Raw genomic sequence first — 56,162 nt, 5'->3', positions numbered from 1 at the left:
CGAGCACCTCCGCGACAGCCGACGCGTCGTCCCCGGCCCCGGGTCCCACGACCCACGCCTGGACCCGTCCGGCCCGCGCGGGCCCCTGGCCGGAGACGAGGGTCTCCGGGAAGCGCGCGATCACCGCGTCCGCCGCGGGTCCCACGTACCGCACGGCTCCCGCCCCACCCCGCAGCGCACCGGACACGGCGAGCACCGCCGCCCCCGGATAGCGCGCGGACCCGGCGGCGATCCCGACGACACCGCGCCGGTACTTGTCGCTCTCCGCCCCGGGCACCGGCAGCCGCGCCGCGACGTCCGCGTGCTGCAGCGCCTCCAGCTCGGCCTCGGCGGGCAGTTCGAGCCCGATGTCGACGAGGCGTACGGAACCGGCGTATCCGCGGGCCGGATCGATGAGCAGCCCCGGTTTGTGCGTCCCGAAAGTCACGGTGAGATCGGCGCGCACCGCCGCGCCGAGGACCTCCCCGGTGTCCGCCTCGATACCGCTCGGCAGATCGACGGCGACCACGGCGGCACGGGAGTCCGCGGCGAACTCGGCCAACGGCGCGGCGTCGGGCCGCAGCCCGCCCTTGCCGCCGATCCCGACGATGCCGTCGACGACCAGGTCGGCGCGCCGGATGAGACGCTCGGCGGCAGCGGGGGCGGCCGAGGTACCCCCCGCCCGCCGCAGCGCCGCCAGCCCCCCGGCATGCGTCCGTTCGGGGGCGAGCAGCACCGCGGTGACACCCGCGCCGCGGCGGGCGAGGCGCGCCCCCGCGTAGAGGGCGTCGCCGCCGTTGTCACCGCTGCCGATGAGCAGCACGACCCGGCTGGCGTACACCCGTCCCAGCAACTCCGCGCAGGCCGCGGCCAGTCCGGCGGCCGCGCGCTGCATCAACGCCCCCTCGGGAAGCCGCGCCATCAGCTCCCGCTCGGCGGTTCTTACGGTCTCCACGCTGTACGCAGTACGCATACCGCCGAGTCTCCCGTACCAAGGCCCGGCGCGCGCCCGAACGAACCGCCGCCCGCCGCCCGCCGCCCGCCGCCCGCTCGAACGAGCCAAGGCCCGGCGCCCGCTCGAAACACACCGACACCCGGCGCGCGGTCGAACGAACCAAGGCTCGCCCTGCGCTCGAGACACGCCGACACCCCGGCATGCCACTCGAAGCCCAGGAAGGCCCCCCGGCGTCGCCCCCGGCCGAGCTGCCGAACTGGCCGAACTACCCCTCCGCCACCACCACCGCCGAAGCCACCCCCGCGTCATGACTCAGCGACACATGCCACGACCGCACGCCCAGTTCGGCCGCCCGGGCCGCCACCGTGCCCTTGACCCGCAGCCGCGGCTGGCCGCTGTCCTCCACATAGACCTCGGCGTCGGTCCAGTGGAGGCCCGCGGGAGCGCCGAGTGCCTTGGCGAGCGCCTCCTTCGCGGCGAAGCGTGCGGCCAGCGACGCGATGCCCCGGCGCTCGCCGCTCGGCAGGTACAACTCCGGTTCCAGGAAGACCCGTTCGGCCAGCGCGGGCGTGCGCTCCAGCGATGCCCGGAACCGATCGATCTCGGCCACGTCGATACCGACCCCGATGATGCTCATGCCGGGCAGCCTACGACGGCCCGTCTCGGACGACGTACCTGTCACGGGCGACTGCCGACCTGCGACGACTTCCTCACGTAAGACACGGCAGTCACGTCAGCGCATCCTTCATGGGGCGTCCCCGGAGTGCGAGGTGTCCGGGGCGAAAAGGTCCTCCGCGCACTCAACCGCACCGGCCCGGTCGAGCCAGTCATTGAGGAGGCCGAGATCCGTGCACGTGGTGATGCACTCACGGACGTCGCCGGAGACGGGCAGGCCACGCACCTCCAGGACGCGCAGGATCCCCTTGGCCTCGCCCTCGGCCTTGCCATCGAGGTAGGCCTTCTCCATGACCGTGCCCCGGCCAGGGAAGTAGTTGACGAAAGTATCGAGAACCAGCAGCGCCCCATGCAGTCGACTGAGGCCAAGGGTGCAGACCCGCGCTCACGCGCAGGTCAGAGCAGCTTTGAGATGCGCCTCGCCTCCCCCGTGAACCGGAGAGCACTGCGCAAGATCAGAGGTAGAAGTAACTGGCGGCGCTCCAGTCCATCCCCGCGAGGGCACGGCCCAGTGCGTCCAGTATGGCGTCGATGTCGGAGCTGTTGGCGTGGGCGAGGGCGGAGAATGCGGCCATCGCAGGCTTCGCGGCTGCTGTCCTCGCGTCGGTGATCACCGGGAGGTTGTCCGGTCCGACGACGAGGGGGTACGTCCACTGTACGGTCCAGCCGCGGGCTCCCCAATCGAAGGGACCGGTCGCCCACTTGGCCGTGGCCCGGTCTCGGCAGACCACCAGAAGCAGCACTGGCAGACCGTACTTCGCCCGGAGATACGCGACGTAGTACGCCCAACTCGACGCCTTCTTCGGATCGCGCCGTTCCTGCGCCTCGACGGCGAGCAGGAAGTCGTCCCCGTCGGACGGGCTGACGCGCAGCACGGTGTCGATGTGGCGTTCCAGGGGCCTGCTTTCCGTCGCGTCGGAGACGATCGCGTACACCGTCGCCTTGTCGGGTAACGCGATGCCCAGCACCTTTGAAGACGGGAGCCAGGATCTCGGGCCGCTCCTGGAAGATGCGGTGCATGCCTTCGTACGACGAGCCGACCATCGGCTCTCCCTTCCGTATGACGTGATCAACGAGCTACACCGTCACCAGGTCACACCACACGTACTTGCCGCGGTTGCCGAACCTGGACAGCGGCTGCCACCCCCACAGATCCGAGCACGCCCGCACCAGTGCCAACCCCCGCCCCTCCTCCGCCTCCTCGAGTTGCTCCAAGTTCCCCGGCGGCTCAGGAGGCTCCGGGTCCGGGTCCGCGTCCCACGCCCCGATCCGCAGCACCGCCGCCGACCAGCGAATCCTGAGGGCCGCGGGCCCCTTGGTGTGGCGTACGGCGTTGGAGACCAGCTCGCTCGCGAGGAGTTCGGCGACGTCGACGAGGCCGATCAGTCCGTGCATGGTGAGGATCAGACGGAGAGTGCGGCGACAGACGGTGACGGCTCGGGGGTCGTTCGGGATGTAGAGGGAGTACTCCCAGGGCTCGGACTCGGTTTCAGGCATGCGTCAACTCCGGTTCGGTGGTGGGGTTTCAGAGGTCTGCGGGTGGCGGGCGGTGGCATGGCCGCAGCCGTCATGGCAGGACGGAGCAGTGCGCTTCCGGGATCCCGGGTTCGCAGAGTGTGCGTCGCGTCACTGACGGTAGACCTGAAAGTTTCGGTAGAGCAAGCCGATCCCGGTAATCTGACCTCGAACGAGGAGGAGTAGTCGATGACGACTCGGCGCGAGCCAACGGCACGTCAGATGCGCCTGGCGGTCGAACTGCGGAGACTCCGCGACGCGGCAGGCCTCACCGCCCGGGAGGCAGCGACCCTGCTCGGCGTGAGCAACGTCCAGATCAGCCAGATCGAGGCCGGACTGACGGGAGTGAGCGAACAGCGACTGCGCCGCCTCACGTCCCACTACGCCTGTACGGACGAGGAGTTCATCGACGCGCTGGTCGCAATGGCCACCGATCGGACGCGGGGCTGGTGGGAAGAGTACCGGGGCCTGTTGCCGACGCCATTCCTGGACCTGTCCGAGCTGGAGCACCACGCCCGGTTCCAACGCCACGCGGCCATCCTGTACGTGCCGGGCCTGCTGCAGACGGAGGACTACGCACGCGCAGTCTTCTCCTCCAGGCTTCCCGAACTCACCAACGAGGAAGTGGAGTTGCGCATCCGGCACCGGATGACACGCCAGGAGATCAGCATCCCGTACGAAGTGGTGCTCCATGAGGCGGCGCTACGGATCCGGGTCGGCGATCGCGCCACATCGAAGGCTCAACTCGCCCAGTTGCTTTCACTTTCCGAAGCGGACCACATCACCTTGCGGGTCGTACCCTTCGACCTGGACGGCTTCGCCAGAGCGTCCAGCACGATGACGTACGTGGGCGGCCCCCTGCCCAAGCTGGACACAGTAGTGCGCGACGCACCCCATGGCTCGGTCTTCATTGATTCTGAGGCGCAGCTCAACACCTATCGAACGAGCTTCCGTAGAGTAAAGGCCGCATCACTCGAACCCGAACAGTCGCGCGAGTTCATCCACAAGCTGACGAAAGAGCTGTGAGGCACCCCATGGACAACTGGCGGAAGTCGTCCTACTCGGGCGAGGGCGACGGCAACGAGTGCGTGGAGATCGCAAACACACTCACCCACATAGCCGTTCGCGACACAAAGGCCCCGGCCAGGGCAACCCTCACCTTCCCGACCGGAGCCTTCACCACCTTCGTCGAAGCCCTGAAGCAGGACTACTCCACCGTCACCGACTTCGCCAGGTTCCGCGGCTGATCCACCTCGTTGCCCCGAGCCGTGGCCAACTCACACGCGAAGACCTGCAACGGCACCGTCGCGACGAGCGGCTGCAGCAATGTCGGCGTGGCAGGGATGCGGATCAGATGGTCCGCGTACGGGACCACCGCCTCGTCGCCCTCCTCCGCGATGACGATGGTGCGGGCGCCCCGCGCCCGGATCTCCTGGATGTTGGACACGATCTTGTCGTGCAGGACCGAGCGGCCACGCGGGGACGGCACCACGACCACCACCGGCAGGTCCTCCTCGATCAACGCGATCGGACCGTGCTTCAGCTCGCCCGCCGCGAAGCCCTCGGCGTGCATGTACGCCAGTTCCTTCAGCTTGAGGGCGCCTTCGAGCGCGACCGGGTAGCCCACGTGCCGCCCGAGGAACAGCACGGTGTTCTTGTCGGCCAGGGAGCGCGCCAGTTCCCGTACCGGCTCCATGGTCTCCAGGACCCGCTCGACCTCGCGGGAGATCCGGGACAGCTCGCGAATGACGGCCTGGATCTCGTCGCCCCACTTGGTGCCACGCACCTGGCCCAGGTACAACGCGACCAGATAGCAGGCGACCAGCTGTGTCAGGAACGCCTTGGTCGAGGCGACGGCGACCTCGGGACCGGCATGCGTGTACAGCACCGCGTCCGACTCGCGCGGGATCGTCGAACCGTTCGTGTTGCAGATCGCCAGCACCTTGGAGCCCTGCTCGCGGGCGTGCCGCAGCGCCATCAGCGTGTCCATGGTCTCGCCGGACTGCGAGATGGCGATGGCGAGCGTACGGGGATCCAGAATGGGATCCCGGTAGCGGAACTCGCTCGCCAGCTCCACCTCGCACGGGATCCGCGTCCAGTGCTCGATGGCGTACTTGGCGATCAGTCCGGCGTGGAAGGCCGTACCGCAGGCGATGATGACGACCTTGTCGACCTCCCGCAGGACGGCGGCCGGAATCCGTACCTCGTCGAGCGTCAGCGAGCCGGACGCGTCGATGCGGCCGAGGAGTGTATCGGCGACAGCCTTGGGCTGCTCGGCGATCTCCTTGAGCATGAAGTAGTCATAACCCCCCTTTTCGGCCGCGGAGGCGTCCCAGTCGATGTGGTACGAGCGCACGTCGGCGGGGCGGCCGTCGAAGCCCGTGACCGTCGCCCCGTCCCGGCGCAGCTCCACCACCTGGTCCTGACCCAACTCGATCGCCGACCGCGTATGGGCGATGAAAGCGGCGACGTCCGAGGCGAGAAAGGCCTCGCCCTCTCCGACGCCCACCACCAGCGGCGAGTTCCGTCGCGCCCCCACCACCACATCCGGCTCATCGGCATGCACGGCGACCAGCGTGAACGCGCCCTCCAGCCGCCGGCACACCAGCCGCATCGCCTCGGCCAGGTCGGCGCAGGACGAGAACTCCTCGGCGAGCAGATGCGCGACCACCTCGGTGTCCGTCTCGGAGGCCAGCTCGTGACCCCGCTCGGCCAACTCGGCGCGCAGCAGGGCGAAGTTCTCGATGATGCCGTTGTGCACGACGGCGACCCGGCCCGCGTTGTCGAGGTGCGGATGCGCGTTGGCGTCCGTGGGGCCGCCGTGCGTGGCCCAGCGGGTGTGCCCGATGCCCGTCGTGCCCGTCGGCAGCGGGCGGTCGACCAGCTCCTTCTCCAGGTTGACCAGCTTGCCGGCCTTCTTCGCGGCGGCGAGCCCCCCGTCCGCGAGCATGGCGATGCCCGCCGAGTCGTATCCCCGGTACTCCAGTCGTTTCAGTCCGGCCATCACCACGTCAAGCGCCGCCTGCGACCCCACGTATCCAACGATTCCGCACATGAGCGGCAGCCTACGGGCCGTCACCCGCCCGAACGGGCTCCCGCGTGCCCGAAATCGGAAATTCCCGCCAGGGCAGGAAGGTCCTGGCGGGAATCGGGTCACAGCGAATCAGAGCGAACCGGATCCGCGCATCAGCCGAGTTTCGTGAGCTGGGCCTCGACGAGCTCCATCGGGAAATCGAAGTCCTTGCCTGTGGCGGCCGCGGCGATGTTGACGGCCGGGAAGTAGGCGAGGGTGGCGCCCTTGCGGACGACCACGCCCTTCACCGGGGCCTTGATGCCCTCCTCGGCGTCCACCGTCGAGGTCAGGGCCAGCGCCTCGTCGGCTCCCTGGGGCGCGTCGGTGGTCACGACCTTGAGGATCTTGGTCTTGTCGCTGCCCACGGTGAAGGTGAAGCCGCCGGCGCACTTGGCCGCGGCCGTGCTGAGGTCCGCGAAGGCCTTCTCGGCGCCGCCGTCCTCGTAGGAGGCGAGCGTCAGTACGACCTTCGCCCGGTCGACGGCGGCGAGCATGGTGTCCTCGGCGCTCGCGCCCGCGGCGGGCTTCTTCGCGTCGCCCGTCCACGACCGCTTCACCGTGTCGGCGGGCTTGCCCACGTAGGAGCCGCCCTGGAGGTACGCGAGCGGCTCGCACGCCGGGTCGTCCGTCTTCACCTTGTCCTGCGCGATGTCGTCCCGCGCCGGCACCTTGGTGACGACCTTGCCGCTCTTGACGTCCGCCTGTGTGAGCGCGGCCTTCTCCAACTCGGCGGCGGTCAGCACCTTGGCGGCAGCCGGGGTGGCGGAGACGGTCTTGTCGGCCTGGGCGGTCTTGCCGTCGCCGGACTTGTCCCCGCCGTCGGAGGAGCCGCCGCAGGCGGTGGCCAGCAGGGCGAGCGCGGCGACGGAGGCGGCGAGTGCGGTACGGCGTACGGCGGTGGGTCTCACAGGGGAATCACTTTCTCTTCAGATCTGCGGAGGTTCTCCGCATGCTTTCAGTACACGTCAGGTACATATGGCCACCGGGCCACCATCCTGGTCGGCGGGAGCCCGCCGATGGGCCCGGCCCTTACCTAGTGAACGTCTCCAGGCTCTGCCGATATCCAAGGCCCGTCTCCGGGGCTTCTCGGCAGATTTCGACGACGAAGTCTCCCAGGGCGTCCTTCGTCGGCCTTCCGTCCGCCGCGAGCGCACCAGGTTCGGCCTTCCAGTCGATCAGATGGACCTGAACCTCATACCTTCCCGGATCCAGCGGGATCCGGAGCCGGTCCGCTCCGGTGTACTCCCCAACGGCCTCGAGTCCTCCCAGCCCGACGAGACCGTCGGAGACGAGAAGGTAGGGCTGCGACGAGACCAGGCGGTACCGGGCCTCGCGCTGCGTGAGGCCACCCAGCGCCGAAACCCCGCGAACGGTGAACTGATAGGCCCCGTCACCACCGATGTTGATGGGCACGAGAGCACCTTCCTGGACTGCCTCGCCCAGGCTCTCGTCATCCGCGACCTCGTCCTCCCAGTCGTCGAGGTCGGTGACCGAGGCGAAGCGTGAGAGCCGCCACAAGGCGAACATCCCCGCCGATGTGCCCACCGTCTCCGTCACATCGAGTTCCGACAAAGCCATAGCTCGCTCCCAGCCCTAGCACCGTTTACTTATGTTGATTTTGCATACACGATCACCCGGTTTGAGCCCCTGCTTCTTCAACTGGCGCGAAATCTGTGAGCCGATACTTCGATTGACAGAACTGTTGAGCGGGATCATGTTCCCCACATCGTCCGCGCCGCCGAGTTGCAACTCGATGATGTGATCGATGTCCGATCCCTCCACCGTCTCATTGCCCGCACGACGCCACATGTCCGCTGCGCTTCCGGACCGCTCCACCTTCGTCACGACCAGCTTGCCGTCGGCCCCCGCGGTATTGAGAGCAGCAACCTTGCGATCAGCGGCGGCTATCTGATCCTCGTCCCAGCTCTTCTTGTACTTCAGCTCAAGCGTCGCGCCGTTGCAGTTGTGAACGAGGACCGGTGTGGCCCCCGCCAGCACGTAGTACGTGTGCAGGTCGTCGACGGTGAGGTTGTGGACCGTGGACGTCTGGGCTGTCCACCGCTCGATCGCCGTGATCTGGACGTACGTGCCGGCGCTGGTCTGCAGCCACTCGCCCGACTTCAGGTCCGTGGCCTTGACCCACTTGTTCAGCGCCGGGACCCAGATGGGGTGTCCGTCGGTCGCGGTGATCGAGGCTGTCTTGTCACCCTTGTCGCCGTCGGTGTCAATCGTGACCTTGACCAGGTGCTTGAGCCCATGGCCCTTGATCTCGGCGGTGACAGTCTCAGTGCTGGTCTCCCCGGTCTCGGGGTCGGTGGCGACGACCTTGTCGCCGTTCTTGACGTCCTCGATCGGCTTGGCGGTGCCGTCGGCCATCAGGACCGGGGTGCCGGGGACGAAGCTGTTGCACTTGCCTCCGCCGAGCTTGCTCCGGGCTCTCTGATAGCCAGTCTTGACTTTCTCGCTGGCCTTGGCAGCCGCCTTCCTCGCCTTTTGGACCCGGTTGCCGGTCTTCTTCGCGGCCGCCTTCGCCGCTCTGGTCGCCGCCTCCTTGGCCTTCTTCTTCGCCAGCTGGGCCGCCTTCTTGGCCGCGGCCTTCGCCGCCGCCTTCGCCTTGCGGGCCATCTCGGCGGCCTTCTTGGCCAATTCGATGATCTTGCGGGCCTTGGACACGGCCGAGCGCCACGCGCTGACCGCCCCGGCGACCCGCTTCGCCATCCGCAGCACTGCCGGGATCTTCGCCAGCTTGCCCCACGGGATCGCGTCGATGATCAGGCTTCCGCAGGACCACAGGTCACCGCGGGAGAAGCAGCCAACAATGTCGTTCCAGCCCAGGAACTCCTTCAGCATCGCCCCGCCGACCGACAGGATGATGTCCGTCAGCGACGTGTGCATCTGCTTGTTCGCCCATGCCACGTCGGAGCCGGACGGGCCACCGTAGTCGCCGCCCCCGCCACCGCCTCCGTCGGCCACCGACATCAGGCCGGACGGGTCGGAGAACGTGACCGGGTTGTTCTCGCAGTACACATACCCGTTCATCTGGACCGGGTCGTCCAGGTCCAGCACGGGGTCCGGCGACAGGAACCTGCCCGTCGACGGGTCGTACTCCCGCGCCCCCAGGTGCACCAGTCCACCGGACGTGTCGTCGTCACCGCCGATGTAGCTCTGGTGCGAGCGCCAGCTGTTGTGCTCGCTGCGCTTCACACCGAAGGCGTCGGTGCGCGAGAACTCGACCCGGTTGCCGGCCGCCAGGGTCACGTCCGCGTAGGCCGTGCCGTTCTGGTCGGTGGCCTGGACGTGCAGGGTGGACTTGTTGCTGCCCTGCACGTGCCGCATCACCGTCGGGGCACCCGGCTGGGCGTAGTAGCGCTCGGTGTACGCCGGTGTGCCGTTCGCCGTGGTCGCCACCGTCGTGCCGTCCAGGTACAGGACGTTGTCCGCCGCGCTGAGCGCCATTAGCCGCTCACCGTCGGGGCCGTACACGTACGTCGTCTCGTCCGCCGGCACCCACACCTGCGCGTCCGAGCTGTTGCAGGTGTAGAGCTGCAGGTCCTTGCCGCTGGTGAAGTCCGAACTCGGCACGTCCAGGCACTTGCCCGAGGCGACGTGCTTGAGCGTGCCGGTGGCGGTCGCCGTCCATTTCTGACCGTCCGCGCCCGTGCAGTCCGCGACGACCACCGCGGTGCCGTTCGCCGTGCCGCCGCCGCTCGGCATCACACACTTGCCGAGGATCTTCAGCGCGCCCGTGGACGGGTTGGCCGGGTCGGCCGAGTCGATGCGGAACTTCTGGGCCTTGGTGCCGTTGCAGTCGTAGATCTGGACGGGCGTGCCCGCCGCCGTCGAGGCGCTCTGCAGGTCCAGGCATTTGTCATTGGGCGTGTTGACGAACGCGCCCTGGCCGTCCTCACCGAAACCGGTGATCTTCTCGACCTGGCCGTCCCACGTCCACGACAGGGCCTGCTCGTCGCCGGCGTACGTGCGGGTCTCGGTGTTGCCCACGGTGTCGTACGTCAGCGTCGACGCCTCGGTGACCTGCGCGCCCGAGTCCGCGGTGTACGTGTGCGACATGCCGGTCAGCGTGTGCGGCTGGGTGCCGTCCGCCTTGCCGTACGCGTACGTGGTCGTGGCGTCCTTGGCGGTGTTCCCGCTCGTGTCGTGCTCGACCAGCTTCTTGCGGTTGCCCAGCTCGTCGTACTCGTACGACTTGTAGTAGCCGTCACCGCGCGTGCCGGCGGTCGCCGAGGTCGGGGTGCCGTCGGTGTTCGTGGCGCACGCCGAGTCACTCGCCGTCCACGCCTGCGTGAGCTGGCCGATGACGTCGTACGAGAAGCACTGGCGGTCCGTGATCGAGTCGACCGTGTCCTCGATCTTGGTGACGTTGCCGGCGTTGTCGTACCCGTACGTACGCGAGTTGACGCGGTGGCCGGCCACACCCGTGGTGTCGGTTGTCGACTCGCGGTCGACGATGGACCGGGTGAGGGCGCCGGTGCGCTCGTCGAACAGGTTGGTGGTCCACACCCGGTTGGGGTGCTCGCCGCTGACCGCGCGCAGGACCTGGCCGTAGGGACTGTAGGTCGTGTCGGCCGTGTACCAGTCCAGGCCGGAGGTGGAAACCGGCAGTCCGTCCTCGTTGTAGCGGGTGACGACCTTCTCGGCGTCCAGTGCGCCCGCCTTCGGCAGGTTCACCGACTTCAGCAGACCGCTGTCGGAGTACTCGTAGGAGTACGTGTACATCTCCGCCAGGCCGTACTTCTGCGCGACCAGCGGCGGCAGCGTGATCTGCTTGCCGGTGGGCTGGTAGTCGTCGGTGTAGCCGGTGATCTTCGTGGTGTAGGGCAGACCGTCGGTGTAGCGGGTCGCCGACGAGGGCAGGCCGGCACCGCCGATCAGCTCGTCGTAGGCGTTCTGCGCCAGCAGGGTGCCGGTGGAGGAGTCCAGGCGCTGCTCGGTCGGGCGCGACAGCTCGTCGTAGCCGGTCCACACCTTCACACCGCGCGCGTCGGTGGTGGTCACGGGCCGGTCGAGCACGTCGTACGTGGTCGACGTCGTGCCGGTGTCCGGGTCGGTCGCCGAGAGCCGGCGGCCGCGCGCGTCGTACGTCCAGCTCCAGCTGTTGCCCTTGGTGTCGGTCGCCTCGACCTGGTCGCCGCGCGCGTCGAACTCGTAGCGCGTCTCGCGGTGGGCCGAGCGCAGTTTGTCGGTGAACGTGTCGACGCGGACCGTGCGGCCGAGCGCGTCGCTCCAGCTGCGCTGCGCGGCGGCGCCGTCCGGCTCGATGACGGTGGAGTAGTCGTAGCCGTACACGTACCGCGTGGACTTCTCGGGCTTGACAGTGCCCGCCTCGTACGGGGTCTCGGAGACCTCGCGGCCCAGACCGTCGTACGCGTACATCGTCGCGTTCGGGATCTGGAAGTCCGAGGCGACCTCGAACATCACCGTCTGCGGGTCGCCCGGCGCGTAGTAGGCGTTGTCGGTACGCTCGATCGTGCCGTTGGCGCTGTAGTGGACGTCCGTGATCAGGCGGCCCTTCCCGACCGCGGACTCCTGCGTCTGCCGCTCGCGGCCGAGGCCGTCGTAGAAGACCACCGAGTCCTCGTACGTGCCGCGGTCGTTCAGCGCGGAGGTGACCACGGACACCGGCTCGTCGGGCGTGGTGTTGTACGTGAACTTCACCGACGGGTTGCCCGACGTGGACTGCGAGGGCTTCCAGCCGGCGACCGTGCGGCCCAGCGCGTCGTACGCGTAGGTCGTGGTGTGGCCGTTGGCGTCCTTCTCCGTGAGCGTGGTGCCGCGGCCGGGCTCGATCGTGGACACCGTCTCGTGGCCGAGCGCGTTGGTGGACGTGATCGTGTAGGTCTGGCCCGTGGGCGGGTCGTAGTCCGTGGTGTCCTTGTTGCCCGCGGCGTCGGTCGTGGTCTTGGAGCGGCCGTAGGCGTCGTAGGTGAGGGCGGCGCTCTGCGTCCAGCTGCCCCCGCCGCCGCTGACGTCCCAGGTGGTGGTGGCCAGGCCGCCGGTCGGGGCGTCGCCGTAGGCACCGCCGTCGTAGGCGATGCGCGAACCGGCGATCCAGTCGTCGGCCGTGGCCGTGGCGGCGTCCGCGCAGGTGCCCGCGGTGGTCAGCGTCTGCTTGGGCAGGCCGATGAGCCACTTGGTGGTGTTGTGGACGTAGGACGTGACGGTGCAGGACTCGTCGCCCGTCTTGTCCTTGTCGCCCAGGAAATCGACCTGGACGGGCAGGCCGTAGGTGTCGTCGTACGTGGTGGACGTCTTGACCGTCCGCGAGGTGCGGGTGTCGTCGCCGGTGCCGGAGGAGCGGGTCACCGAGATGGTGTGGTCGTCGAGGACGCGGTACGCCTTGAGGGCGGGGATGCCGCCGTCGCGGACCCGCGTGGCCAGCACCTGATAGGTCGGGTACTCGACGTCACGGGTCAGCAGCGTGCCGCCGTACTTGGTGTACGTCAGCGTCTCCGCGACGCGGCCCTGGTAGGGCAGCTTGTCGGGGGCGATGGTCGCGCCGGTGGAGTCCTTGACAGTGACCGAGCGGGTGGTGCCGTCGGGCAGCGGATCGCCGTCCATCCCGCGGAAGTAGCGGGTCTCGGACATCGAGCGCTCGGTGCTCGCGTACTGCTCGCTGTCGTCCGCGCCGCCGATGGTGCGCACGAGGCCGAAGCCGCGCCACTGGTCGTAGGTGCGGGTCTTCTTCTTGGAGAACTCGGCCTGGTTGAGCGCCCAGGCGCCATAGTTCTTGTGTCCGGCGTCGTCCTCGTACTCGTACGAGGTGGTGACCGCCGGGACGCCCGTCATGCCGGACAGTTCCTGGACGTTGTCGACGACGTACTTGTTGAACCAGTCGATGGACTCGTCGGCCTTGTCCGGGTCCGGGTGCCAGTACGCCGGGAAGCACAGCCCGGTGTTCTCCTCCGGCTTCGGGAAGCCCGTGCCGGTGGCGCAGGCGCCGGCGGGTGCGGCGTAGTCGACGAGGGTCTCGCCGCCGTACTCGTTGACGACCCGTTCGATGCGCAGCCGGTCGAAGGTCGGGTTCGGGTCGCCGGCGCCCTCCTTGACCCGGTTGGGCATCGACTCCGTGTTGGCGACGAACGTCACCGGGCGCAGCGAGAGCGCCTTGCCGGCGGTGTCGTAGCCCTTGCGAGTGATGGACTCCAGCCACAGGGCCGTGCCCTCGTCGGTGCGCTCGGCGGGCAGCGACTGCTCCAGGTTCCACGAGTCCACCTTGGACAGCGCGGTGGAGCCCTTCGTGCGCTGGGCGTAGGAGGTGACCTGCGCCAGGCGCTTGCGCGACCAGAAGGTCGGCACCGGCACAAAGCACTCCTTGCCGGAGGCGCCGGAGCAGTACAGGTCGGCCGGGGTGTCGTACCAGATGTGGGTCTTCGCCCAGTCGCCCGAGGTGAAGTTGTCGTTGGTGCAGGCGATGCCGTCCTCGGTGAAGCAGCGCTCGTCGACCGTGAAGGAGACACGGGCGAGGGGCTCGGCGGAGAACAGCGTGTCGGAGCGCTGGCCGTAGTCGATGCGGCTGAGGTAGCCGCCGCGGTCGTAGGTGACGGGCGCTTTGAACTTCAGGTTCTTGGAGTAGTGGTTGGTCTCCTTCTTCCACCACAGGCTCATGGCGTTGCCCTGGGGGTCCACGACGTAGTCGAGGTTCCAGCGCCAGCCCTGGTCGCAGAAGGAGTCCGCGAAGGCGGTGGCGTGGCAGGGCTCGCCGGACTGGTTGCCGGCGACCGGCACGGTCAGCACCGAGTCGGTGGTGTCGTCGCCGCCGGCCCAGCCGGGCAGCTTGTTCCTGCCGAAGTAGTACTGGGTGCCGTCGGTGGTGGTGACGCGCCAGTACTCGCCGTCCGCGTCGCCGTTGCCGAGGGAGGTGTCCTTCAGCAGCTCCACGCGGGAGCCGTCGCCGCCGGCGGTCTCCCACGTGCCGGTGGTGTCGTCCTTGACCAGCTCGGTGGTGGTGCCGCCGAGGGTGAGGGTGGCGTTGTCTGAACCCCAGCACAGGTCGCTGGTCTTGTGGTCCGCGTTGTTGCCGTTCGTGAGGTCGTCGCGGCAGGAGCGGTAGGTGCGGGTGACGGAGCCGGGGTTGTACTCCCAGCCGTCACCGATCCAGGAGGCCTGGTTGTTGGTGGCCGAGGTGCGGCCGTCGACGACCTGCGAGTTGTAGCCGAAGGCGATGCTCGGCGAGGGCCCGTTGGGAACTTCCGGGGGCTGCAGTCCGTAGGTGTAGGTGAAGGAGCCCGAGCTGTTGCCGGCCGCCCAGGAGCCCGCGCTGACCAGCGGCGTCGCCGAGAAGTCGCCCTTGGCGCCGCTGCCGGAGGAGGTGGCGACCAGCACGGAGGAGCCGGACTGGACACTGGCGGTGCGCACCGATGTGCCGGTCTTGCTCGTGTGGTAGACGCCGTCGGTGACGACGCCCTTGCCCGTGGCGGTGGCAGGGTTCACCGTCCCGCCGGCGGTGGAGTCGGTGAGCTCGGCGACATCGATGGTGGCCTCGACGCGGCGCACGCCGTCCAGGACGCCGTCACCGGTGACGTCGTCGAGGGTTGGTTCGACGACGTTCTTGGTGTCGACCTCGGTCGGGTCGGAACAGCCGGCGGTGTCCGGGGTGGTCAGGAAGCACTCGGGGTACTTCGTGATCTGCAGCCGGTCGGCCCAGTCGGCACCGTAGAGCTCGGCGAACTGGGTGTAGTCCAGGGCGACAACCGCGTCGCCGGTGGCGGTGTCGGGCGGGTCCACCTGGAAGACGAGGCCGTTGATGTCACGACCGGCCAGCGTGGTGTCGTCGACGACGGTGGCCTGCCAGTCGCCCTCCAGCGCCGTCGCCTCGGTGGCCGTGGCGGTGGCGGGGGCGCCGACCTCGACGGGCAGGGTGCCCACCGGGACGGTCTCGCCGGCGGTCAGGCTCGACACCGTCTCGGTGGCGGTGGCAGCCGTCGGCTCGGTGGTCTTGGTCGGCTCGTACACGGTCTCGGGCTGCGTGTCGCCCGTGGTCATGTCGGCGAGGGAGCCGCCGTCCTCGCCACTCGCCTCCTCGGCGACGGGCAGGTCGACCAGGTCCACGCCGGTCCGGTCGTCGCCGGGCGGCGGCACGGCGTACGCGCCGCTCAGCGTGCCGACCGTCAGCGCCATGAGCAGCGCGAGGAGCACACCGACCCGTGCTGTTCTGCGTCTGTTCCGCCCGGCGCGTGTACGAGGCAGAAGGCCCCGGCCACTCCACGAAAGAGATCCCCACACGACGGCCGCGGCCCCCCACAGTCCGATCCGATACAGACGGCGAGCGCAGGGAACGCGCAGGTGTCCGACGGAAATTGATGGGGTGGATATTCAGCCATGGGTTTACGTTCCGTCAAATCTCCTTAATGGCTTGTGATTTCTCCCACAGGACATTCCCTCTCCACATCTGGCGGTTTCTCCAAAACTTGGACATCTCTATCCGAGCGATACTCAATTACTCTGCACACACTACGTTTTCGCGCCTTTGATGACTGTTTAGGCCCTGTTTCGGACTCGTCGGAGCTTCACTCGGCCCCCGCTCCGCCGCAGGTCATGGACTCACCTCGGGCGGACCCCGGCAGCGGCACATGTGGCCGGATCCGGGTCCATCGGCCATCCTTCTCAGGCGCTCCCGTCTGCCATGTCGCGCTGCTGTGCGTTGAGCACCGTGCGTTTCGGTGGGCCCGGAGCGGGGGGCTTCATCAGGGAGGGAATCCAGCACCGTGGACCGTCGTCGTCTCATTCGGGCCTTGCCCAGACTCCGGGCCGTACCCCGGCGCACCACGGCCGGAGTGGCCGGACTGGTCGCCGCCGCGCTGGGCGCCGCCCTGCTCTCCCCCTCCTGGGGTGGGCCGGAGGACACGGCCAAGCCCGGGCAACAGCACAGCGCCAAGGGCCCGTTGGACGAGAGCGCCGCGCAGCGCAAGGCCCGCAGCACCGGCAAGCGCGTCGAGGTCACCGCCCGGCGCGACGCGACCTCCACCACCTACGCGCTGCCGGACGGCAGCTTCGAGCTGACCGCGTACGCCGCGCCGATCCGCGCCGAGGTGGACGGCGAGTGGAAGCGCATCGACACCACGCTGACACACACGAAGGACGGCTGGGCGCCGAAGGCGGCCACCGAGCCGGTGGTGTTCTCGGCCGGCGGCAAACACTCCGTCACCCACCACGCGAGCGCCACGAGCGGTACGGCCGTCGTCCGCCCTGCGGTGTACGCAGCCTCCCGCGCCCAGCGCACCGGCAGCGTCCAGGCGTCCGACCCGGCCTTTACCGACCTGGTCACGTTCAGCGGGGGCGGCCACGAGATCACCATGAGCTGGCCGGGCGCGTTGCCCACACCGGTCATCGACGGCGCGAGCGCCCTCTACCCGAATGTGTTCGACGGGGTGGACCTGCTGCTGACCGCCCAGGACAGCGGCTTCACCCACGTCCTGGTCGTGCACAGCTCCGCGGCCGCGCAGAACCCCTCGCTCGCCGAGCTCACCTACCGGCTGTCGTCCCCGGACCTCACCTTCCACCGCGACGCGGTGACCCAGGTCGTGACCGCCGAGGACAACGACGGCAACGAGCTCGCCGTCTCCCCGACGCCGTACCTGTGGGACTCGGCCGGCAAGCCGGCCGTCACGGAGGGCGCCGATCCGCAGCCCGCCGAGCCCGGCGAGGAGCCTTCGCCCGCCTACTCGGAGGGGCCCGGCGAGGCCGCGTCCGACAACCCCACCGGCGGCGCGGACACCGACGACACCGCCGATCCGCAGCAGGAGCCGAGCGCGAGCCGCTCGGGCACGGCGCAGCAGTCCTCGTACCACTGGACCCGGGGCTCCCGGGTCACGACCGCCGCGTTCGCCTCGACCGCCGCCGACGACGTCCTCGCCCTGCCGGGCCTGGCCGGCCCGCAGCCGGGCACCCACCGCGCGGTCGGCAAGGCCGAACTCAGCGGCCAGGGCACCGGCTCGGCCGTCCTGACCGTCGCCCCGGACCGCTCACTGCTGACCGACGACGACACCCGGTACCCGGTCTTCATCGATCCGTCGATCACCGGCAAGACCAAGAACTGGACCACCGTCTACAAGAAGTACCCGGACTCCAACTTCTACGACGGCGCCAACTACAACACCGGTACCACCGAGGCCCGCGTCGGCTACGAGTCCACCACCGGTGGCCTGTCCCGCTCCTTCTTCCGCCTGGGCTGGACCTCCAGCATCAAGGGCGCCATCGTCAGCTCCGCCACCATCCGCCTGCTGGAGACCTACTCCTGGTCGTGCTCGGCGCGCGAGATGCAGCTGTGGTACACGGGCGGCATCTCCTCGTCAACGACCTGGAACAACCAGCCGTCCTGGAAGACGAAGCTCGGCACCAAGTCCTTCGCCAACGGCTGGAGCTCCTCCTGCCCGGACGCGTACGTCACCTACGACGGCAAGTCCATCGCCCAGGACGCCGCCGACGGCGGCTGGACCAGCTTCAACATCGGCCTGCGCGCCACCACCGAGGACTCCTCGTACTCCTGGAAGAAGTTCAAGGCCGAGGGCGAGTCCGCGCCGAAGATCACCATCAACTACAACCGCAAGCCCGCCGAGCCCACCAAGCTCCACATGACCCCGGGCCCGGACTGCGACACCACCAGCCCGTACGCCTCGGTCGGCGCCAGCGACCTGACCTTCGACGCCACCAGCTCCGACCCCGACGGCAACCTGAAGTACCTCGACTTCGAGGTCTGGGAGTCGGGCGTCGCCACCAAGATCTACGACGGCAACGTCGCCGTGGACTCCACCGGCAAGGCGAGCATCACCCTCGACGGCGCCGACGGCACCAGCAGCAACTTCGCCAACGGCAAGACGTACTACTGGCGGGTGCGTGCCATCGACTCCACAGGCGCGGCCTCGACCTATGCGCCGCCCTCCACCGTCAACTGCGGCTTCAAGTACGACTCGTCGGCGCCCAACTCGCCCAAGGTGACGTCCACCGCTTTCCCGGAGGACGACGGCCAGGGCACCACGTGGAGCACGGTGGACTTCGGCACGGCCGGCAACTTCACCTTCAGCCCGGACGGTTCGGCCGACACCGTGAAGTACCAGTGGCGCTTCAACGGCACCAGCTTCAACGACACCGAGTCCGTCACGGTCAGCGCCGGAGCCTACGCCACCCGCTCGCTCACACCGCCGACCGCCGGGCCCAACATCCTCTACGTCAGGGCCCTGGACGGCTCGGGCAACCCCTCGCCGGAACCGACGAAGTACCTGTTCTACGTCACCCCGCGCGACACCGCCGACACGGCCGGCGACGTGACCGGCGACGCCCTCGCCGATCTCTTCGTCATCGACGCCACCGGTGACCTCAGGCTGTACCCGGCGGAAAAGGACGGCGACATCCACGTCTCGCTGCCCGCCGCCCACGACGACGGCGAGATCATCGAGACCGACTCCGATGACGACGGCATCCCGGACTACGGCCTCTACTGGGTGGACGACACCGTCACCACCCCGGCGCTGATCACCCACAACGGCGACTTCCTGCCCGGTGACGGCATCCAGGACGTGGTCGCCCGCATGCCCGACGGCAAGCTGTACATCTACCCCGGCGACGGCTACGGCAGCGTCGACGTCTCGCGGCGCGTCGAGTTCCGCCTCCCCGACGCTGCCCCCGCCCCGGCCTCGCTGAGCCAGATCCTGGCCATCGGGGACTACGACAACGACAAGCGCCCGGACATGTTCGCGGTCTCCGGCACGGCCCTGTGGGCGTTCACCGGCTATACCGGCGGCAGTTTCGCCAAGGCCGAGCAGATCACCGCGACCACCTGGGACAACCGCCAGCTGATCAACGTCGGCGACGTCAACGGCGACGGCGAGGTCGACCTCGTCTACCGCACCTTCGCCACCGACCGCCTGCTGGTCCGCTTCGGGGTGACCGACAGCAACGGAGGCACCACCCTCGCCTCCCTCGGTCACGCCGCGGACTCCCTGACCGGGACCGACACCGAGTACGCCACCGGATGGAGCAAGACCGCCTACACCCTGGTGTCCGGCACCCCTGACGTCAACGGCGACGGGATCCCCGACATCTGGGCGCGCAAGGCGGACGGCTCGGTCGTCTTCTTCGCCTGCACCAAGACCGGCGTCGGCACGCCGATCACAGTCATCAGCGGCGGCTGGGAGAGCAAGAAGGCCTTCGGCTGACCGGTCGGCGACAGCGCCACTCGGGCCCGTGTCCTCTCCCGGGGCACGGGCCCGAGCGCATCCCGCGTGACGGACCCCACCCCCCATGCCGTCCGTACTCCCGTAACAATGGACTGTGATCTCTCCGGTCTCCTCGATATCCCGGAGCGCCCACCGGTCCAGGCCGGAGGCGACTCCCTACGTCGACCTCACCCGTACCGAGTGGAGCGCGCTGCGCGAAAAGACGCCGCTCCCGCTCAACGCGGAGGAGGTCGAGAAGCTGCGCGGTCTGGGCGACGTCATCGACCTCGACGAGGTCCGGGACATCTATCTGCCGCTGTCCAGACTGCTCAATCTGTACATCGGCGCCACCGACGGACTCAGAGGCGCCCTGAACACCTTCCTCGGCGAGAAGGGCTCCCAGTCGGGCACCCCGTTCGTCATAGGAGTCGCCGGTTCGGTGGCCGTCGGCAAGTCCACCGTCGCCCGGCTCCTGCAGGCCCTGCTCTCCCGCTGGCCCGAGCACCCGCGCGTCGAGCTGGTCACCACGGACGGCTTCCTGCTGCCCACCAAGGAGCTGGAAGCGCGCGGTCTGATGTCGCGTAAAGGTTTCCCCGAGTCGTACGACCGCCGCGCCCTGACCCGGTTCGTCGCCGACATCAAGGCGGGCAAGGACGAGGTCACCGCCCCCGTCTACTCGCATCTGATCTACGACATCGTGCCCGGTCAGCGGCTCACGGTCCGCCGCCCCGACATCCTCATCGTCGAAGGCCTGAACGTGCTGCAGCCGGCCCTGCCCGGCAAGGACGGCCGCACCCGCGTCGGCCTCGCGGACTACTTCGACTTCAGCGTGTACGTGGACGCCCGGCCCGAGGACATCGAGGCCTGGTACCTCAACCGCTTCCGCAAGCTGCGCGCGACCGCCTTCCAGAAGCCCGACTCGTACTTCCGCAAGTACACCCAGGTCTCCGAGGAGGAGGCGCTCGACTACGCCCGCACGACCTGGCGGACCATCAACAAGCCCAATCTGCTGGAGAACGTGGCCCCGACGCGCGGCCGGGCGACCCTCGTCGTGCGCAAGGGCCCCGACCACAAGGTGCAGCGCCTGAGCCTGCGCAAGCTCTGACCATTACGCTGCGGCCATGCTGCATCTGCGCCTGATCACCCCCGCCGACCGCACCGATGACGTCATACGTCTGATCGAGCGGACGGTCGGCACGACCCACCTGGCCGTGCTGCCGGGGGCGGCCCGCAACCCCGTGGGCGATGTCGTCATGTGCGACGTCGCCCGGGAGGCCGGTGACGAACTCCTGACCGGGCTGCAGGAGTTGGGGATCGACCGGAGCGGCTCGATCGCCGTCGAGAACATCGACCTGTCGCTGTCGAAGCGGGCCGACAAGGCGGAGGAGGAAGCACCGGGCGAGGGTGCCGACGCGGTGCTGTGGGAGCACCTGACGGACGCGACGCACGAGGAGTCCACGCTCTCGGTCACCTACGTCGCGTTCATCACGCTGGCCACGATGATCGCGGCCTGTGGTGTGGTCCTCGACAACGCGATCCTGATCGTGGGCGCGATGGCGGTCGGACCGGAGTTCGGACCGCTGGCCGGGTTCTGCACGGCCCTGGTGCGCCGCGCCCCGCGGCTCGCGTGGCGCTCGCTGACCGCGCTGCTGGTGGGCTTCGCCATCGCGATGCTGGTGACGGTGGCCTTCAGCTACTTCATGGACGCGGTCGGCCTGTTCAGCGACACGCAGCTGGACGCCGAGCGCCCCAACACCCACTTCATCTACCGGCCCGACTGGTTCTCGTTCGTCGTGGCCGTCCTTGCCGGCTGCGCGGGCACGCTGTCCCTGACCTCCGCCAAGTCGGGCGCCCTGGTGGGCGTCGCCATCTCGGTGACCACGGTCCCGGCCGCCGCGAACGCCGCCGTCGCCTTCAGCTACACCGAGTACCACCAGGCGTGGCGCTCCACCGAGCAGCTGCTGCTGAACCTGCTGGGCATCGTGCTGGCCGGCACACTCACGCTGCTGGCCCAGAAGTGGTTCTGGGCCCGGCAGCGTGAACGCGCCGCCGCACTGAGCCGGTTCTAGGTCCTGTCGGCCTAGCCTCGTACTTCGCAGGTCACCCGATCGTGAAGATCAAGCGGTCATAGCCGATTGCTTGTCGATCGGAACCGTAGTGGCGAGAGCCGTGCCGGTCCGGATCGGTCGAGATCGGAGGCCCGGAGGTCGCTACGGCGAACCTTCTCGGCGACCTGCGAAGTGCGGGCCTAGCCGAGCGCCGACTTCACCGCGTCGGCGAGCCGCCCTGCCACCGACCGCGCATGGTCGATGTCGGCGGCCTCGACCATCACCCGTACGAGCGGCTCGGTGCCCGACGAACGGAGCAACACCCGGCCGGTGGATCCGAGTTCGCGCTCGGCGTCGGCCACCGCGGTGGCCAGCTCGGCCGAGGTCTTCACCCGCGACTTGTCGACGTCGGGCACATTGATCAGCACCTGCGGCAGCCGCTCCATGACCGAGGCGAGGTCCTGGAGCGTACGGCCCGTCTGCGCGACCCGGGCCGCCAACAGCAGACCGGTCAGCGTGCCGTCGCCGGTGGTGGCGTGGTCGAGGATGATGACGTGCCCGGACTGCTCGCCGCCGAGGGCGTAGCCGTGCTCCTTCATCTCCTCCAGGACGTAACGGTCGCCGACCGCCGTCTGGATGAGCGAAAGACCCTCGCGCTCCATGGCGAGCTTGAAGCCCAGGTTGGACATGACGGTCGCGACGACGGTGTCGGAGCGCAGTGCGGAACGCTCCCGCATCGCCAGCGCGAGTACGGCCAGGATCTGGTCGCCGTCCACCTCGGCGCCCGTGTGGTCCACGGCGAGGCAGCGGTCGGCGTCGCCGTCGTGCGCGATGCCGAGGTCGGCGCCGTGTTCGAGGACGGCGGCCTGGAGCTTGGCCAAGTGGGTGGAGCCGCAGCCGTCGTTGATGTTGAGCCCGTCCGGCTCGGCGCCGATCGTGATGATCTCGGCGCCGGCCCGCGTGAAGGCCTCCGGCGAGACCCGGGCGGCTGCGCCGTGTGCCTCGTCGAGGACGACCTTCACACCGTCCAGGCGGTTCGGCAGGACGCCGACGAGGTGGGCGACGTACTGGTCGAACCCTTCCTCGTACGCGCGCACGCGCCCGACGCCGGCACCGGTGGGCCGGTCCCAGGGAGCGCCGGTGCGGTGCTCCTCGTACACGCCCTCGATCCGGTCCTCCAGCTCGTCGGCGAGCTTGTGGCCGCCGCGGGCGAAGAACTTGATCCCGTTGTCGGGCATGGCGTTGTGGCTGGCGGAGAGCATCACGCCGAGGTCGGCGCCCAGCGCACCGGTGAGGTACGCCACCGCGGGGGTGGGCAGCACACCGACGCGCAGGACGTCCACGCCCGCGCTGGCCAGGCCCGCGACCACGGCGGCCTCGAGGAACTCCCCGGACGCGCGCGGGTCCCGCCCGACCACCGCGACCGGCCGGTGGCCCTCGAACGTGCCCGCCTCGGCCAGTACGTGCGCCGCTGCCACGGAGAGCCCGAGCGCGAGCTCGGCCGTCAGATCCGCGTTGGCGACACCGCGCACGCCGTCCGTGCCGAAGAGTCGTCCCACTTGTCCTCCTGAGGAAGCTTCAGAGTTCGGAAGTCATCCGATCACACGAGCCTTTGAGCACCTTGTGCCGTTATACGCCCATGACTGTGATAAACGAACGCCCCGGCGGCACTGTGGCGTGCCGCCGGGGCGTTCGGACGTACTCCGCGTACTGCGACGCGTACGAGCAGGCAGCGAAGATTAACGCTTGCTGTACTGCGGGGCCTTACGGGCCTTCTTGAGACCGGCCTTCTTGCGCTCGACCGCACGGTCGTCGCGCTTGAGGAAGCCGGCCTTCTTCAGGGCGCCGCGGTTGTTGTCCACGTCGGCCTCGTTCAGGGCGCGGGCCACGCCGAGGCGCAGGGCTCCGGCCTGACCGGAGACGCCGCCACCCGAGATGCGGGCGATGACGTCGTAGCGGCCGTCGAGCTCGAGCACCTTGAAGGGCTCGTTGACTTCCTGCTGGTGCACCTTGTTGGGGAAGTAGTCCTCAAGGGTGCGACCGTTGATCTTCCACTTGCCGGAGCCCGGGACGATCCGGACGCGGGCAATGGCGTTCTTGCGACGGCCCAGGCCGGCGGCCGGCTGCGGCTCGCCGAAGCGGCCGGCGAGGGACTCCGAGGTGTACTCGCCCTCGACGGGGACCTCGGACTCGGTGGTGTACTGGTCGATGTCGACGAGCTCAGTCTCTTCGACCGGCTGCTCAACGGTGGTCTCGGCCACGATTCTCCTCAGATTCTCTGTGTCTTAGGGGGTGGCCGGAACTACTGCGCGACCTGGGTGATCTCGAACGGCACCGGCTGCTGGGCAGCGTGCGGGTGCTGGTCGCCCGAGTAGACCTTCAGCTTCGAGAGCATCTGACGGCCCAGGGAGTTCTTGGGGAGCATGCCCTTGACGGCCTTCTCGACGGCCTTCTCGGGGTTCTTGTCCAGCAGCTCGTCGTAGCGGACGGAGCGCAGACCACCCGGGTAACCGGAGTGGCGGTACGCCATCTTCTGCGTCCGCTTGTTGCCGGACAGGTGCACCTTGTCCGCGTTGATGATGATGACGAAGTCACCAGCGTCGACGTGGGGGGCAAAGATCGGCTTGTGCTTGCCCCGCAGGAGGGTGGCGGCAGTGGTCGCCAGACGTCCCAGGACGACGTCCTGGGCGTCGATGACGTGCCACTGGCGAGTGATGTCGCCGGGCTTGGGGCTGTACGTACGCACGGTTCGTAGCCTTCGCTTCTTCAGTGAGTGGGTCCTGACAAGGCCACCACGGACGATCACGACAGCCCTGACCGCACTGCGGTGACGCATACCGCGTGCTGGTCGCTGGTCATCGGCCCCGGTGGACCGGTGTAAGGGCCCCTCACGTGAGAATGAGCAAGCCAATACACATAACGAATCGCTAGCCTACCCGCGCTGGCCCTGAAGGGTCAAAACGCGGGTCGAACCCCCTGGGGTTGCGGCGCTCCGGGTACCGCGGCGAGGGTCACTACCGCCGTGGCCACCACCGCCGCGGCCATCACCGCCGCGGCCGCTACCCGCTGCCGTCGCTACCGCCGCCGTCGCTACCGTGCCGTCGCTTACCGCTGCCGCCGCTTCATCGCTGTGGGCAATCGTCCCGCAGCGCGGGACGGGCGGGCACAGCCTGCAGGGCTTGGCGCCTTCCGACACGCCCCAAGGACAGCTCCGCCCGAATGGCTACGGCAGCAACCAGCACACACAAGGTAAGGCAGTCCCGGAAGGCCCGCCGGGTCACCGGCTCCAGCCAGGGCCACCTGAAACCGGGCACCTGCGGCACCAGCGCAAGCCAGAACCACGGACTCCGGGCGACCGAGCCCGGAAACGGCACCCCCGCGACCAGCAGCGGCACCACGACCAGCAGATAGTGGTCGTACGACGGCCGGGACACCAAAAACGCCGACAGCATCAGCGTCACGGCGGTCTCGACCAGCCGCAGCGCCCCAGGATCGACCCGAGACCAGCGCCGGTGCGCACACCAGACCCCCACCCCGGCGGCCACGAAGGCGACCGAGGTCGCCACCCCCTGCGGCACCCCGAGCCGTGCCAGCACGGGCCCCGGCGAAGCCTCGTACAGTCGTACGAACCTGTCGTGTCCCCGCAGCAGGAACGGCAGCGTCCGCGTGACGAACCCCGCAGGATCGGGCATCAGCAGCGCCGCCCCACCGGAGACCACCGCGGGCACCAGCACAAGCGAGCCCAGCCCGCGCCACTCCCGGGCGAAGACGAAGAGCAGCGCCACCGGCGCGAGCAGGGGCTTCAGGACGATCGCGGCGCCGATCACCACCCCCGCCGCGACCCACCGCCCCCGTACCGCGCACAGCAACCCCAGCGGCAGCGCGACCGCCGCCGTCACCGTCCAGTTGCCCAGCGTCACCAGATGTCCGAAGGGTGCGAAGCCCAGCGCGAGCCCGGTCAGGCCCAGTACGGCGAAGCGGCTGCGCCACGCGATCCCGTGGATGCGGAGCGCGCAGCCCCAGCCCGCCGCCAGCAGTACGGTCACCGCCAGTGGCACGAGCACCCGCAGCACGGCCAGCGGCAGCAGCGCCTGCGGCACCGCCGCGAGCACCGCGCCTGGCAGATAGAGGAAGTGCGGGTCGGCATACGGCGAGCCGCCGTCCAGCCAGGTCCGGGCCGCCCGGACGACGATCGCGTTGTCCATCCCGCCGTCCGAGCTCCTGCGCGCGACGTTCACGACCGGAACGCACAGCACCAGGGCCAACACCGCCCACGCATGCCAGGACGCCCGTCGCACCAACCACCCGGAGATGTCACTTTTGTCCTCGTTCATGCAGGTCACGCTAGGGGCTCAAGTGCGCTGTGATGCGGAACGGCACCCCCCAACACCCGTCTAAGATGCGGCGCATGAGTTATGGGCAGGGTGGGCAGGGGCAGCCCCCGTGGGATCCCTGGAAGCCGGGTTCTCAGCAGCCTCATTGGGGCAGCCAGAGCACCGATCGGACTCCTGACTGGGCGGCACTCGCCGAGGCGTCCGAGTCGCGCAACAAACGGCGCAGGCTGCTGTTCATCGGCGGCGCAGCGCTCGCCACGATCGGGGTCGGCGCGGCCGTCGCCGTGGCCGTGGTGTCCGCGAACGGGAACAGCCAGGCCTCGAATCAGCCCTCCAACCTGCCCGCCACCGCGACCATCCCGAGCGACACCACCGCGCCGGCCCCGTCGTTCGAGCCGACGTCGGCCCCTCCCCCGCTGGACCCGAAGGACTTCATATCCAGCGCGAAGAAGGACAAGGCGCCGCTCAGCCCGGACATCCTCTTCCCCGGTACGCAGCTGACCATGGGCGACCGCGTCTACCGCAAGGGTCCGACGGCCGACACGAAGAACTGTGCCTCGGCCACGAAGGGCACCCTCCCTGCGATCCTCACCAAGAACGGCTGCACACGCGTCCTGCGCGTCACCTACACCAAGGACGGTGTCGCGGTGACGGTCGGCGTGGCCGTCTTCGACACCGAGGCGCAGGCGACCAAGGCCAAGGGCGATGCGGACAAGAAGAGCATCGTCACCTCGCTGTCCGGCAACGCCGTCAAGTCCTTCTGCGACTCCGCCGTCTGCCGCTCGACCACCAACTCCTACGGCCGCTACGCCTACTTCACCCTCGCCGGGTTCACCAACGGCAAGGACGTGACGACGAAGGACACCAAGGTCTTCACCAGCGGCGACGACATCGCCGAGTTCGCCTTCCGGCAGATCCGCCGGCGCGGCGAGGCCCAGGCGTCGGCGGCAGCCAGCGAGTAGCGGCCCCGGGCGGCGGCCGACGAGGATCGACCGCCGCCGCACGAGGCACTGCGGGATACGGGACTACTGGCCTACTGGGCTACGCCACTGCTTGCTGCCGCGCCGCGTGTTGCTGCCCTACGTGGGCTCCCCCGCTTGTTACTGCCCTACTTGTGCTTCATCCGCAGCCGAATCGGCACCACCGCCGACTCCAGCTGCGTACGCAGCGTCATCTTGGAAACCCCCTCGGTCCGCTCCTCGAAGCGGATCGGGATCTCCACGGCGCTGTGTCCGGCGCGCACCGCCTTGTACTTGAGCTCGACCTGGAAGCTGTAGCCGGCGCTGTCGAGCGTTGCCAGGTCGACATCGCCCAGGGTCGCGGCCGACCAGAGGTTGAACCCGGCCGTGATGTCCCGGATCTTGGTGCCGAGCACGGCACGGGCGTAGCCGTTCGCGAAGCGCGAGAGCAGCACCCGGTGCACACCCCAGTCCTCGTCGAGCGAGCCGCCCTCGACATATCGGCTGCCGATGACAAGCCCCACGCCGGTGGCCACGGCCGTGCCGAGCATCCGGGGCACGGCGTCCACGGGATGGCTGCCGTCGGCGTCCATCTGCACGACATACGCGGCGCCCTCGTCGAGAGCGGCACTCATCCCGGCCGTGTACGCCCGCCCCAGACCGTCCTTCTCCGTCCGGTGCAGCACGCTCATCCGGCGCCGCCCGTCGGCGTTGTACTTCTCCGCGAGATCCTCCGCGATCCGCCCGGTGCCGTCCGGGCTGGAGTCGTCCACGATCTTCAAGTGCAGCCCGGCGAGCGGCAGTTGAAGGACGGCCTCGGTCATCCGGGGCAGATTCGCCGCCTCGTTGTACGTCGGCATCACCACGGTGACCGCCGCGTCCGCCCCCACGTCGTACGTCATGTCCTACTTCCCCTCCCCTACGGGCGCGGGTCGTCCCAGCGCCCGGCATTGCCGACCCGCCGCGGTCCAGCGGTCCGCGTCGAGCACCCCTCTGCCGTCCACGTCCGCGGACGGGACACCAGTGACACGAGCCGCCCGGGGTCCAGTTCACGGAACCGCGGCCACTCGGTCAGATGCAGCACGAGGTCGGCCCCGTTGCAGCGCTTCCTCGGGCGAGACCGCGTACCCGAGGAGCGGATGCGCCTTGCGGGGGCGGTCCGTCGCCGGGGTCATGGACCGTGAAATGCCGCATAATGCTGGAAATCCCGCGACCCAAAGGTCGCTCAGCAGCACCCCGCCCCGGGCAGCGAACGCTTGTTCCGCGCCTCCTTGTTCCGCGCGGCCAGCAACTCGTCGGCGGGGTAACCGACTTCTTCCAGCGTGAGTCCGTGCGGCCGTACGACATGAACCGCCGAATCCCGTACGCCGGCGGCCAGTACCTTCCCGGGCCAGTCCGGCTCGCGGTGCCCGTCCCCGACGAACAGCAGGGTGCCGATCAGCGAGCGCACCATGTTGTGACAGAAGGCGTCGGCACGGACGGTGGCGGTGATGATCCCGTCGTCACCGCGCACGAGGCTCAGCTCCTGGAGCGTACGAATGGTCGTCGCGCCCTCGCGCTTCTTGCAGTAGGCGGCGAAGTCGTGCTCCCCGACGAGCCGTTGAGCGGCCTCGTTCATGGCATCGACGTCCAACGGCCAGTCGTGCCACAGGACATGATGGCGCAGCAGCGGGTCCACACCGCCGGGGTTGTCGGTGACGCGGTAGGCGTATCGCCGCCAGATCGCCGAGAAGCGCGCGTTGAATCCTTCGGGCGCCTCGGTCAGGGACCACACCCGGACGTCCTTCGACAGCCGCCCGGCCAGCCGCTTCAGCAGCTTCTCCTGATGCTCGGCCCACAGCTCGACCGGCAGATCGACATGCGCCACCTGCCCCCGCGCATGGACGCCGGCATCGGTCCGCCCGGCCACGGTCAGCTCGTACGTCGTCGCCTTCGACCGCGTCACCGTTCGCAGAGCATCCTCGATCTCCGCCTGCACGGTCCGCTGCCCCCTGGCCTGCTTGGCCCACCCGGAGAACTCGCTCCCATCGTAGGAAAGGTCCATCCGCACACGCACAAACCCGGGCTGCACTTCGTCACTCACACCTAGATCCTCTCAGGCCATCACGCCCACGGACCGTGGGCAGCAGCCGACCGCACCGTTACAGGCTGTGGGCAAACGCGAAAGCGGGCCCGCCCCGCAGGGGCGGACCCGCTCACCGCAAGGCAGAGCCTCAGGCGTCCTTGGACTCGTCGCCCTCGGTCGCGGCCGGAGCCGCGTCCTCGACGACCTCGGCCGGAGCCTCGGTCTTGGCCTCTGCGGCCGGAGCCTCGGCGTCCTTCGCGGCACGCTTGGTCGCCGCCTCGGCCTCACCGGTGGCCTGCTGGGCCACGGTCAGGGCCTCCACCAGCTCGATGACAGCCATGGGCGCGTTGTCGCCACGGCGGTTACCGATCTTGGTGATACGGGTGTAACCACCCGGGCGGTTCTCGTAGCGCGGGCCGATCTCGGTGAAGAGCGTGTGCACGATGCTCTTGTCCGTGATCACCGAGAGCACCTGACGGCGGTTGTGAAGGTCACCCTTCTTCGCCTTGGTGACCAGACGCTCCGCGTACGGGCGCAGGCGACGGGCCTTCGCCTCGGTGGTGGTGATGCGGCCGTGCTCGAAGAGCGACTTCGCGAGGTTCGCGAGGAGCAGCTTCTCGTGCGCGGCGCTGCCGCCCAGACGGGCACCCTTGGTGGGCTTCGGCATGGTGTTTCTCCTAGGTGTCTGCCCCGGCCGTATCAGGTACCGAGGTCAGTGTCCGAGCGGGCGATTGCCCGTCGGAGATCCGGGGCCCCGAAGGACCCCGGAGGACGGGAGCCGTCCCAGTACCGGGATCAGTACTGCTCGGTCTCCACGAAACCCGCGTCCGCGTCGTCGTCGGCGCCGAAGGCGTCGGCAGCGGCCGTCGGGTCGAATCCGGGCGGGCTGTCCTTCAGGGCCAGGCCCATGCCGGCCAGCTTCGCCTTGACCTCGTCGATGGACTTCGCACCGAAGTTGCGGATGTCCAGGAGGTCGGCCTCGGAGCGGGCGACGAGCTCACCCACGGAGTGGATGCCCTCACGCTTGAGGCAGTTGTAGGAGCGGACCGTGAGCTCCAGCTCCTCGATCGGCAGCGCGAGGTCGGCGGCAAGGGCGGCGTCCGTGGGGGACGGGCCCATGTCGATGCCCTCGGCGTCGATGTTCAGCTCGCGGGCCAGACCGAACAGCTCGACCAGGGTCTTACCGGCCGACGCCATGGCGTCACGCGGACGCATGGCCTGCTTGGTCTCGACGTCGACGATCAGCTTGTCGAAGTCGGTGCGCTGCTCGACACGGGTCGCCTCGACCTTGTACGTGACCTTCAGCACCGGCGAGTAGATCGAGTCGACCGGGATGCGCCCGATCTCCTGACCGACCTGCTTGTTCTGAACGGCGGAGACGTAGCCGCGACCGCGCTCGACGGTCAGCTCCATCTCCAGCTTGCCCTTGCCGTTGAGCGTGGCGAGGACGAGGTCGGGGTTGTGCACCTCGACACCGGCCGGGGGCGCGATGTCGGCGGCGGTCACGAGACCCGGGCCCTGCTTGCGCAGGTACATCACGACAGGCTCGTCGTGCTCCGAGGAGACGACCAGCTGCTTGATGTTGAGGATCAGGTCGGTGACGTCCTCCTTGACGCCCGGCACGGTGGTGAACTCGTGCAGGACACCGTCGATGCGGATGGACGTGACCGCCGCACCCGGGATCGAGGAGAGGAGCGTACGACGCAGGGAGTTGCCGAGGGTGTAGCCGAAGCCCGGCTCCAGCGGCTCGATCACGAACCGGGAGCGGAACTCGTCGACGACCTCTTCGGTCAACGAGGGACGCTGAGCGATCAGCATGTGTGGATCAGATCCTTCTTTCGTGGACGCCCGCTATTTGACGCCCGACGGAACCGCACGTTTCACAGTGCGGGTATTGCAAGGGTACGGGCGGCACCGCTCCGAAGAGCCGTACCGCCCGAAACCTCAAGACAACCGAGCCTCAGACGCGGCGGCGCTTGGGCGGACGGCAGCCGTTGTGCGGGGTGGGGGTGACGTCCTGGATGGAGCCGACCTCGAGGCCAGTGGCCTGGAGGGAGCGGATCGCGGTCTCGCGACCGGAGCCCGGGCCCTTCACGAAGACGTCAACCTTGCGCATGCCGTGCTCCTGCGCGCGGCGGGCGGCCGACTCGGCGGCCATCTGCGCGGCGAAGGGGGTGGACTTGCGCGAGCCCTTGAAGCCGACGTGGCCGGCGGAGGCCCAGGAGATCACGTTGCCCGAGGGGTCCGTGATCGAGACGATCGTGTTGTTGAACGTGCTCTTGATGTGAGCGTGCCCGTGAGCGACGTTCTTCTTTTCCTTGCGGCGTACCTTCTTGGCAGCGCCCTGACGACCCTTGGGGGGCATCTATTACTCCTACGGGGAGGTGGTCGGTCCTACAGCGAAGACCGCTTGTATGCGGCGCTCCGGGGCAGACCCGGAAAATCCGCAGCGTCCGCTGAGGACTACTTCTTGCCCGGCTTCTTCTTACCGGCGATGGCGCGACGCGGGCCCTTGCGGGTACGAGCGTTCGTGCTGGTGCGCTGACCGTGGACGGGCAGGCCACGGCGGTGGCGCAGACCCTGGTAGCAACCGATCTCGATCTTGCGGCGAATGTCGCCCTGGATCTCGCGACGGAGGTCACCCTCGGTCTTCAGGTTGGCGTCCACATACTCGCGGATCTTGACCAGCTCCTCCTCGGAGAGGTCACGAACGCGGGTGTTCGGGTTCACGCCGGTCTCGGCCAGCGTCTGCTGGGAAAGGGTCCGGCCGATGCCGAACACGTAGGTCAGGGCGACCTCCACACGCTTCTCGCGCGGGATGTCAACACCGGAAACGCGTGCCATTCAATGGCTCCAGTTGTCGTTCGGAGGTCTTCCGCAGAACCGGATCCCGCCCGCCGTCCTCTTCTCTTGCGAAGATCGAAGATTCGGTACGAACCGGGTCCCCGGCCTCCGACCGGGGGTGTCAGGCCTGATGAGACTCAGCCCTGGATTCTGCGTATGAACATGTACTGCTTGCGTCGCGCGAATATCTGCGGATGCAGAAGGTTCGGTCGTGCGTCAGCCCTGGCGCTGCTTGTGGCGCGGGTTTTCGCAGATGACCATGACCCGGCCGTGACGGCGGATCACCCTGCACTTGTCGCAGATCTTCTTGACGCTCGGCTTGACCTTCATTAGGTGAGGTTCTCCGGGTCAGTGCCACCCCCCGCGTCCCGGAACCGGGAGCACGGAGCAAAGGCAAGATCTACTTGTACCGGTAGACGATCCGGCCACGCGTCAGGTCGTACGGAGACAACTCCACCACGACCCGGTCGTCAGGGAGGATGCGGATGTAGTGCATACGCATCTTGCCGCTGATGTGTGCCAGGACCTGGTGGCCGTTCTGGAGCTCGACCTTGAACATGGCGTTCGGAAGAGACTCGACGACAGTGCCCTCGATCTCGATGGCACCTTGCTTCTTGGCCACGCTTCGCCCTTCGAATCGACTACCTTGATCGACTCCGCACGAGCGCATGCAGGCATGCGGGTGCACGAGAGCCGACGAGTCAGTCTACGTCAGAGCCCCCGGAAAGACGAATTCTCCCGGCCCCCTTCGCCTCTCATGACAATGCCCCACCCATCGACGCGGTATGCGCGATGGGCGGGGCGGGCTGTCCACCGGATCGGCTAGTTGTGCACCGTCACACAGGCCGTTCCGTTGGACGCCGTGCCGTCCACGAAGGCCTGGACGCAGACGTCCGTACCGTTCGGCCAGCTCTTGTTGATCGGCACCTTGTAGTAGGTCTGCCGAGTGCCGTATTCGGGCGGCCCCTTTACCCGTCCTTGATCAAATACGTACGTCAGTTCGCCAGCGGATCGGGGGCCGCGGTGACTCCGTACTCGGCGAGCTTCGCGCTGCCGCCGTCCGGAGCCGTCAGCACGAGCGGGCCCTGTTCGGTCAGGGCGACCGAGTGCTCCCAGTGGGAGGACCAGGTGCCGTCGGTCGTGATGACCGTCCAGTCGTCCTCGAGGACCTCGGTCTTCGGTGTGCCCAAGGACACCATCGGCTCGATGGCCAGGCAGATGCCGGGGACCAGCTTGGGACCCTTACCGCGCTTGCGCTCGACGTAGTTCAGCAGATGCGGGTCCATGTGCATCTCGGTGCCGATGCCGTGGCCGCCGTAGTCCTCGACGATCCCGTAGCGCCCGCCGCCGGGCTTCGGCTGACGGCGGATGTACGTCTCGATGGCACGGGAGACGTCGACAAGCCGGTTGCCCTGCTTCATCGCCGCGATGCCGGCCCACATCGACTCCTCGGTCACCCGGGAGAGCTCGATCAACTCCGGAGCGTGACCGGAGCCCACGAACGCCGTGTACGCCGCGTCCCCGTGCCAGCCGTCCACGATGGCGCCGCAGTCGATGGAGATGATGTCGCCGTCCTTCAGGACGACCTCGTCGCTCGGGATGCCGTGGACGACGACCTCGTTGGGCGAGGTGCAGATGGTCGCCGGGAAACCGCCGTACCCCAGGAAGTTCGACTTCGCCCCGTGCTCGGCGAGCACCTTGCGCGCGACCTCGTCCAGGTCCTTGGTCGTGGCACCGGGCACGGCCGCCTCACGCGTGGCCGCATGGATGGCGGCGACGACCAGCCCGGCCTCACGCATCTTGGCGATCTGCTCGGGGGTCTTGATCTGCACCATGGCGGCTGCGGCCTTTCTGGACCGGGGAGTACGGACTTCTCCAACGATACGGGGGACGGCACCGGCCCCGCGGCGCGAGGCGGACGAGCGGTCACGGGCGAGGGTGACAGGCACGGGCCGAGGGAACCGCCTCACACTTCGGCCGCGGCACCCTCCCGGGGTGCCGCGGCCGGAGCGACGTACAGCTACCGCTTACGCGGCCTGGCGCGACAGTGCTTCCATGGCGCGCGCCGTGACCTCTTCCACCTTGCCGAGCGCCGAGATCGTGACCACCAGGCCCTGGGCCTTGTAGTAGTCGATGATCGGCTCGGTCTGCGTGTGGTAGACCTCCAGGCGCTTGCGGACGGTCTCCTCGGAGTCGTCGTCGCGCTGGTACAGCTCGCCGCCGCAGACGTCGCAGACGCCCTCCTTCTTCGGCGCCTTGTAGGCGACGTGGAAGACGTGCGACGAGTCGTTGCGGCAGATGCGGCGGCCCGCGATACGCCGGACCACCTCGTCCTCGGGGACCTCCAGGTCCAGGACCGCGTCCAGCTTCATGCCCTCGGCCTGCAGCATCTCGTCGAGCGCCTCGGCCTGCGAGACGTTGCGCGGGAAGCCGTCGAGGAGGAAGCCGTTCTCCGCGTCGGGCTGCTCCATACGGTCCTGGGCCATCGCGATGGTGACCTCGTCCGGCACCAGTTCGCCCTTGTCCATGTAGGACTTCGCGAGTTTACCGAGTTCCGTCTGCCGGCTGATGTTGGCGCGGAACAGGTCGCCCGTGGAGATGTGCGGGATCGACAGGTTCTTGGCGAGGAACGCGGCCTGCGTTCCCTTGCCGGCACCGGGCGGCCCGACGAGGACGATTCGCATCAGCGGAGGAACCCTTCATAATTGCGCTGCTGGAGCTGGCTCTCGATCTGCTTCACCGTCTCAAGACCGACACCCACGATGATCAGGATGCTGGTCCCGCCGAACGGGAAGTTCTGGTTCGCGTTGAAGCCCACCAACGCCATTGTCGGTACGAGAGCGATCACACCCAGATACAGCGAACCCGGCCAGGTGATCCGGTTGAGTACGTAGCTCAGGTACTCAGCGGTCGGTCGGCCAGCCCGGATGCCCGGGATGAAGCCACCATACTTCTTCATATTGTCGGCGACTTCCTCGGGGTTGAAGGAGATCGCCACGTAGAAGAAGGCGAAGAAGACGATCAGCAGGAAGTACGTGACGATGTAGATCGGGTGATCGCCCTTGGTCAGGTTGTTGCTGACCCAGGTCTTCCAGCCGGAGTTGCCGCCCGCGAACTGGGCCACAAGGCTCGGGATGTAGAGCAGCGAAGAGGCGAAAATCACGGGGATGACACCGGCCTGATTGACCTTCAGCGGGATGTACGTGGACGTTCCGCCGTACGCCCGTCGGCCGATCATGCGCTTCGCGTACTGGACCGGGATCCGCCGCTGGGCCTGCTCGACGAACACGACCAGGCCGACCATGCACAGACCGACCGCGATCACCGTGCCGAACTCGATCCAGCCGTCGGCCAGCTTGCCCTGGAGCTTGACCGTCCACAGCGCGCTCGGGAAGGTCGCGGCGATCGAGATGAACATCAGGATCGACATGCCGTTGCCGATGCCGCGGTCCGTGATGAGCTCGCCCAGCCACATGACGACACAGGTACCGGCCGTCATCGTGATGACCATGGTCATGGTGGCGAAGATCGACTGGTCGGGCACGATCTGGTTCGCCACGGGGCAGCCCTGGAAGAGGGCGCCGCTGCGAGCGGTGGCCACCAGGCCGGTGCCCTGCAGAACGGCGAGGGCGACCGTCAGATAACGGGTGTACTGCGTGATCTTCGCCGTGCCGGCCTGCCCCTCCTTCTTGAGGGCTTCCAGTCGCGGGATGACCACGGTCAGCAGCTGGAGAATGATGCTCGCCGTGATGTACGGCATGATGCCGAGCGCGAAGACAGTGATCTGGAGCAGCGCGCCACCGCTGAACATATTGATCAGACTGAACAGGCCGCGGTTCGAGCTGGCCACATCCATACAGGTCTGGACAGACTTGTAGTCGACGCCTGGGATCGGGATGTGCGTACCGACCCGGAACACCACGATGATGGCGAGCGTGAAGAGCAGCTTCTTGCGCAGGTCGGGCGTCCTGAACGCCCGGGCGAACGCGGTGAGCACGGTGCCTCCTGCGACCCCCGCGCAAGTGCGTCAGAGGTGACGGTCTTGAGGTTCGACGGATAACTGACAGCTAACCAACAGTCAAATGCTGTCCGGAGTTCCCGTGAGGCACACCGGACGAAAATGTGCAGTGCAGGCCACCTTACCGGCGACACTGCCCCCCTTGGAACGACCAACCGGGGATGCCCCATTTGTGGGGCATCCCCGGTCGGGATCGCTCAAGTCATCGAGACGCCTGATGAGGTCAGACGAGCTCGGTGACGGTACCGCCGGCGGCGGTGATCTTCTCCTTGGCGGAGCCGGAGACGGCGTCGACCGTCACCTGCAGCGCCACGGAGATCTCGCCCTGGCCGAGGACCTTGACGAGGCTGTTCTTGCGAACGGCGCCCTTGGCGACGAGACCCTCGACGGTGACCTCGCCACCCTCCGGGTACAGCGCGCCCAGCTTGTCGAGGTTCACGACCTGGAACTCGGTCTTGAACGGGTTGCGGAAGCCCTTCAGCTTCGGAAGACGCATGTGGAGGGGCATCTGGCCACCCTCGAAGCGCTCCGGAACCTGGTAGCGGGCCTTCGTGCCCTTGGTACCACGACCGGCCGTCTTACCCTTCGACGCCTCACCACGACCCACACGGGTCTTGGCGGTCTTGGCGCCCGGGGCGGGACGGAGGTTGTGGATCTTGAGCGGGTTGTTCTCCGCCATGATCAGTCGACCTCCTCAACCGTCACGAGGTGGCGGACGGTGTGCACCATTCCGCGGAACTCGGGGCGGTCCTCCTTGACGACCACGTCGTTCAGGCGCTTGAGCCCGAGCGAACGCAGGGTGTCGCGGTGGTTCTGCTTGCTGCCGATGTACGACTTAACCTGCGTGATCTTGAGCTGAGCCATGATTACGCACCCGCTCCCGCACGTGCACGGAGCAGAGCCGCGGGGGCGACGTCCTCGAGGGGCAGACCACGGCGAGCCGCGATCTCCTCGGGACGCTGCAGACCCTTGAGGGCCGCCACGGTCGCGTGCACGATGTTGATCGCGTTGGACGAGCCGAGCGACTTCGACAGGATGTCGTGAACGCCGGCGCACTCGAGCACTGCACGCACCGGGCCACCGGCGATAACGCCGGTACCGGGGGAAGCAGGCTTGAGCAGGACGACGCCCGCGGCCTTCTCGCCCGTGATCGGGTGCGGGATGGTGCCCTGGATACGGGGGACCTTGAAGAAGTGCTTCTTGGCCTCCTCAACACCCTTGGCGATGGCGGCCGGCACCTCCTTGGCCTTGCCGTAACCGACACCCACGGTGCCGTCACCGTCGCCCACCACGACCAGCGCGGTGAAGCTGAAGCGACGACCACCCTTCACAACCTTGGCGACGCGGTTGATCGCGACAACGCGCTCAACGTACGCGGTCTTCTCGGCGGCAGCAGCGCCGCCGTCACGGCCCTTCCGGTCCCGCCGCTCGCCGCCACCGGCACCGCTTCCACGGCGCTGGGGTCCAGCCATTGGATTACCTCTCTCTGTTTCCGCTAGCTACGGAAGCGGCTCAGAACTTGAGTCCGGCTTCGCGGGCGGCGTCCGCCAGGGCGGCGATGCGCCCGGCGTACTGGTTGCCACCACGGTCGAATACGACAGCCTCGACACCGGCGGCCTTGGCGCGCTCGGCGACCAGGGCGCCGACCGACTTGGCCTGCGCGGACTTGTCGCCCTCGCCACCACGGATCGTGGTGTCCAGGGTCGACGCCGACGCCAGGGTGTGACCCTTAACGTCGTCGATGACCTGGGCCACGATGTGGCGGTTCGAGCGCGTCACGACCAGGCGCGGACGCTCAGCCGTACCCGAGATGTGCTTACGGATCCGGATGTGACGACGCTTGATGGCAGCACGCTTGTAAGCGTCGCCCTTAGCAATCTTGACACCGTATGCCATGGCTTACTTACCCGCCTTTCCGACCTTGCGGCGGATGACTTCGCCCTCGTACTTGACGCCCTTGGCCTTGTACGGGTCAGGCTTGCGCAGCTTGCGGATGTTGGCCGCAACCTCGCCGACCTTCTGCTTGTCGATGCCCTCGACCGAGAAACGGGTGGGGGCTTCCACCTTGAAGGTGATGCCCTCGGGGGCCTCGACGGTGATCGGGTGGCTGTAGCCGAGCGAGAACTCCAGGTTGGAGCCCTTCGCCAGGACTCGGTAACCGACACCGCTGATCTCGAGCTTCTTCACGTAACCCTGGGTCACGCCGGTGATCATGTTCGCCACCAGCGTGCGGGACAGGCCGTGGAGGGCCTTGTTCTGACGCTCGTCGTTCGGGCGGGTGACGCTCAGCACGCCGTCCTCGCCCTTAGCGATCTCGATCGGCGCCGCAACGGTGTGGGAGAGGGTGCCCTTGGGGCCCTTCACCTGCACCGTACGGCCGTCGATGGTGACGTCCACGCCGGCGGGAACCGTGATGGGGAGCTTGCCAATACGCGACATAGCTGTTTCCTCCGTTCCCTTCCGCTACCAGACGTAGGCGAGAACTTCTCCGCCTACGCCCTTCTTGCCGGCCTGCTTGTCGGTGAGGAGCCCGTGGGACGTGGAGATGATCGCCACGCCGAGGCCGCCGAGCACCTTCGGCAGGTTGGTGGACTTCGCGTAAACCCGGAGACCGGGCTTGGAGATCCGCTTGATGCCCGCGATGGAGCGCTCACGGTTCGGGCCGAACTTCAGCTCGAGGACGAGGTTCTTGCCGACCTCGGCGTCCTCGACCTTCCAGCCCGTGATGAAGCCCTCCTGCTGGAGGATCTCCGCGATGTGCGACTTGATCTTGCTGTGCGGCATCGACACCGAGTCGTGGTATGCCGAGTTCGCGTTACGCAGACGCGTAAGCATGTCTGCGATCGGATCAGTCATGGTCATGAATTGGCCTTCGGCCTCTCTCGCCGGGGTTTCCTGTATGCGCCATCCCTCTCCCCGCTCAGAGGCGGGACGGGTGCGGTGCGGGGACCTACGGCGTAGTAAGTCGTACGGGCGTCAGGCGCCCAACCCTCCTAGCCTAAGCCATGGAGGGGTGGGCCCCTGACAGTGCCCTTTGCTTACCGAGAGCCTCTGGAATCCCGAATTACCGGGATTACCAGGAGCTCTTGGTCACGCCCGGCAGCTCGCCACGGTGAGCCATCTCACGAAGGCAGACGCGGCACAGGCCGAACTTGCGGTACACGGAGTGCGGACGACCGCAGCGCTGGCAGCGCGTGTAGCCACGCACACCGAACTTGGGCTTACGAGCAGCCTTGGCAATCAGAGCCTTCTTCGCCATCTCGCTTACGCCTCCTTGAAGGGGAAGCCGAGGTGACGGAGAAGGGCACGGCCCTCAGCGTCGTTGGTCGCCGTGGTCACCACGGTGATGTCCATACCCCGGACGCGGTCGATCTTGTCCTGGTCGATCTCGTGGAACATGACCTGCTCCGTGAGACCGAAGGTGTAGTTGCCACGGCCGTCGAACTGCTTGGGGGACAGGCCGCGGAAGTCGCGGATGCGCGGCAGCGCGAGCGACAGGGTGCGGTCCAGGAACTCCCACATGCGGTCGCCACGGAGCGTGACGTGGGCACCGATCGGCTGACCCTCACGCAGCTTGAACTGCGCGATGGACTTGCGGGCCTTGGTGATGGCCGGCTTCTGACCGGTGATCGTGGTCAGGTCACGGACGGCACCGTCCATGAGCTTGGAGTCACGGGCGGCGTCGCCGACACCCATGTTGACCACGATCTTGACGAGGCCGGGAATCTGCATGACGTTCTCGTAGGAGAACTCCTCACGCAGCTTGCCCGCGATCTCCTCGCGGTACTTCGTCTTGAGACGCGGAGTGGTGGTGGTAGCCATCAGATGTCCTCACCCGTCCGCTTGGCAACGCGGATCTTGTTGCCCTCGTCGTCGAAGCGGTAACCGACACGCGTGACGACCTTGTTGCCGTCCTTCTCCACGACGAGCTGAACGTTGCTCACGTGAATCGGGGCCTCGGTCGTGACGATGCCGCCGGCCTGCGAACCGCTGGCGGTCGGGCCGGCCTTGGTGTGCTTCTTGACCCGGTTGACACCCTCGACCAGGACGCGCTCGTCGCGCGGGTAAGCGGCAATGACCTTGCCCTGCTTGCCCTTGTCCTTACCGGTGATGACCTGGACCAGGTCGCCCTTCTTGATCTTCATGCTTACAGCACCTCCGGCGCGAGCGAGATGATCTTCATGAACTTCTTCTCGCGCAGCTCACGGCCGACGGGGCCGAAGATACGGGTGCCGCGAGGGTCGCCGTCGTTCTTCAGAATGACGGCGGCGTTCTCGTCGAAGCGGATGTACGAGCCGTCCGGACGGCGGCGCTCCTTGACGGTGCGAACGATGACCGCCTTGACGACGTCACCCTTCTTCACGTTGCCACCGGGGATCGCGTCCTTGACGGTGGCGACGATGACGTCACCGATGCCCGCGTAGCGGCGACCGGAGCCACCGAGCACACGGATGCAAAGGATTTCCTTCGCACCAGTGTTGTCGGCGACACGCAGTCGCGACTCCTGCTGGATCACGTCTATCTCCTGATTGTCTGCCGGTTCCCGGGGCGGGGCCGTCCTTCACGACGGACCCCGCCCCGAGCCTGGCGGAACGAACCTGAGGGATACCCCTCAGGTAATTACTTGGCCTTCTCGAGGATCTCGACGATGCGCCAGCGCTTCGTCGAGGACAGCGGCCGGGTCTCCATCAGGAGGACGCGGTCGCCGACACCGGCGGCGTTCTGCTCGTCGTGGGCCTTGAGCTTGCTCGTACGGCGGATGACCTTGCCGTACAGGGCGTGCTTCACGCGGTCCTCGACGGCGACGACGACGGTCTTGTCCATCTTGTCGCTGACGACGAGACCCTCACGGGTCTTGCGGAAACCGCGCGCCTCGGTCTTCTGCTCAGTCACGTTGCTCTCGCTCATCAGGCGCTCTCCACCGTCTCGATGCCCAGCTCGCGCTCACGCATCAGGGTGTAGATCCGCGCGATGTCCTTACGGACGGCCTTGAGCCGACCGTGGTTCTCGAGCTGACCGGTCGCCGCCTGGAAGCGGAGGTTGAACAGCTCTTCCTTGGCTTCGCGAAGCTTCGCGAGAAGCTCCTCGTCACCCAGTTCGCGCAGCTCGGACGCCTTGGTACCGGCCGACATCACGCTTCACCTGCCTCGCGCTTGACGATCCGGCACTTCATCGGCAGCTTGTGGGCTGCGCGAGTCAGGGCCTCACGGGCGATCTTCTCGTTGGGGTAGGACAGCTCGAACATGACCCGGCCCGGGTGCACGTTCGCGACCCACCACTCGGGCGAACCCTTACCGGAACCCATGCGGGTCTCGGCGGGCTTCTTCGTCAGCGGGCGGTCCGGGTAGATGTTGATCCAGACCTTGCCGCCACGCTTGATGTGGCGGGTCATCGCGATACGAGCCGCCTCGATCTGGCGGTTGGTCACGTACGCCGGCGTGAGGGCCTGGATGCCGTACTCGCCGAACGCAACCGTCGTACCGCCCTTGGCCATGCCACGGCGCTTCGGGTGGTGCTGCTTGCGGTGCTTGACCCTACGGGGGATCAGCATGTCGGTCAGGCCTCCGTTCCGGTGCTCTCAGCCGGAGCGGCAGCGGCGGCGGGAGCCTCGGCCTTGGGGGCCTCGGCAGCCGGCGCGGACTGCTGCTGCGGCTTGCGGCCGCGACCGCCACGCTCGCCACCACGGCCACCACGGCCGGCCGGGCGGTCGGCACCGCCACGGGCCGGGCGGTTGCCGGCGCGGGCGGCGGCGTTCTCGGCGCGGACCTCGGCGATGTTCTTGACGTCGCCCTTGTAGATCCAGACCTTCACACCGATACGGCCGAAGGTCGTCTTGGCCTCGAAGAAGCCGTAGTCGACGTTCGCGCGGAGCGTGTGCAGGGGCACGCGGCCCTCGCGGTAGAACTCCGAGCGGGACATCTCGGCGCCGCCGAGACGGCCACCGCACTGGATCTTGATGCCCTTGGCGCCCGCCTTCATCGCCGACTGCATGCTCTTACGCATGGCGCGACGGAAGGAGACGCGGGAGGACAGCTGCTCGGCAACGGCCTGAGCAACCAGCTGAGCGTCGGTCTCGGGGTTCTTGACCTCGAGGATGTTCAGCTGGACCTGCTTGCCCGTCAGCTTCTCGAGGTCGCCGCGGATGCGGTCGGCCTCGGCGCCACGGCGGCCGATGACGATGCCGGGACGCGCGGTGTGGATGTCCACCCGCACGCGGTCACGGGTGCGCTCGATCTCAACCTTCGAGATACCGGCGCGCTCCATGCCGGACGTCATCATCCGACGGATGGCGACGTCTTCCTTGACGTAGTCCTTGTACAGCTTGTCGGCGTACCACCGGGACTTGAAGTCCGTGGTGACACCGAGCCGGAACCCATGCGGGTTAACCTTCTGGCCCATTACCGGGTTCCTTCCTTGCTGCTGACGACCACGGTGATGTGGCTGGTCCGCTTGCGGATCCGGTAGGCGCGGCCCTGGGCACGCGGACGGAACCGCTTCAGGGTCGGGCCCTCGTCGACGTAGGCCTCGGAGATGAAGAGGCTGTCGGCGTCGGTGTGGTCGTAGTTGTGCGCGGCGTTGGCAATGGCGCTGTCAAGCACCTTGCCGACCGGCACGCTCGCGGCCTGCGGGGCGAAACGCAGGACCGCCTGAGCCTCCGTGGCATCCATGCCACGGATAAGGTCCACCACGCGGCGGGCCTTCATGGGCGTAACGCGGATGTACCGCGCCTGGGCCCTGGCTTCCATGGTTGTCCTTCCAGTGTCTGTCATGGTCATTCCACCCCGCGTTAGCGGCGCTTCGACTTCCGGTCGTCCTTGACGTGACCCCGGAAGGTGCGCGTCGGCGAGAACTCGCCGAGCTTGTGGCCGACCATCGACTCGGTGACAAACACCGGAATGTGGGTCTTGCCGTTGTGCACCGCGATCGTGTGGCCGAGCATGGCCGGGATGATCATCGAGCGACGGGACCAGGTCTTGATGACGTTCTTGGTACCGGCTTCGTTCTGAGCGTCCACCTTCTTTACGAGGTGGCCGTCAACGAAGGGTCCCTTCTTGAGACTGCGCGGCATCTAAACCCGCTCCTAGCGCTTCTTGTTCGTCTTGCGGCGGCGGACGATGTACTTGTTCGAAGCCTTCTTCGGCGAACGAGTACGACCCTCCTTCTGACCCCACGGGGAGACCGGGTGGCGACCACCGGAGGTCTTGCCCTCACCACCACCGTGCGGGTGGTCAACCGGGTTCATCGCCACACCGCGGACGGTCGGGCGAACGCCCAGCCAGCGCTTGCGGCCGGCCTTACCCCAGTTGATGTTGCTCTGCTCGGCGTTGCCGACCTCGCCGACCGTGGCGCGGCAGCGCTGGTCGACCAGGCGGATCTCACCGGAAGGCATACGAAGGTGAGCCATCGTGCCCTCCTTCGCGAGCAGCTGCACCGAGGCACCGGCGGAGCGGGCGAACTTGGCACCGCCACCGGGACGGATCTCGATCGCGTGGATCGTGGTACCGACCGGGATGTTGCGGAGGGCCAGGTTGTTGCCCGGCTTGATGTCGGCCCCGGGACCGTTCTCGACGCGGTCACCCTGCGACAGGTTGCGCGGGGCGAGGATGTAGCGCTTCTCGCCGTCCGCGTAGTGCAGCAGCGCGATGCGCGCGGTGCGGTTGGGGTCGTACTCGATGTGCGCGACCTTCGCCGGCACGCCGTCCTTGTCGTGACGACGGAAGTCGATCACTCGGTAGGCGCGCTTGTGTCCGCCACCCTGGTGGCGAACGGTCACACGACCGGCGTTGTTACGGCCGCCCTTGCTGTGCAGCGGGCGGACCAGCGACTTCTCCGGCGTGGACCGCGTGACCTCGACGAAGTCGGCGACGCTGGAGCCACGACGGCCCGGCGTAGTCGGCTTGTACTTGCGGATTCCCATTTCTCAGTCCTCGTCCGATATTCGGACCAGGGCGCTCCGTTAGGAGGCCTGGCCGAAGATGTCGATACGGTCGCCCTCAGCGAGGGTCACGATGGCGCGCTTGGTGTCAGCACGCTTACCGAAACCGCTCTTGGTGCGCTTGCGCTTACCCTGACGGTTGATCGTGTTGACGCCGGTGACCTTGACCGAGAAGACCGCCTGGACGGCCTGCTTGATCTGGGTCTTGTTGGCGCCCGGCGCGACGACGAAGGTGTACTTGCCCTCGTCGAGCAGCGCGTAGCTCTTCTCGGAGACGACCGGCTTGAGGAGGACGTCACGGGGGTCCGTGAAGCTCTTGCTCACCGGCGTCTCGACGGTGTTCTTGCCCTCGGCCTCGTGACGCTTCGCCTTGGCGACGCGCGCGACCTTCTTGGCCTTGGCGGCCTTCGAGGCAATGCTCGGGTGACGCGTAGCCATCAGGCTTCGCTCCCTTCGGTGTCAGCGGCCTGGGGGCCAGACACGAAGGACTCGAAAGCGGCCTGGGTGAAGACCACGTCGTCCGAGACGAGAACGTCGTACGTGTTCAGCTGGCCCGGCTCCAGGATGTGGACCTGGGGCAGGTTGCGCGCGGAAAGCAGCGCGGCCTCGTCGGAGCGCTCGATGACCAGGAGCACGTTCTTGCGCTCCGAGATCTTGCCGAGCAGGCCCTTCGCGGCCTTGGTGGAGATCCCGCCGTCGACCACGCCGGTGACGACGTGGATGCGGTTGTTGCGGGCCCGGTCGGTGAGGGCGTGGCGCAGGGCCGCGGCCTTCATCTTCTTCGGGGTCCGCTGCGAGTAGTCACGCGGCACGGGACCGTGCACGACGCCACCGCCGGCGAACTGCGGCGCACGGGTCGAACCCTGACGGGCGCGGCCGGTGCCCTTCTGGCGGTAAGGCTTCTTGCCACCACCGCGGACCTCGCCACGACGCTTGACCTTGTGCGTGCCCTGACGGGCAGCGGCCAGCTGCGCAACGACGACCTGGTGAAGCAGCGGGATGCTGATCTTCTCGACGTCGAAGATCTCGGCCGGGAGCTCAACGGTCCCGGCGGTGTCGCCGGAGGGCGACAGAATGTCAATGGTGCTCATAGTCCTCAGGCCCCCTTGGCCGCGGTGCGGACCAGGACGAGGCCGCCGTTCGGACCAGGAACCGCGCCCTTGATAAGGAGCAGGCCCTTCTCCGCGTCAACGGCGTGAACGGTCAGGTTCTGGGTGGTGACCCGCTCGTTGCCCATGCGACCCGCCATGCGGAGGCCCTTGAACACACGGCCCGGGGTGGCGCAGCCACCGATGGAGCCGGGAGAGCGGTGCTTGCGCTGGGTGCCGTGTCCGGCGCCGAGGCCCTTGAAGTTGTGACGCTTCATGACACCGGCGAAGCCCTTGCCCTTGCTCTTGCCGGTCACGTCCACCTTGACGCCGGCCTCGAAGGTCTCGGCGGTGATCTCCTGGCCGAGGGTGTACTCGCTGGCGTCAGCGGTACGGATCTCGACGAGGTGACGACGGGGGGTGACGTCGGCCTTGGCGAAGTGGCCCTTGAGGGGCTTGTTCACCTTGCGCGGGTCGATCTCGCCGAAGGCGATCTGGACCGACTCGTAGCCGTCGGTGTCGTTCGTACGCACCTGGGTCACGACGTTGGGGCCGGCCTTGACGACGGTGACCGGAACAACACGGTTGTTCTCGTCCCACACCTGCGTCATGCCGAGCTTCTCGCCCAGGATGCCCTTGATCTGCTTAGCCATTCTCAGATCACCGATCCCTAGAGCTTGATCTCGATGTCGACACCGGCCGGGAGGTCGAGTCGCATCAGAGAGTCAACGGTCTTGGGCGTCGGGTCGAGGATGTCGATCAGGCGCTTGTGCGTGCGCATCTCGAAGTGCTCGCGCGAGTCCTTGTACTTGTGCGGCGACTTGATGACGCAGTACACGTTCTTCTCAGTGGGCAGCGGCACCGGGCCCGCGACCGACGCACCAGTGCGGGTCACCGTCTCGACGATCTTCTTCGCCGAGGAATCGATGACCTCGTGGTCGTAGGCCTTGAGCCGGATGCGGATCTTCTGTCCCGCCATGGCTACTCAGTAGTCCTTTGTCTCGTAAAACGCTCTGGTACCCGGGGGTCCGCGTCCCTTACCTCCGACCCACGCGGTCGGGCGTGTCGCGCTCCTGCTGACAGAGATATCCGTAGAGGATTTCCCTACCAAGGGACGCGGCTCAGCCCAAAAGACAACCGCAGGACCGGGGGCTGGACACCCACCGGGCGCCTGGCCGGCACCCCGCTGACACTTCCCGGAAGATTCCCGTACGTCCGCCCCAGCGCTGCCTCTCGACAGATCGGGCGACGAGTACTGTGGGACTCGCTTCCAGTCCTCCCGGCGGGAGGCGCGCAGCATCGGCACTCGACCGAGCAACCCCGCTAGTCTGCCATACGGGGCGGGGGGCTGGCCAATCGGAGCCGAGAATCGTACCCGGTGAGTGACGGACGTCAAACCCGCCACCTGCGCCGGGCGCGCAGGGTCACCCCGCGTCGCGGCCTTGGGAGGCGCGCTCCCTGCGTCGGCGCAGCGGTTCCGCGAGCCCGCAGACCTCGACCATCGCTCTGGCGACGGCGGTGACCACGGAAGCCTTGAAGAAGTCGCCGATCATGTAGTGGAAGTCGCGGAACTCTATCGCGCAGATCAGACCGAGCGCACCGCAGTAGAGCGCGGCCCAGAATCCTCGCCACCTGCGCATCGGGTAAAAGGTCAGCGGCACGAAAGGCCACACGTAGGAAGTGGCTATGAGTGCCACCGCCAGCGCGACAACAACGGCAGTCACAACTCTTCAGCCCTTCGGTTCACCAGGTGCCGGTTTCAACGAGGACCCAGACCGTTACGAGTGCGGCGGGAAGGAATATGAGACCGCTCGCGAAGACGAGTCCCATTTTCCACGATGTCCTGTCGGCGATTTTCACGCACAGCAGGGTCGTGGGAGTCAGGTACAAGAACAGCGGGACGAATATGAATATGAACCCTGCTCCCATGGCGCATCCCTCTGTCTCACCCGGACCGGGGGCCGAGCCGTCGCTCGACCCCCGGTCATTCAATCATCCGACGTCACGGCGTCACGACGTCATGTTGGTCGTGAACTTGGTCGCCGGCTCGTCGCAGTGGACGACACTCGACGGCCGGTTCCCCGGGCCGTCGCCGAGGACCGGGACGGGCGGTGCCACGCTCCACGGGTTGCCCCCGCTTCCCCGGTTGGCGGCGTCACAGCTTCCGAACGCGTTGCCGTTGGGAGCAGTGGCGGGGAAGTTGGAGAAATTCTTCCAGTCCCCTCCGCTTACCCTCCTGCTGGACGGACGGCCGAGGTTGTCGGTCATCTTCCCGTCGACGTAGACGTAGAGGTCGGGCATGTAGCTCTGGAACACGATGCCGTTGTTCGGCGCGGCGTCCTTGCTCTCCTCCTCGTGCGTCGGCTTCACGCCGCCGTCGGCACAGAAGCCGGCGGCGATGTCGTGCCAGATCGGCGGAGCGTTGCCGATCATGGTGCCCCACATGTTGTTGTTCCAGTCACCGGAGTTGTGGAAGAACATCGAGTAGATGTCACCCGCCGCACGGCGCACCGCATAGTTGGTGTCAGGGCTGGAATTGATTTTGTCGAGCCATGCCTTGACGTTGTCGTTGATGGACTTTTGGCCGATCATGGCGCGGTATCCATGGACGCCGCCGCCCACGGCGCGAATGTCCACGCACGTCTTGTCGGAGTTCAGGCGCGCGCCCCGGAAGTGCGGGAAGTAGGCCTGCCCCGGCGTGTCCCCGTCCTGGAGGGGGTCGGCGGTGTAGGTGTGTCCGTATTCCAGGGCGTCAGGGGTGGTGTAGGTCAGGTCGGGGGCGGCAATGCCGTAGTCCGCCGAGATCCCCTTGATCAGCTGGGTGACGAAGGCCGGCAGGTGGGCGTTGCCGATCTCGACCTGGTAGTTCGCGCCTTCGCTGCCCTCGATGACGTGTCCCGTGTCGTCCTTCACGAACGTCACGCCGACATCACTCTTGATCTTGTAGCTGTTCGCGTCCTGATACGCCTGGGAGGGCGCCTCCGACGGGTTCGGGCGCGTGTTGGACATGCCCATCCACATCGGAATGGACATCGCGGGCACCGATCCGTCAGCAGTCGGCTTGTACCCGCCCTGTTTGACGTCCTGGTACCACTGCTCGGCCGCGTCGTAGGTCTTCTTGCCCGTGCACGTCTCCGTCACTCGGTCCGCGCACCTTTCCCACCCCGTGAGCCCCTCCGACGACACGGAGTTGCTGGCGGCGCCGTCCCACAGCGGTCCGCCGTCCGTGCCGTGCGACAACTCGACCGCCCAGTCGTGGAGCGACTTCATCGACCGGATGGGGGTATTGAGGTCGGTGACGGGCCAGTTGGAGTTGAGTTCCTGGTTCGGGTCGAAGACCGAGACCGCCGTCAGGGTGCGGTGGACGAACGTGCCCTTCACCGGCTGGAAGGCGACGGCCCCGAAGGCGATGTCATGGTCCGCACTCCCGGTGGGCGTGAAGTTCGACAAGGTCACACTCGGGGTGCCGTCGAACTTGTAGGCGCCCAGAGAGACCCACTTGTTGTTGTGGCCGTCCTGGTCCACGTACCGGTCGTACGGGCCGCCGACGGCACCGCCGATCTCGTAGTGCGCCCGCTTCGTCTGCGCCCCGGTGTCGGGGACGTGCACCCAGACCTGGGCCAGATCGAAGTCGCCGTTGGGGATCCACGTGCCCCTGATCGTCAGGGGGCCGGAGGTGTTGCCGCCCAGATGTGCGGCGTTGCGGGTGTGGGTGTACCAGAAGTGACCGCCGTAGCCGCCGCCGATCTGGTGCAGGTCCGCCTTCGCCTCGTACCGCCCGTCGCTGTCGGGGGCGAACGTGAAGCGGAAGGTTCCCTTGGACTGGACGGGGCCGCAGTCGCTCCAGGTGGGTGTGCCGTTCGGTACGGAGGCGACGACGGTGGAGTTCGACGGCGCCCCGCTGCACACGGGGGTGCCGTTCTTCAGCCGGTAGCCGCGTCCGGGCTCGGCCCTGAGCGTCGCGTACTTGATGTTCTCGTTGCCGCAGGTGGTGTCGCAGTCGTCCTTCCACGTCGCGTTCGACTGGTTCCACCAGTACTGGGAGTAGCAGTCGGCGTCGGGGCAGTGCGGCGGGTCGGCCGGGTCGCAGCCGTTGTGGATGTTGCAGAAGGTGCTCTTCGGCGGTGAGACCAGGGAGCGCTGGAGGTCGGAGACCCACCAGGCGGGCCGGAAGCCCGCCGAGGAGAACCCGGACTCACCCTGCCAGTCCTGGCGGCCGTCGGTGCCGTAGGAGAAGCCGGTGTCGATGGACCAGGCGGCCCAGCCCATCACCTTCTCCTCGTACGGCCAGTCCTGCGGGTGCGCCGCGTCGTGGTTGGCATCGGAGTCGACGGTGGTGTCCATGAACGGCTTGTCGTTCTTGTAGACCGGGTTGGCCGGGTTGTTGTACCAGCCCAGACCCCACGGGCCGGGGGCGCCGGGGGCGTTGAAGCCGAGGTTGTAGTTCCAGACGGCGGTGAACCAGTTCTCCACCTTCGCCGGGTCGTCGTTGTTGACGGTGACCGTCTGACCGTCGGTGTGCACCTCGTTCCACTTGTCGGCGAGGATCTTCATGGACGCGGCGACGTTGGTCGCGTAGTCCACGGCGACGATCTTCTGCTTCGCCGGGGACAGCGAGGTCTCATTGTCCTTCTCATGGCCGGCGAGGCGCATGCCGTCGGTGACCTGGCCCACCCCGTAGCCGCAGTCGGACTTGTCCCAGTGGATCTTCCAGTAGTCGGCGGTCGATCCGCCGGCCTGGTGGCCGTAGTAGCCGTCCACGGCGGCGAGCGGGTTGCCCATCTGGCCGGGGACCGCGCCGGATTCGGCCTGCCAGAGGTTGGATTCCTGGGCGAGGATGCCCAGGAGGACGTTGGCGGGGATCCGGCCATCGCCGTTCAGCTTCGGACGGGGGAAGAGTCCCTGCGGGTCGACGGTCCCGAGACCGGCCTGGTCCCGGTATCCGCCCTGCCGGAGCCAGCCAGCGGTCAGGTCACCGTGTACCGCCATGTCCACGGCCCACTCGACCTGGTTCGGGGTCGGCTGCAGCGCCTGGGCGTTGACGTCGTTGCGGGAGATGGAGCACCAGCGGCCCGAGTCGGTCGGGTCGTGGGCCGGGTCGCTGCCACCGGTGGCGGTGGCAGCGAGGGCGGTGCGCTCCATCTGGGTGTGCACGCCCTGCGGCGGCGCCTCGGTGACCGGCTTGGTGCCGCCGCCCAGGGCGGGGGAGGCCTTCTCGGCGCCCGCCGCCGGCTGCGGCGCCACCTTCTGCGTCACCGCGGTGCCCGTGGTGGTGGCCGTGGAGGTGATCGTGGTCGGCTCCGTCTTCGCCGCCTGCTCCGGCGACGTGGCGGGCCCGGTGGACCCTGCCGAGGCCTTCGGCTGCGCCGACTTGGTGAAGCCGCGCCCGGCGCTCTTGATGCGGGCCAGTCCGGCCTTCATCCCCGGGGTGAGCACGGGGTCGACGGCGAGCCGCCCCTGCGTGGAGACGTCGGTGTCGGCGGGCGCCGCGAGCCGGGTGATCCCCGTGCCCTTCGCGTGCACGTCACCGGTCGGCTCGCCGGTCAGGAACGCCTTCCCCGGCCCGCCGGGGACGAGGTCGAGTTCGCCGGGCCGGGCGGAGGCGACCGTGGCCGGCTTGCCGTGCCCGTGCCAGATCTTCGCCGTGTGCTTCTTGGTGCCGCGCTCGACGAAGGCGATGTTCTTGCCCTGGGCGTCGAGCGGTCGGATGTCGAAGGCGACCGCGTCGGCGCGCGCCACCTTCTTCGTCTTCCCCGAGTGGCCGACGCGCACCAGGTCGCGGCCGAGCGCGCCGACCACGCCGCCCGTGACCGGCGCGGCCGAGGTGACCTCGCCCTTCACCGACGCCTGGGACAGCTGCTTGCCCGCCGTGTTCACGGTGACCACGCGGGTCTTCAGCTCGGCCGGGTTGTTCATGCCCCGGTAGGCGGTGAAGGCGGCGGTGTGGGCGGTGGAGTTGCAGGTGGGGTCGAAGTACGCCAGCGACGCGGTGAACCCGAGCTTGGTGACCGTGCCCGTGGTGGTGTCGACGATCGCCGTGAACGCCCCGCCCTGGTACAGGTCGGGCTTGTTCGTGAACGCGCGCGGCGCGTAGACGACGGCGGCGTGGTCACGGTCCATCAGGCACTGGTTACCGATCCAGGAGTCGGCCGGCATGCCGGGCTCGGCGAGGATCGCGGCGGTCTTCCACGCGTACGCCTTGCTCGAGTCGGCGACGAGCACGTGCAGACCGTCGGCGTCGGCGGCGGCCGTGACGGCCCGGTCCTTGGACTTCTTCCAGCCCTTGCCGAGCTTCTTGCCCGGGTCCGGGACCCGGCTCGACGTCGGAGCCGACGACGCCGCCCCTGCCGGCCGGGCGGTGTGGCCGGAGCCGGTGGCCTTGTCGGGTGCGGCGGAGGCCGGAGCGGCTTGGAGTAGACCGCCGGTCAGCGCGGTACACGCCACTGTGGCGGCCATGGATATGTGAAGTTTTCGTCTGAGTCTCAAGAGAGAAGTTCCCCGGTTTTCTTGTGTGCTGAGATCTACCGCGCCCCGCGAAGGGGCGCCCCTCGAAGCAGGAAAGGCCCGGCATACCGCACGAGGTATGCCGGGCCTGTCCGGTGGTGTGTCCGATCAGCCGAGGTCAGGCGCACTCCGACGAGCTGCTCCCGACGTAGAAGACGTAGCCGCCCTGCCAGTTGATGAGGTTCGAGGTCCCGGCCTCGTTCTTCATCAGCGCGGAGATACCGACGCAGCGGCCTCCACTCGCGAGGGTGCTGCTGTACACCGGGCCCGCGTACTGGGAGAAGGAGCCGTGGTCGCGGTCACCGGCCGACTTGTTGTCCCCCGGCCAGATCCGCAGGTCCATGTAGTTGGCGCCGCCGGCCGTGTTGTTGTCGAGGATCGCGCAGGCACTGTCGCCCTTCATGTAGAAGAAGAGCGTGCCGTAGCGCTTGTCCTTGCTGGGCAGCGGCTTGGCGTCAGTGAATTCGTACCCGCTGCCGCAGACGGTCGCGGAAGCGGCGGATGCCGTGGCCGGCGCGGCGATGCCCATCGCCGCGACCGCCGAGGCCGCCACGGCCAGACGTGTCAGGTTCCTGACGAACGAAGACACAAGTCCCCCCTGAAATTGTCGTGTTGTCGATGTGTCTCCAGACTCGCGGGGGAGGTCGGACCCCCGTTCGAGTGAAGACGACGGAACTTTAGCCACTCGGATTCTTCACAGGCAACGCATGGGGTCCCGGTGGTCGCCGGGAAGGAAGCCTGAAAGTAGCGAGCATGCCTCGTCCCCTTCGGGTTTCGCCCGGAACCCTCGGGTGTACCCCTTTTTGAACAGTCACGTTCCGCAACGATCGACGCATAACATGACATGCGTCACCCCTGCGAGTGCGCACGGCAAGCCTGTTCGAGCACACAGCGGCGCAGCCCAAGGGCGGGTACCGGCGCCGGACGATGACGTCCCGCCAGGTGGTGTACGAGATCAAGGTGCCGTAACCCGCAGACGGGAGCCCGCTTCTCTGCCTGCACGGGTGTTCAACTCGCCTCAGCAGGACGCTTCGAGGCCTGCCGCTGCGCGCGGATCGCCATGCCGCCGGACAGGAGCGTGCCCCACGCGAGGCGTCAACCGCAGGTGGAACACGACGAGTTGAGAAGTCCGCTCCCGGAGGCGTGCGTCACGAACTCCACGCCGGCCTGGCGCGCCCGGGTGGGCAAACACACGAAGCTCCTGGCAAACGCGGGTGATCTTGGTGAAGACCGTTGCCGCCAGGAGCTTCGCCGTTCCGTACCGTCCGCGTCCGCCGGCACCCCAACCACTCGTCAGGTCGGAAGAGGTCTACTGACGGGCAGTCAGGCCGCCGATCAGAGGGACACGCTGACGCCGACCTGGTGGAACTGGCCGACAGCGCCCATGAACTGGTCCTTGACCGCATCGGCCTGAGCCAGGACATCCGAGTCGCTGATCGCCGTGGGACCGGCGACGACGTTGACGTGCGGGTGCAGGCCGCCGGAGACGCTGTCCAACTCGGCGTCGGAGATCTCAACGGTCTGAACCTGGGGAGCGGAGTTCATGATGAAGCTGCCCTTCGTATGGGGTTCCACAAGGGGGGAGCGTCCCGCTGGGGACAGATGGCGGGCCGCGACCGCAGGCGTGCGGCGCCCGTTCCCGGGAGCCTGTGCACAACCTCTGCGACGGACAGGATCAAAGCACGGAGCACGCCGGTCATCCACTCAACGGGCGCCCCCACCCAGGCGGTTGAACGCACCGGCTGCCGATCCGTGCAGGCATGCACACGACCTTGGGGAGGCTTCTCCACATTCTGCGCGGCATCGGAACGTGACCGGCATTGCCACCACGATCCGAAAGGGTGCACTCCGCGCGACTGAGGCACCACCCGGCATGCCTTGTACGGGTTCATCGCGCACCGTGCCGTGGTTGCACATTCATTGTGCGGATTCTTTGAAGCCGGGGCATCACTCCGCCCCGGATACTGAACCGGCTGCTCGCCGCCGAGCAACTCCGCGCCTGGGGACTCCCTTTGCACCCGCCGGAGCACCTCGTGGCCGAGCCGGCGGCCAACGCGGCGACCCACGGCCGCGTGCCCGGCCGGGACTTCCGGCTCACGCTGTACGTCGTCGGCGAAACCCTCCGCATCAAGGTGAGCGACACCCGGGGTGACCAACTCCCTCGGGCCGGTGCGACAGCGCCCGACGCCGAGTCCGGTCGCGGTCTGCTCCTCGTGGAGGCCCTCGCGGACCGTTGGGGCGTGGCTCCGGGGCCCGCACCGCGCAAGACCGTCTGGGCCGAGCCGGCTCTCGTACCGGCCGGATCGCGGTCCGTCACATCACGGTGAGCGGGGACGCGGCCGGGCGCGACACCAAGTCTTTAGATCCCCGAGGGAAATCCCCCGCCCAACCCCACCAACCTGCCCGTCGCCGCCCGTCACCCGTACGAGTGGCGATCACCAACTCGGCTGGATTCAGCGCCGGTTGTCGGGCATGTGCTCGCCGCGACAACCGCAAGGACTTCGTGTACGGCGAGGACGTCACCATCGCCGACTGGACGATCTCGACCGCGGACCTGCCGCGCTACTCAGCCTGGATCCACCGCGTGAATTCTGATCTTCGGTATCGGGCGGGCTCGGGGTGATCTTTCGGGGTGCGGGCAGCACGATGGGCCGGGTGGCCGTCCGGTGCGGGGTCTCCGAGGTTCTTCCAGGTCGTGGGCGGTCAGGTCGAGCGTGTGGTTCAGGTGAGCATGCGCTGGCCGGTGGCTGTCCACAGGTCGGTGAAGTCGTCGGCCCAGCGCCAGCGTTCGGGCAGGTGGAGGGTGACGCGGCGGGCTCGGGTGGCGATCCGGGCGGGGATGTTGATCAGGTGGCGGCGGATGGTGCCGGTCCTCGCCTTGGCATGGAAGGCGGAGGCGAGGTGGCCGCTCGCGCGGGTGAGGTTGTAGGCGGTGGCGGCCAGGGTCAGCCAGGCCGCGTTCGCGGTGAACTTCCCCGAGGGCAGGTGGGCGAGTGCGGAGTCTTCCAGGTCGGCGAAGACCTGCTCGATGACGGCGTGTTCGCGGTGCATCGGCTCGGCCTGAGCCAGGACGAAGGGGCTGTCGGTGAAGATCACGTGGTGGCGCCAGACGCCGAACAGCTCGGCCTGGCCGGCGGGCACGCTCTTGGGGTTCAGCCGTTTCACGCGGCGCACGATCAGCCGGGCAGTGGTGTGGAACGCCTTCTTCTTGCTGGTGAACGCGGTGAAGGGGATCTCGGTGATCTCGGCGTCGGAGATCCAGCGTTCCTCCTCGGCGTCCCAGACGGCGCTGGCGTACTTGATCGGCGTCCAGGCATCCTCGGGGATCTGCACGATGGCCTCGCGGATGGTCTTCTTGACCGCGACGGCCAGGGAGAAGGCTGCGCCAGCCTTGCGGCACGCATCGACGACCTTGTGGGAGAAGTACGCCGAGTCCGCACGGACGACGATGTGTGCGGTGATGCCCATGGCCCGGACCGTGGCCAGGGCCTCGCGCAGCAGACTGGCCGCGCCCTTGCCGGAGCCTGCCGAGCCCTTGCGCAGCCTGGTGGCCACGATCACGGGTGCGCAGGTGCCGGTCTTCACGGTGACGATCTGGAAGTGCAGGCCGCGCTGCTTGGTGTAGCCGAACGAGGCGCCCTGCTTGGCGGGGCCGTAGACCTGTTTGACCTTGGAGTCGATGTCCACGAACACCACCTCGTCCCGCTGCGGGACCATGCCGGTGTGCGCGGCCAGGCGGCAGGTGAACGCCCGTGCGGCGGACTCCAGTTGGGCACATGCCCCCAGGTGAAGGCGCGCAGGAAACTGCCCAGCGTGGACGGCGCCCGCACTCCGCCGAACAGGCGCGGCAGCCCGCCGTGGCGCAGTATGTCCAGGTCGTCGATGCTGTCCGCCCCGGCGACCATGCCGCCCACGATCGACATGGCTTTCGCGTCGGCTGCCGTACCGGCACCGTTCTTCGCACCGGTCAGGTGGACCTTCTCGGCCACCAGCCGGGGCAGACCGCACCGCTCGGCCAGCCGGATCGTCGGGACCAGCCCGGCGTGCGCGATCAGGTCCGGGTCGTCGAACGCGGCGAAGAGCTCCGCGGGCCTGTGGGAGACTTTCACTTACGAGGTGCCTTGCTTCGTGGGACTGGTGTGGGCGTAGGAACTCCCATGATCCCAGGTCAGCAGGCACCTCTTCTCTTTTCGTCGCCCACAGACCGAGTATCACGCGGTGGATCCAGGCTCAGAGGACTGAGGCTCGGCGGAAAAGGGCTGCTCCCTTTCCCATCAGCCCCGGGTGAGGTGGGCTCCGAGGAGTCCGCGCAGCCGTGCGGACTCGTCCACGCCGTCCGCGCTCTGCTTGGGGAGGAAGACCAGGCAGGATTCACTCTTGTCGGCGGTCAGCAGGACGAACAGCGTGCGCGTCTCGACGTACCGGGACATCGCGGGCCAGGCGAACCGGGTGAAGGTGTGGGCCGTCTCGACGGACACCCCCGTCCCGTCGACGGCGATCCGGCGGCCGCCGCCGCCCTTGGCAGCGCTCACCTGGTGGGCCTGCCGAGCCCGCAGCCTGGGGGAGACGACGAAGACGAGGAACAGGAAGACCGCCGCCGTCAGTGGCCAGAGCGGATGCACGGTGCCACCGCCCGGCCTCAGCCGCACACCCGACGCTGCGATCACCAGGGCGGCCACGATCACCGTCCACCGCTGCCGCCGCGCGGCGGGCGAGACCTTCGCATGGGCCCGTAGCGCCTCCCGGAACTGGTCGACCGTCGCCGTGTGCAGCAGCTCGACGCGCGCCTCGTCGGTGCCCTGCGTTCCGGCGGCTTGTCTCTCACTCACAGGTACTCGTCCCTCTCTTGTGTCAGGTACGGGTGACCGTCACCTTGTGTCAAGTACGGGTGACCGTCCTCTTGTGTCAAGTACGGGTGACCGTCCTCTTGTGTCAGGTACGGGTGACCGTCCCGCAGGCATCGTCCTGGCCCTTCCGGGGGTCCGGGAGGGGCCGGCTGC

The 56,162-nt window shown here is 67.9% G+C and carries 60 protein-coding genes and 1 pseudogene (2 of these 61 running past the window's edge); 8 read left to right on the top strand and 53 right to left on the bottom strand.

Annotated elements, in window-relative coordinates:
* From OG390_RS31355 to OG390_RS31335, 5 genes are all read right to left on the bottom strand, one after another.
* Positions 1–952: the 5' portion of an NAD(P)H-hydrate dehydratase gene (locus OG390_RS31355; RefSeq protein WP_406172761.1), read on the bottom strand. The gene continues 479 nt to the left of window position 1, outside the view; only the first 952 of its 1,431 coding nucleotides appear in the window; the start codon lies at positions 950–952; its stop codon lies beyond the left edge, outside the window.
* Positions 953–1,199: 247 nt separating this feature from the next.
* Positions 1,200–1,571, bottom strand: a complete 372-nt coding sequence (locus tag OG390_RS31350) for a holo-ACP synthase (protein WP_406172760.1) — start codon at positions 1,569–1,571, stop codon at positions 1,200–1,202.
* A gap of 108 nt (positions 1,572–1,679) precedes the next feature.
* Complete coding sequence (locus OG390_RS31345) at positions 1,680–1,901, bottom strand: hypothetical protein (RefSeq protein ID WP_406172759.1); 222 nt, start codon at positions 1,899–1,901, stop codon at positions 1,680–1,682.
* Between the two features lie 163 nt (positions 1,902–2,064).
* Entirely contained in the window at positions 2,065–2,577 is a 513-nt protein-coding gene (locus OG390_RS31340; protein ID WP_406172758.1) for a hypothetical protein, read from the bottom strand.
* Between the two features lie 109 nt (positions 2,578–2,686).
* On the bottom strand, positions 2,687–3,106 hold the full coding sequence (locus tag OG390_RS31335) for an ATP-binding protein (RefSeq protein ID WP_406172757.1): 420 nt from the start codon (positions 3,104–3,106) through the stop codon (positions 2,687–2,689).
* Between the two features lie 207 nt (positions 3,107–3,313).
* Here OG390_RS31335 and OG390_RS31330 point away from each other — a divergent pair, with 207 nt between their 5' ends.
* Positions 3,314–4,150, top strand: coding sequence for a helix-turn-helix domain-containing protein (locus tag OG390_RS31330; RefSeq protein WP_406172756.1), 837 nt, complete (start codon positions 3,314–3,316; stop codon positions 4,148–4,150).
* An 8-nt stretch (positions 4,151–4,158) separates the two neighbouring features.
* Positions 4,159–4,371 (top strand): DUF397 domain-containing protein, encoded by a 213-nt coding sequence (locus tag OG390_RS31325; RefSeq protein ID WP_406172755.1) that lies wholly within the window; start codon positions 4,159–4,161, stop codon positions 4,369–4,371.
* On the opposite strand, the gene glmS is transcribed toward OG390_RS31325, so the two are convergent.
* The 4 genes from glmS to OG390_RS31305 form a co-directional block, all read right to left on the bottom strand.
* Entirely contained in the window at positions 4,332–6,179 is a 1,848-nt protein-coding gene (gene glmS / locus OG390_RS31320; protein ID WP_406172754.1) for a glutamine--fructose-6-phosphate transaminase (isomerizing), read from the bottom strand. The two genes, OG390_RS31325 and glmS, sit on opposite strands and share 40 nt — an antisense overlap.
* A gap of 131 nt (positions 6,180–6,310) precedes the next feature.
* Positions 6,311–7,105 (bottom strand): hypothetical protein, encoded by a 795-nt coding sequence (locus OG390_RS31315; RefSeq protein ID WP_406172753.1) that lies wholly within the window; start codon positions 7,103–7,105, stop codon positions 6,311–6,313.
* 121 nt (positions 7,106–7,226) lie between these two features.
* Entirely contained in the window at positions 7,227–7,754 is a 528-nt protein-coding gene (locus OG390_RS31310; protein WP_406172752.1) for a hypothetical protein, read from the bottom strand.
* Positions 7,755–7,790: 36 nt separating this feature from the next.
* The gene (locus tag OG390_RS31305) at positions 7,791–15,332 is read right to left on the bottom strand and encodes a ricin-type beta-trefoil lectin domain protein (RefSeq protein ID WP_406177937.1); all 7,542 of its coding nucleotides are present in this window, start codon (positions 15,330–15,332) and stop codon (positions 7,791–7,793) included.
* Between the two features lie 614 nt (positions 15,333–15,946).
* Between OG390_RS31305 and OG390_RS31300 the strand changes: the two genes are divergently transcribed.
* The 3 genes from OG390_RS31300 (at position 15,947) to OG390_RS31290 (ending at position 21,435) form a co-directional block, all read left to right on the top strand.
* On the top strand, positions 15,947–19,366 hold the full coding sequence (locus tag OG390_RS31300; protein ID WP_406172751.1) for an FG-GAP-like repeat-containing protein: 3,420 nt from the start codon (positions 15,947–15,949) through the stop codon (positions 19,364–19,366).
* 115 nt (positions 19,367–19,481) lie between these two features.
* Positions 19,482–20,471: a type I pantothenate kinase gene (gene coaA / locus OG390_RS31295; RefSeq protein WP_406172750.1), complete on the top strand. Its 990-nt coding sequence runs from the start codon at positions 19,482–19,484 to the stop codon at positions 20,469–20,471.
* A 16-nt stretch (positions 20,472–20,487) separates the two neighbouring features.
* The gene (locus OG390_RS31290) at positions 20,488–21,435 is read left to right on the top strand and encodes a DUF389 domain-containing protein (protein ID WP_406172749.1); all 948 of its coding nucleotides are present in this window, start codon (positions 20,488–20,490) and stop codon (positions 21,433–21,435) included.
* A 179-nt stretch (positions 21,436–21,614) separates the two neighbouring features.
* On the opposite strand, the gene glmM is transcribed toward OG390_RS31290, so the two are convergent.
* The 4 genes from glmM to OG390_RS31270 form a co-directional block, all read right to left on the bottom strand.
* Positions 21,615–22,973: a phosphoglucosamine mutase gene (gene glmM / locus OG390_RS31285; protein WP_406172748.1), complete on the bottom strand. Its 1,359-nt coding sequence runs from the start codon at positions 22,971–22,973 to the stop codon at positions 21,615–21,617.
* A gap of 180 nt (positions 22,974–23,153) precedes the next feature.
* A complete protein-coding gene (gene rpsI / locus OG390_RS31280; protein ID WP_189190312.1) occupies positions 23,154–23,675 on the bottom strand; it encodes a 30S ribosomal protein S9 in 522 nt (173 codons plus the stop codon).
* A 41-nt stretch (positions 23,676–23,716) separates the two neighbouring features.
* Positions 23,717–24,160, bottom strand: coding sequence for a 50S ribosomal protein L13 (gene rplM, locus OG390_RS31275; RefSeq protein WP_399077161.1), 444 nt, complete (start codon positions 24,158–24,160; stop codon positions 23,717–23,719).
* A gap of 376 nt (positions 24,161–24,536) precedes the next feature.
* Positions 24,537–25,748, bottom strand: coding sequence for a glycosyltransferase family 87 protein (locus OG390_RS31270; RefSeq protein ID WP_406172747.1), 1,212 nt, complete (start codon positions 25,746–25,748; stop codon positions 24,537–24,539).
* Positions 25,749–25,822: 74 nt separating this feature from the next.
* Between OG390_RS31270 and OG390_RS31265 the strand changes: the two genes are divergently transcribed.
* Positions 25,823–26,710, top strand: a complete 888-nt coding sequence (locus OG390_RS31265; RefSeq protein ID WP_406172746.1) for a hypothetical protein — start codon at positions 25,823–25,825, stop codon at positions 26,708–26,710.
* Positions 26,711–26,856: 146 nt separating this feature from the next.
* On the opposite strand, the gene OG390_RS31260 is transcribed toward OG390_RS31265, so the two are convergent.
* The 37 genes from OG390_RS31260 to OG390_RS31080 all read right to left on the bottom strand — a co-directional run bounded on the left by OG390_RS31260 (position 26,857) and on the right by OG390_RS31080 (position 52,707).
* Entirely contained in the window at positions 26,857–27,609 is a 753-nt protein-coding gene (locus tag OG390_RS31260; protein WP_406172745.1) for a polyprenol monophosphomannose synthase, read from the bottom strand.
* 323 nt (positions 27,610–27,932) lie between these two features.
* Positions 27,933–28,790: a tRNA pseudouridine(38-40) synthase TruA gene (truA, locus tag OG390_RS31255; protein WP_406172744.1), complete on the bottom strand. Its 858-nt coding sequence runs from the start codon at positions 28,788–28,790 to the stop codon at positions 27,933–27,935.
* 130 nt (positions 28,791–28,920) lie between these two features.
* Positions 28,921–29,439 (bottom strand): 50S ribosomal protein L17, encoded by a 519-nt coding sequence (rplQ, locus tag OG390_RS31250; protein WP_406172743.1) that lies wholly within the window; start codon positions 29,437–29,439, stop codon positions 28,921–28,923.
* Between the two features lie 128 nt (positions 29,440–29,567).
* On the bottom strand, positions 29,568–30,590 hold the full coding sequence (locus tag OG390_RS31245) for a DNA-directed RNA polymerase subunit alpha (protein ID WP_003966937.1): 1,023 nt from the start codon (positions 30,588–30,590) through the stop codon (positions 29,568–29,570).
* A 142-nt stretch (positions 30,591–30,732) separates the two neighbouring features.
* Complete coding sequence (gene rpsK, locus OG390_RS31240) at positions 30,733–31,137, bottom strand: 30S ribosomal protein S11 (RefSeq protein WP_003956432.1); 405 nt, start codon at positions 31,135–31,137, stop codon at positions 30,733–30,735.
* Between the two features lie 98 nt (positions 31,138–31,235).
* Positions 31,236–31,616 (bottom strand): 30S ribosomal protein S13, encoded by a 381-nt coding sequence (gene rpsM / locus OG390_RS31235; RefSeq protein WP_406172742.1) that lies wholly within the window; start codon positions 31,614–31,616, stop codon positions 31,236–31,238.
* 216 nt (positions 31,617–31,832) lie between these two features.
* Positions 31,833–31,946, bottom strand: coding sequence for a 50S ribosomal protein L36 (gene rpmJ, locus OG390_RS31230; protein ID WP_003998809.1), 114 nt, complete (start codon positions 31,944–31,946; stop codon positions 31,833–31,835).
* 70 nt (positions 31,947–32,016) lie between these two features.
* Positions 32,017–32,238 carry a translation initiation factor IF-1 gene (infA, locus tag OG390_RS31225; protein ID WP_003948620.1) on the bottom strand — a complete coding sequence of 74 codons (222 nt, stop codon included), beginning with the start codon at positions 32,236–32,238 and terminating at the stop codon, positions 32,017–32,019.
* A 373-nt stretch (positions 32,239–32,611) separates the two neighbouring features.
* Complete coding sequence (map, locus tag OG390_RS31220; protein ID WP_406172741.1) at positions 32,612–33,451, bottom strand: type I methionyl aminopeptidase; 840 nt, start codon at positions 33,449–33,451, stop codon at positions 32,612–32,614.
* 192 nt (positions 33,452–33,643) lie between these two features.
* Entirely contained in the window at positions 33,644–34,300 is a 657-nt protein-coding gene (locus OG390_RS31215) for an adenylate kinase (RefSeq protein WP_406172740.1), read from the bottom strand.
* A complete protein-coding gene (gene secY / locus OG390_RS31210) occupies positions 34,300–35,613 on the bottom strand; it encodes a preprotein translocase subunit SecY (protein WP_406172739.1) in 1,314 nt (437 codons plus the stop codon). The genes OG390_RS31215 and secY overlap by 1 nt, the downstream gene beginning before the upstream one ends.
* A 244-nt stretch (positions 35,614–35,857) precedes the next feature.
* Positions 35,858–36,313 carry a 50S ribosomal protein L15 gene (gene rplO / locus OG390_RS31205; RefSeq protein ID WP_189190330.1) on the bottom strand — a complete coding sequence of 152 codons (456 nt, stop codon included), beginning with the start codon at positions 36,311–36,313 and terminating at the stop codon, positions 35,858–35,860.
* A gap of 2 nt (positions 36,314–36,315) precedes the next feature.
* The gene (gene rpmD / locus OG390_RS31200) at positions 36,316–36,498 is read right to left on the bottom strand and encodes a 50S ribosomal protein L30 (protein ID WP_037747988.1); all 183 of its coding nucleotides are present in this window, start codon (positions 36,496–36,498) and stop codon (positions 36,316–36,318) included.
* Positions 36,499–36,500: 2 nt separating this feature from the next.
* Positions 36,501–37,106, bottom strand: a complete 606-nt coding sequence (gene rpsE, locus OG390_RS31195; protein ID WP_006376045.1) for a 30S ribosomal protein S5 — start codon at positions 37,104–37,106, stop codon at positions 36,501–36,503.
* A 40-nt stretch (positions 37,107–37,146) separates the two neighbouring features.
* Positions 37,147–37,530 (bottom strand): 50S ribosomal protein L18, encoded by a 384-nt coding sequence (gene rplR / locus OG390_RS31190; protein WP_103549188.1) that lies wholly within the window; start codon positions 37,528–37,530, stop codon positions 37,147–37,149.
* Positions 37,531–37,533: 3 nt separating this feature from the next.
* Positions 37,534–38,073 carry a 50S ribosomal protein L6 gene (gene rplF / locus OG390_RS31185; RefSeq protein ID WP_406172738.1) on the bottom strand — a complete coding sequence of 180 codons (540 nt, stop codon included), beginning with the start codon at positions 38,071–38,073 and terminating at the stop codon, positions 37,534–37,536.
* Between the two features lie 24 nt (positions 38,074–38,097).
* Positions 38,098–38,496, bottom strand: a complete 399-nt coding sequence (rpsH, locus tag OG390_RS31180) for a 30S ribosomal protein S8 (protein WP_014674378.1) — start codon at positions 38,494–38,496, stop codon at positions 38,098–38,100.
* A 211-nt stretch (positions 38,497–38,707) separates the two neighbouring features.
* A complete protein-coding gene (locus tag OG390_RS31175) occupies positions 38,708–38,893 on the bottom strand; it encodes a type Z 30S ribosomal protein S14 (RefSeq protein ID WP_003948630.1) in 186 nt (61 codons plus the stop codon).
* A 5-nt stretch (positions 38,894–38,898) separates the two neighbouring features.
* On the bottom strand, positions 38,899–39,456 hold the full coding sequence (gene rplE / locus OG390_RS31170; RefSeq protein ID WP_020132628.1) for a 50S ribosomal protein L5: 558 nt from the start codon (positions 39,454–39,456) through the stop codon (positions 38,899–38,901).
* The gene (gene rplX / locus OG390_RS31165; RefSeq protein WP_018543913.1) at positions 39,456–39,779 is read right to left on the bottom strand and encodes a 50S ribosomal protein L24; all 324 of its coding nucleotides are present in this window, start codon (positions 39,777–39,779) and stop codon (positions 39,456–39,458) included. Before rplX ends, rplE begins: the two co-directional genes overlap by 1 nt.
* 2 nt (positions 39,780–39,781) lie before the next feature.
* The gene (rplN, locus tag OG390_RS31160; protein WP_003998823.1) at positions 39,782–40,150 is read right to left on the bottom strand and encodes a 50S ribosomal protein L14; all 369 of its coding nucleotides are present in this window, start codon (positions 40,148–40,150) and stop codon (positions 39,782–39,784) included.
* 104 nt (positions 40,151–40,254) lie between these two features.
* Positions 40,255–40,542 carry a 30S ribosomal protein S17 gene (rpsQ, locus tag OG390_RS31155; RefSeq protein ID WP_099500628.1) on the bottom strand — a complete coding sequence of 96 codons (288 nt, stop codon included), beginning with the start codon at positions 40,540–40,542 and terminating at the stop codon, positions 40,255–40,257.
* A complete protein-coding gene (gene rpmC / locus OG390_RS31150) occupies positions 40,542–40,766 on the bottom strand; it encodes a 50S ribosomal protein L29 (RefSeq protein ID WP_003998824.1) in 225 nt (74 codons plus the stop codon). The genes rpsQ and rpmC overlap by 1 nt, the downstream gene beginning before the upstream one ends.
* Complete coding sequence (gene rplP, locus OG390_RS31145) at positions 40,766–41,185, bottom strand: 50S ribosomal protein L16 (RefSeq protein ID WP_189190333.1); 420 nt, start codon at positions 41,183–41,185, stop codon at positions 40,766–40,768. Before rplP ends, rpmC begins: the two co-directional genes overlap by 1 nt.
* Positions 41,186–41,190: 5 nt before the next feature.
* Positions 41,191–42,033, bottom strand: a complete 843-nt coding sequence (gene rpsC, locus OG390_RS31140) for a 30S ribosomal protein S3 (protein WP_189190334.1) — start codon at positions 42,031–42,033, stop codon at positions 41,191–41,193.
* The gene (gene rplV / locus OG390_RS31135; RefSeq protein WP_003974262.1) at positions 42,033–42,380 is read right to left on the bottom strand and encodes a 50S ribosomal protein L22; all 348 of its coding nucleotides are present in this window, start codon (positions 42,378–42,380) and stop codon (positions 42,033–42,035) included. Before rplV ends, rpsC begins: the two co-directional genes overlap by 1 nt.
* Before the next feature lie 41 nt (positions 42,381–42,421).
* On the bottom strand, positions 42,422–42,703 hold the full coding sequence (gene rpsS, locus OG390_RS31130; RefSeq protein ID WP_015035577.1) for a 30S ribosomal protein S19: 282 nt from the start codon (positions 42,701–42,703) through the stop codon (positions 42,422–42,424).
* A gap of 12 nt (positions 42,704–42,715) precedes the next feature.
* The gene (rplB, locus tag OG390_RS31125) at positions 42,716–43,552 is read right to left on the bottom strand and encodes a 50S ribosomal protein L2 (protein ID WP_020132633.1); all 837 of its coding nucleotides are present in this window, start codon (positions 43,550–43,552) and stop codon (positions 42,716–42,718) included.
* Positions 43,553–43,591: 39 nt separating this feature from the next.
* On the bottom strand, positions 43,592–44,008 hold the full coding sequence (gene rplW / locus OG390_RS31120) for a 50S ribosomal protein L23 (RefSeq protein WP_406172737.1): 417 nt from the start codon (positions 44,006–44,008) through the stop codon (positions 43,592–43,594).
* Positions 44,008–44,661, bottom strand: a complete 654-nt coding sequence (gene rplD, locus OG390_RS31115) for a 50S ribosomal protein L4 (protein WP_095936044.1) — start codon at positions 44,659–44,661, stop codon at positions 44,008–44,010. The genes rplW and rplD overlap by 1 nt, the downstream gene beginning before the upstream one ends.
* A gap of 5 nt (positions 44,662–44,666) precedes the next feature.
* Positions 44,667–45,311, bottom strand: coding sequence for a 50S ribosomal protein L3 (gene rplC / locus OG390_RS31110; RefSeq protein ID WP_355782961.1), 645 nt, complete (start codon positions 45,309–45,311; stop codon positions 44,667–44,669).
* Positions 45,312–45,328: 17 nt separating this feature from the next.
* Entirely contained in the window at positions 45,329–45,637 is a 309-nt protein-coding gene (gene rpsJ / locus OG390_RS31105; protein WP_003948644.1) for a 30S ribosomal protein S10, read from the bottom strand.
* A gap of 445 nt (positions 45,638–46,082) precedes the next feature.
* On the bottom strand, positions 46,083–46,298 hold the full coding sequence (locus OG390_RS31100) for a hypothetical protein (protein ID WP_406172736.1): 216 nt from the start codon (positions 46,296–46,298) through the stop codon (positions 46,083–46,085).
* A 103-nt stretch (positions 46,299–46,401) separates the two neighbouring features.
* A complete protein-coding gene (locus OG390_RS31095) occupies positions 46,402–46,587 on the bottom strand; it encodes a hypothetical protein (RefSeq protein WP_406172735.1) in 186 nt (61 codons plus the stop codon).
* 81 nt (positions 46,588–46,668) lie between these two features.
* Entirely contained in the window at positions 46,669–51,114 is a 4,446-nt protein-coding gene (locus OG390_RS31090) for a hypothetical protein (protein ID WP_406172734.1), read from the bottom strand.
* Between the two features lie 166 nt (positions 51,115–51,280).
* On the bottom strand, positions 51,281–51,751 hold the full coding sequence (locus OG390_RS31085) for a hypothetical protein (RefSeq protein WP_406172733.1): 471 nt from the start codon (positions 51,749–51,751) through the stop codon (positions 51,281–51,283).
* Positions 51,752–52,497: 746 nt separating this feature from the next.
* Entirely contained in the window at positions 52,498–52,707 is a 210-nt protein-coding gene (locus tag OG390_RS31080) for a hypothetical protein (protein WP_406172732.1), read from the bottom strand.
* A gap of 401 nt (positions 52,708–53,108) precedes the next feature.
* On the opposite strand from OG390_RS31080, the gene OG390_RS31075 reads away from it, so the two are divergent.
* Together OG390_RS31075 and OG390_RS31070 are read left to right on the top strand one after the other, a co-directional pair.
* Positions 53,109–53,489, top strand: a complete 381-nt coding sequence (locus tag OG390_RS31075) for an ATP-binding protein (protein WP_406177934.1) — start codon at positions 53,109–53,111, stop codon at positions 53,487–53,489.
* A gap of 101 nt (positions 53,490–53,590) precedes the next feature.
* A complete protein-coding gene (locus OG390_RS31070) occupies positions 53,591–53,785 on the top strand; it encodes a hypothetical protein (RefSeq protein ID WP_406178383.1) in 195 nt (64 codons plus the stop codon).
* A 98-nt stretch (positions 53,786–53,883) separates the two neighbouring features.
* Here the strand turns inward: OG390_RS31070 and OG390_RS31065 are convergent.
* From OG390_RS31065 to OG390_RS31055, 3 genes and pseudogenes are all read right to left on the bottom strand, one after another.
* Positions 53,884–55,271: pseudogene (locus OG390_RS31065) on the bottom strand (IS1380 family transposase).
* 165 nt (positions 55,272–55,436) lie between these two features.
* A complete protein-coding gene (locus OG390_RS31060; protein WP_406172731.1) occupies positions 55,437–55,991 on the bottom strand; it encodes a hypothetical protein in 555 nt (184 codons plus the stop codon).
* 103 nt (positions 55,992–56,094) lie between these two features.
* Positions 56,095–56,162 carry the 3' end of a hypothetical protein gene (locus tag OG390_RS31055; protein WP_406172730.1) on the bottom strand. The gene runs 1,174 nt beyond the window's last position, so 68 of the gene's 1,242 nt are visible here — the last part of the coding sequence; its start codon lies off the right edge, out of view — the gene reads right to left on this strand; it ends in the stop codon at positions 56,095–56,097.

It is taken from the genome of Streptomyces sp. NBC_00996 (assembly GCF_045162675.1).
Classification (GTDB): Bacteria; Actinomycetota; Actinomycetes; order Streptomycetales; family Streptomycetaceae; genus Streptomyces.
Note: the sequence above shows the minus strand (reverse complement) of the source record. Positions and strands in the feature narration are given on the sequence as shown.

Bases quoted from the DNA above. Each gene is read 5' to 3' on its own strand.
- OG390_RS31080 (WP_406172732.1), bottom strand. From the start codon at position 52,707: ATGAACTCCGCTCCCCAGGTTCAGACCGTTGAGATCTCCGACGCCGAG.
- OG390_RS31350 (WP_406172760.1), bottom strand. From the start codon at position 1,571: ATGAGCATCATCGGGGTCGGTATCGACGTGGCCGAGATCGATCGGTTC.
- rplX (WP_018543913.1), bottom strand. From the start codon at position 39,779: ATGAAGATCAAGAAGGGCGACCTGGTCCAGGTCATCACCGGTAAGGAC.
- OG390_RS31245 (WP_003966937.1), bottom strand. From the start codon at position 30,590: ATGCTGATCGCTCAGCGTCCCTCGTTGACCGAAGAGGTCGTCGACGAG.
- rplC (WP_355782961.1), bottom strand. From the start codon at position 45,311: ATGGCTAAGCAGATCAAGGGCATCCTGGGCGAGAAGCTCGGCATGACG.
- rpsM (WP_406172742.1), bottom strand. From the start codon at position 31,616: ATGGCACGCGTTTCCGGTGTTGACATCCCGCGCGAGAAGCGTGTGGAG.
- rplB (WP_020132633.1), bottom strand. From the start codon at position 43,552: ATGGGAATCCGCAAGTACAAGCCGACTACGCCGGGCCGTCGTGGCTCC.
- OG390_RS31325 (WP_406172755.1), top strand. From the start codon at position 4,159: ATGGACAACTGGCGGAAGTCGTCCTACTCGGGCGAGGGCGACGGCAAC.
- map (WP_406172741.1), bottom strand. From the start codon at position 33,451: ATGGTGCAGATCAAGACCCCCGAGCAGATCGCCAAGATGCGTGAGGCC.
- OG390_RS31305 (WP_406177937.1), bottom strand. From the start codon at position 15,332: ATGGCGCTGACGGTCGGCACGCTGAGCGGCGCGTACGCCGTGCCGCCG.
- rpsC (WP_189190334.1), bottom strand. From the start codon at position 42,033: ATGGGCCAGAAGGTTAACCCGCATGGGTTCCGGCTCGGTGTCACCACG.
- rpsQ (WP_099500628.1), bottom strand. From the start codon at position 40,542: ATGAGCGAGAGCAACGTGACTGAGCAGAAGACCGAGGCGCGCGGTTTC.
- rplP (WP_189190333.1), bottom strand. From the start codon at position 41,185: ATGCTGATCCCCCGTAGGGTCAAGCACCGCAAGCAGCACCACCCGAAG.
- rpmJ (WP_003998809.1), bottom strand. From the start codon at position 31,946: ATGAAGGTCAAGCCGAGCGTCAAGAAGATCTGCGACAAGTGCAGGGTG.
- rplD (WP_095936044.1), bottom strand. From the start codon at position 44,661: ATGAGCACCATTGACATTCTGTCGCCCTCCGGCGACACCGCCGGGACC.
- glmS (WP_406172754.1), bottom strand. From the start codon at position 6,179: ATGTGCGGAATCGTTGGATACGTGGGGTCGCAGGCGGCGCTTGACGTG.
- OG390_RS31330 (WP_406172756.1), top strand. From the start codon at position 3,314: ATGACGACTCGGCGCGAGCCAACGGCACGTCAGATGCGCCTGGCGGTC.
- OG390_RS31345 (WP_406172759.1), bottom strand. From the start codon at position 1,901: ATGGAGAAGGCCTACCTCGATGGCAAGGCCGAGGGCGAGGCCAAGGGG.
- rplV (WP_003974262.1), bottom strand. From the start codon at position 42,380: ATGGAAGCCAGGGCCCAGGCGCGGTACATCCGCGTTACGCCCATGAAG.
- OG390_RS31335 (WP_406172757.1), bottom strand. From the start codon at position 3,106: ATGCCTGAAACCGAGTCCGAGCCCTGGGAGTACTCCCTCTACATCCCG.
- OG390_RS31215 (WP_406172740.1), bottom strand. From the start codon at position 34,300: ATGCGAATCGTCCTCGTCGGGCCGCCCGGTGCCGGCAAGGGAACGCAG.
- rpsK (WP_003956432.1), bottom strand. From the start codon at position 31,137: ATGCCCCCCAAGGGTCGTCAGGGCGCTGCCAAGAAGGTACGCCGCAAG.
- OG390_RS31100 (WP_406172736.1), bottom strand. From the start codon at position 46,298: ATGCGCAGGTGGCGAGGATTCTGGGCCGCGCTCTACTGCGGTGCGCTC.
- OG390_RS31290 (WP_406172749.1), top strand. From the start codon at position 20,488: ATGCTGCATCTGCGCCTGATCACCCCCGCCGACCGCACCGATGACGTC.
- OG390_RS31260 (WP_406172745.1), bottom strand. From the start codon at position 27,609: ATGACGTACGACGTGGGGGCGGACGCGGCGGTCACCGTGGTGATGCCG.
- OG390_RS31175 (WP_003948630.1), bottom strand. From the start codon at position 38,893: ATGGCGAAGAAGGCTCTGATTGCCAAGGCTGCTCGTAAGCCCAAGTTC.
- rplW (WP_406172737.1), bottom strand. From the start codon at position 44,008: ATGGCTACGCGTCACCCGAGCATTGCCTCGAAGGCCGCCAAGGCCAAG.
- OG390_RS31265 (WP_406172746.1), top strand. From the start codon at position 25,823: ATGAGTTATGGGCAGGGTGGGCAGGGGCAGCCCCCGTGGGATCCCTGG.
- rpmD (WP_037747988.1), bottom strand. From the start codon at position 36,498: ATGGCTCAGCTCAAGATCACGCAGGTTAAGTCGTACATCGGCAGCAAG.
- rpsS (WP_015035577.1), bottom strand. From the start codon at position 42,703: ATGCCGCGCAGTCTCAAGAAGGGACCCTTCGTTGACGGCCACCTCGTA.
- rpmC (WP_003998824.1), bottom strand. From the start codon at position 40,766: ATGTCGGCCGGTACCAAGGCGTCCGAGCTGCGCGAACTGGGTGACGAG.
- rpsH (WP_014674378.1), bottom strand. From the start codon at position 38,496: ATGACCATGACTGATCCGATCGCAGACATGCTTACGCGTCTGCGTAAC.
- rplR (WP_103549188.1), bottom strand. From the start codon at position 37,530: ATGGCATACGGTGTCAAGATTGCTAAGGGCGACGCTTACAAGCGTGCT.
- rplE (WP_020132628.1), bottom strand. From the start codon at position 39,456: ATGGCTACCACCACCACTCCGCGTCTCAAGACGAAGTACCGCGAGGAG.
- rplF (WP_406172738.1), bottom strand. From the start codon at position 38,073: ATGTCGCGTATTGGCAAGCTCCCCATCACGGTTCCCGCCGGCGTGGAC.
- OG390_RS31270 (WP_406172747.1), bottom strand. From the start codon at position 25,748: ATGAACGAGGACAAAAGTGACATCTCCGGGTGGTTGGTGCGACGGGCG.
- rpsE (WP_006376045.1), bottom strand. From the start codon at position 37,106: ATGGCTGGACCCCAGCGCCGTGGAAGCGGTGCCGGTGGCGGCGAGCGG.
- rplQ (WP_406172743.1), bottom strand. From the start codon at position 29,439: ATGCCGAAGCCCACCAAGGGTGCCCGTCTGGGCGGCAGCGCCGCGCAC.
- rpsJ (WP_003948644.1), bottom strand. From the start codon at position 45,637: ATGGCGGGACAGAAGATCCGCATCCGGCTCAAGGCCTACGACCACGAG.
- rplO (WP_189190330.1), bottom strand. From the start codon at position 36,313: ATGGCGGAGAACAACCCGCTCAAGATCCACAACCTCCGTCCCGCCCCG.
- OG390_RS31095 (WP_406172735.1), bottom strand. From the start codon at position 46,587: ATGGGAGCAGGGTTCATATTCATATTCGTCCCGCTGTTCTTGTACCTG.
- OG390_RS31090 (WP_406172734.1), bottom strand. From the start codon at position 51,114: ATGGCCGCCACAGTGGCGTGTACCGCGCTGACCGGCGGTCTACTCCAA.